Source organism: Ensifer sp. ENS06 (genome assembly GCF_014852205.1).
GTDB classification, from domain to species: Bacteria; Pseudomonadota; Alphaproteobacteria; order Rhizobiales; family Rhizobiaceae; genus Ensifer; species Ensifer adhaerens.
Genome location: NZ_JACVBC010000001.1, coordinates 1799079 through 1843490, shown reverse-complemented (window position 1 = coordinate 1843490; position 44412 = coordinate 1799079). Strand labels below are relative to the sequence as shown.

General features: G+C 62.1%; 41 protein-coding genes (1 of these 41 cut by a window edge). 22 read left to right on the top strand and 19 right to left on the bottom strand.

Annotated features, from left to right (window positions below):
• The first annotated feature begins 274 nt into the window (after window positions 1-274).
• Window positions 275-1702: an ISNCY family transposase gene (locus IB279_RS09110; protein ID WP_060521183.1), complete on the top strand. Its 1428-nt coding sequence runs from the start codon at window positions 275-277 to the stop codon at window positions 1700-1702.
• Between the two features lie 6 nt (window positions 1703-1708).
• Here the strand turns inward: IB279_RS09110 and IB279_RS09105 are convergent, their stop codons facing one another.
• Window positions 1709-2446, bottom strand: a complete 738-nt coding sequence (locus IB279_RS09105; RefSeq protein WP_060521184.1) for a hypothetical protein — start codon at window positions 2444-2446, stop codon at window positions 1709-1711.
• A 331-nt stretch (window positions 2447-2777) separates the two neighbouring features.
• On the bottom strand, window positions 2778-3248 hold the full coding sequence (locus IB279_RS09100) for a hypothetical protein (RefSeq protein ID WP_113188688.1): 471 nt from the start codon (window positions 3246-3248) through the stop codon (window positions 2778-2780).
• Between the two features lie 299 nt (window positions 3249-3547).
• Between IB279_RS09100 and IB279_RS09095 the strand changes: the two genes are divergently transcribed.
• The 3 genes from IB279_RS09095 (at window position 3548) to IB279_RS09085 (ending at window position 5631) form a co-directional block, all read left to right on the top strand.
• Entirely contained in the window at window positions 3548-4168 is a 621-nt protein-coding gene (locus IB279_RS09095; protein ID WP_113188744.1) for a helix-turn-helix domain-containing protein, read from the top strand.
• Between the two features lie 11 nt (window positions 4169-4179).
• Entirely contained in the window at window positions 4180-4977 is a 798-nt protein-coding gene (locus tag IB279_RS09090; protein ID WP_113188687.1) for an SRPBCC domain-containing protein, read from the top strand.
• Between the two features lie 231 nt (window positions 4978-5208).
• Window positions 5209-5631, top strand: a complete 423-nt coding sequence (locus IB279_RS09085) for a DUF4864 domain-containing protein (protein WP_113188686.1) — start codon at window positions 5209-5211, stop codon at window positions 5629-5631.
• Window positions 5632-5653: 22 nt separating this feature from the next.
• On the opposite strand, the gene tgt is transcribed toward IB279_RS09085, so the two are convergent.
• From tgt to coaD, 5 genes are all read right to left on the bottom strand, one after another.
• Window positions 5654-6784, bottom strand: a complete 1131-nt coding sequence (gene tgt / locus IB279_RS09080) for a tRNA guanosine(34) transglycosylase Tgt (protein ID WP_034791366.1) — start codon at window positions 6782-6784, stop codon at window positions 5654-5656.
• Window positions 6785-7867 (bottom strand): tRNA preQ1(34) S-adenosylmethionine ribosyltransferase-isomerase QueA, encoded by a 1083-nt coding sequence (queA, locus tag IB279_RS09075; protein WP_060582135.1) that lies wholly within the window; start codon window positions 7865-7867, stop codon window positions 6785-6787. It lies immediately after the preceding gene.
• Window positions 7868-7940: 73 nt separating this feature from the next.
• On the bottom strand, window positions 7941-8450 hold the full coding sequence (locus tag IB279_RS09070) for a peptidylprolyl isomerase (RefSeq protein WP_034791362.1): 510 nt from the start codon (window positions 8448-8450) through the stop codon (window positions 7941-7943).
• Window positions 8451-8472: 22 nt separating this feature from the next.
• Window positions 8473-9045, bottom strand: coding sequence for a peptidylprolyl isomerase (locus tag IB279_RS09065; protein WP_034791360.1), 573 nt, complete (start codon window positions 9043-9045; stop codon window positions 8473-8475).
• A gap of 35 nt (window positions 9046-9080) precedes the next feature.
• Window positions 9081-9575, bottom strand: coding sequence for a pantetheine-phosphate adenylyltransferase (gene coaD, locus IB279_RS09060; RefSeq protein WP_060517145.1), 495 nt, complete (start codon window positions 9573-9575; stop codon window positions 9081-9083).
• Window positions 9576-9801: 226 nt separating this feature from the next.
• Between coaD and IB279_RS37620 the strand changes: the two genes are divergently transcribed.
• Together IB279_RS37620 and IB279_RS37615 are read left to right on the top strand one after the other, a co-directional pair.
• Window positions 9802-9924, top strand: a complete 123-nt coding sequence (locus IB279_RS37620) for a hypothetical protein (RefSeq protein WP_255380879.1) — start codon at window positions 9802-9804, stop codon at window positions 9922-9924.
• An 11-nt stretch (window positions 9925-9935) separates the two neighbouring features.
• Entirely contained in the window at window positions 9936-10064 is a 129-nt protein-coding gene (locus IB279_RS37615; protein WP_256439259.1) for a hypothetical protein, read from the top strand.
• 132 nt (window positions 10065-10196) lie between these two features.
• Here IB279_RS37615 and IB279_RS09055 read toward each other — a convergent pair whose 3' ends face one another.
• The 3 genes from IB279_RS09055 to IB279_RS09045 all read right to left on the bottom strand — a co-directional run bounded on the left by IB279_RS09055 (window position 10197) and on the right by IB279_RS09045 (window position 14137).
• On the bottom strand, window positions 10197-11606 hold the full coding sequence (locus tag IB279_RS09055; RefSeq protein WP_034791355.1) for an MATE family efflux transporter: 1410 nt from the start codon (window positions 11604-11606) through the stop codon (window positions 10197-10199).
• 142 nt (window positions 11607-11748) lie between these two features.
• Entirely contained in the window at window positions 11749-13062 is a 1314-nt protein-coding gene (locus IB279_RS09050) for a TCR/Tet family MFS transporter (protein WP_060517141.1), read from the bottom strand.
• 166 nt (window positions 13063-13228) lie between these two features.
• Window positions 13229-14137 (bottom strand): LysR family transcriptional regulator, encoded by a 909-nt coding sequence (locus IB279_RS09045; protein WP_113188685.1) that lies wholly within the window; start codon window positions 14135-14137, stop codon window positions 13229-13231.
• 121 nt (window positions 14138-14258) lie between these two features.
• Between IB279_RS09045 and IB279_RS09040 the strand changes: the two genes are divergently transcribed.
• Window positions 14259-15251, top strand: coding sequence for an aldo/keto reductase (locus tag IB279_RS09040; protein WP_112975385.1), 993 nt, complete (start codon window positions 14259-14261; stop codon window positions 15249-15251).
• Between the two features lie 61 nt (window positions 15252-15312).
• On the opposite strand, the gene IB279_RS09035 is transcribed toward IB279_RS09040, so the two are convergent.
• Window positions 15313-16251 carry a neutral zinc metallopeptidase gene (locus IB279_RS09035; protein ID WP_034791344.1) on the bottom strand — a complete coding sequence of 313 codons (939 nt, stop codon included), beginning with the start codon at window positions 16249-16251 and terminating at the stop codon, window positions 15313-15315.
• Between the two features lie 263 nt (window positions 16252-16514).
• Here IB279_RS09035 and IB279_RS09030 point away from each other — a divergent pair, with 263 nt between their 5' ends.
• From IB279_RS09030 to IB279_RS09020, 3 genes are all read left to right on the top strand, one after another.
• A complete protein-coding gene (locus IB279_RS09030; protein ID WP_113188684.1) occupies window positions 16515-17543 on the top strand; it encodes a zinc-dependent alcohol dehydrogenase family protein in 1029 nt (342 codons plus the stop codon).
• A gap of 218 nt (window positions 17544-17761) precedes the next feature.
• Entirely contained in the window at window positions 17762-21253 is a 3492-nt protein-coding gene (gene carB, locus IB279_RS09025) for a carbamoyl-phosphate synthase large subunit (RefSeq protein ID WP_034791307.1), read from the top strand.
• Window positions 21254-21387: 134 nt separating this feature from the next.
• Window positions 21388-21723, top strand: a complete 336-nt coding sequence (locus tag IB279_RS09020; RefSeq protein WP_051659217.1) for a hypothetical protein — start codon at window positions 21388-21390, stop codon at window positions 21721-21723.
• A gap of 53 nt (window positions 21724-21776) precedes the next feature.
• Here the strand turns inward: IB279_RS09020 and IB279_RS09015 are convergent, their stop codons facing one another.
• Entirely contained in the window at window positions 21777-23270 is a 1494-nt protein-coding gene (locus IB279_RS09015) for an MFS transporter (protein ID WP_113188683.1), read from the bottom strand.
• 293 nt (window positions 23271-23563) lie between these two features.
• On the opposite strand from IB279_RS09015, the gene greA reads away from it, so the two are divergent.
• Window positions 23564-24040: a transcription elongation factor GreA gene (gene greA / locus IB279_RS09010; protein ID WP_034791305.1), complete on the top strand. Its 477-nt coding sequence runs from the start codon at window positions 23564-23566 to the stop codon at window positions 24038-24040.
• Window positions 24041-24127: 87 nt separating this feature from the next.
• Window positions 24128-25186 carry a glycosyltransferase family 4 protein gene (locus IB279_RS09005; RefSeq protein WP_112984228.1) on the top strand — a complete coding sequence of 353 codons (1059 nt, stop codon included), beginning with the start codon at window positions 24128-24130 and terminating at the stop codon, window positions 25184-25186.
• A 38-nt stretch (window positions 25187-25224) separates the two neighbouring features.
• Here the strand turns inward: IB279_RS09005 and IB279_RS09000 are convergent, their stop codons facing one another.
• The 3 genes from IB279_RS09000 to IB279_RS08990 are packed head-to-tail and all read right to left on the bottom strand — an operon-like array spanning window position 25225 to window position 27556.
• Complete coding sequence (locus IB279_RS09000) at window positions 25225-26247, bottom strand: glycosyltransferase (RefSeq protein ID WP_060517419.1); 1023 nt, start codon at window positions 26245-26247, stop codon at window positions 25225-25227.
• A gap of 7 nt (window positions 26248-26254) precedes the next feature.
• Window positions 26255-27076 carry a glycosyltransferase family 2 protein gene (locus tag IB279_RS08995; protein WP_034791294.1) on the bottom strand — a complete coding sequence of 274 codons (822 nt, stop codon included), beginning with the start codon at window positions 27074-27076 and terminating at the stop codon, window positions 26255-26257.
• Window positions 27077-27085: 9 nt separating this feature from the next.
• Window positions 27086-27556 carry an Lrp/AsnC family transcriptional regulator gene (locus IB279_RS08990; protein WP_034791292.1) on the bottom strand — a complete coding sequence of 157 codons (471 nt, stop codon included), beginning with the start codon at window positions 27554-27556 and terminating at the stop codon, window positions 27086-27088.
• Window positions 27557-28180: 624 nt separating this feature from the next.
• Here IB279_RS08990 and trxB point away from each other — a divergent pair.
• The 5 genes from trxB to IB279_RS08965 all read left to right on the top strand — a co-directional run bounded on the left by trxB (window position 28181) and on the right by IB279_RS08965 (window position 33109).
• Window positions 28181-29155 carry a thioredoxin-disulfide reductase gene (gene trxB, locus IB279_RS08985; protein ID WP_034791290.1) on the top strand — a complete coding sequence of 325 codons (975 nt, stop codon included), beginning with the start codon at window positions 28181-28183 and terminating at the stop codon, window positions 29153-29155.
• Window positions 29156-29271: 116 nt separating this feature from the next.
• On the top strand, window positions 29272-30168 hold the full coding sequence (locus tag IB279_RS08980; RefSeq protein ID WP_034791460.1) for a LysR family transcriptional regulator VtlR: 897 nt from the start codon (window positions 29272-29274) through the stop codon (window positions 30166-30168).
• A gap of 614 nt (window positions 30169-30782) precedes the next feature.
• On the top strand, window positions 30783-31073 hold the full coding sequence (locus IB279_RS08975) for a helix-turn-helix transcriptional regulator (protein ID WP_034791288.1): 291 nt from the start codon (window positions 30783-30785) through the stop codon (window positions 31071-31073).
• 47 nt (window positions 31074-31120) lie between these two features.
• Window positions 31121-32242, top strand: coding sequence for an alkene reductase (locus IB279_RS08970; protein WP_113188682.1), 1122 nt, complete (start codon window positions 31121-31123; stop codon window positions 32240-32242).
• Between the two features lie 63 nt (window positions 32243-32305).
• Complete coding sequence (locus IB279_RS08965; RefSeq protein WP_089045926.1) at window positions 32306-33109, top strand: aminoglycoside phosphotransferase family protein; 804 nt, start codon at window positions 32306-32308, stop codon at window positions 33107-33109.
• Window positions 33110-33111: 2 nt separating this feature from the next.
• On the opposite strand, the gene IB279_RS08960 is transcribed toward IB279_RS08965, so the two are convergent.
• Complete coding sequence (locus IB279_RS08960) at window positions 33112-33681, bottom strand: XRE family transcriptional regulator (RefSeq protein WP_112771675.1); 570 nt, start codon at window positions 33679-33681, stop codon at window positions 33112-33114.
• 37 nt (window positions 33682-33718) lie between these two features.
• Between IB279_RS08960 and IB279_RS08955 the strand changes: the two genes are divergently transcribed.
• Together IB279_RS08955 and IB279_RS08950 are read left to right on the top strand one after the other, a co-directional pair.
• Window positions 33719-34228 carry a GNAT family N-acetyltransferase gene (locus IB279_RS08955; RefSeq protein ID WP_113188681.1) on the top strand — a complete coding sequence of 170 codons (510 nt, stop codon included), beginning with the start codon at window positions 33719-33721 and terminating at the stop codon, window positions 34226-34228.
• Window positions 34229-34316: 88 nt separating this feature from the next.
• Complete coding sequence (locus tag IB279_RS08950) at window positions 34317-35279, top strand: lytic transglycosylase domain-containing protein (RefSeq protein ID WP_162741265.1); 963 nt, start codon at window positions 34317-34319, stop codon at window positions 35277-35279.
• A gap of 46 nt (window positions 35280-35325) precedes the next feature.
• Here the strand turns inward: IB279_RS08950 and IB279_RS08945 are convergent, their stop codons facing one another.
• On the bottom strand, window positions 35326-36333 hold the full coding sequence (locus IB279_RS08945; protein WP_113188680.1) for an NAD-dependent epimerase/dehydratase family protein: 1008 nt from the start codon (window positions 36331-36333) through the stop codon (window positions 35326-35328).
• A gap of 101 nt (window positions 36334-36434) precedes the next feature.
• On the opposite strand from IB279_RS08945, the gene IB279_RS08940 reads away from it, so the two are divergent.
• On the top strand, window positions 36435-37349 hold the full coding sequence (locus IB279_RS08940; protein ID WP_375292942.1) for a LysR family transcriptional regulator: 915 nt from the start codon (window positions 36435-36437) through the stop codon (window positions 37347-37349).
• A 100-nt stretch (window positions 37350-37449) separates the two neighbouring features.
• Here IB279_RS08940 and gyrA read toward each other — a convergent pair whose 3' ends face one another.
• Window positions 37450-40230 (bottom strand): DNA gyrase subunit A, encoded by a 2781-nt coding sequence (gyrA, locus tag IB279_RS08935; protein WP_034791267.1) that lies wholly within the window; start codon window positions 40228-40230, stop codon window positions 37450-37452.
• A gap of 421 nt (window positions 40231-40651) precedes the next feature.
• Here gyrA and IB279_RS08930 point away from each other — a divergent pair, with 421 nt between their 5' ends.
• Window positions 40652-41281 carry a MarC family protein gene (locus IB279_RS08930; protein ID WP_034791266.1) on the top strand — a complete coding sequence of 210 codons (630 nt, stop codon included), beginning with the start codon at window positions 40652-40654 and terminating at the stop codon, window positions 41279-41281.
• Window positions 41282-41394: 113 nt separating this feature from the next.
• Here IB279_RS08930 and IB279_RS08925 read toward each other — a convergent pair whose 3' ends face one another.
• A complete protein-coding gene (locus IB279_RS08925; protein WP_034791264.1) occupies window positions 41395-41955 on the bottom strand; it encodes a single-stranded DNA-binding protein in 561 nt (186 codons plus the stop codon).
• 279 nt (window positions 41956-42234) lie between these two features.
• Here IB279_RS08925 and uvrA point away from each other — a divergent pair, with 279 nt between their 5' ends.
• Window positions 42235-44412: the 5' portion of an excinuclease ABC subunit UvrA gene (gene uvrA / locus IB279_RS08920; RefSeq protein ID WP_034791261.1), read on the top strand. Its footprint extends 744 nt past the window's final position; the window shows 2178 of its 2922 coding nt (coding positions 1-2178); it begins with the start codon at window positions 42235-42237; the stop codon falls past the right edge of the window.

The following is a 44412-nucleotide window of genomic DNA, read 5'->3' as shown; positions in this document are numbered from 1 at the left end:
GTCCGGTCGGGGGCTTGCCTCAGCGCCAGCGGAGATGTCGAGTGTCGCATGTCTAAATGGCTGGCGACGCGCCCAAAGTGACATTTCTACTTTGCGCCAACGTGGACAGTTCAACTTGGCTGCCACATTGCATGTAGTGGCTATTTAGTAATGCGACAGTTGGGCCAGTTAGAGATGCGACAGTCTCGCCTCTCGACGCACTGGTCAAAGCCAACGTTGGGAGCAAGGATGACGACCTTCAGCCTGGTCGAGACCATGAGCGGTCGGAGTCGTCATGTCCTGTTTGATCACCATGTCGCAGAAAGAGTTGCATCGCCTCGAAGTCATCCAGAAGATCCGTGACGAGCGCCTGAGCGTTGTCCAGGCTGCCGAACTGCTCAACCTCAGTCGAAGTCAGATCCACAGACTGCTGCAGGCTTATGATCAAGATGGTCCGGCCGGTCTTGTTTCGAAGAAGCGATCCCGGCCGAGCAATCGGCGCCACAGCGAGGATTTCCGCAATGCGGCGCTGGATCTGATCCGCGAACGCTATCTGGATTTCGGTCCGACGCTGGCGCGCGAGAAGCTCATCGAGCTGCACCGGATTTCTGTTGCCAAGGAAACGCTGCGGCAATGGATGACCGAGGCTGGCATCTGGATCTCGCGTCGGGAACGCAAGAAACGGGTTTTCCAGCCACGTGGCCGGCGCGACTGCTTTGGCGAACTGGTGCAGATCGATGGGTCGCATCACTGGTGGTTCGAGAACCGCGGCCCCAAATGCGCCCTGCTCGTCTATATTGATGACGCCACCGGCAAGCTTTTACATCTTCGCTTTGCTGGATCGGAGAATACATTCGATTATCTGCACGCGACGAAGGCCTATCTGCAGCAATGGGGCAAGCCGCTGGCCTTCTACAGCGACAAGCACGGCGTTTTCCGCTCGCTCCATGCGTCGAAGAAAGACCGGACAAGCGGCCTGACGCAGTTCGGACGGGCGCTCTATGAACTCAATATCGACATCATCTGTGCCAACACCCCGCAGGCCAAGGGTCGAGTGGAGCGTGCCAACCAGACATTGCAGGATCGGCTGGTCAAGGAGATGCGACTTCGCGGCATCGATACGATCGAAGCTGCCAATGTCTATGCGCCTGAGTTCATTGCAGATTTCAACACTCGTTTTGGCAAGCAACCACGCAATCCGAAGGACATGCACCGGCCGCTGTCCGACCATGAGAACCTCGATGGTGCCATGTGCCGCAAGGAAGTGCGCACGCTGTCGCAATCCCTGACGCTGCGTTACGACAAGGTGCTGTTCATTCTCGATCCGACCGAGATTTCCAGGCCATTGGCGGGCCAGAAGGTGATTGTCTGCGATTATCCGGACGGTCGGCTTGAGATCATGCACGAGAGCTTTGCCCTGCCCTACAGGACCTTCGATACGTTGCGCTCGGTGCATCGTGCCGAGGTCGTCGACAACAAGCGGCTGGACGACATGCTGTCAATTGTCGCCGAGATGCAGGCCGGACGCCAACAGCAGCGCAGCAAGAGTGGTCCGAGCCGAACGGGCCAAACGGATCATATGTTCGGCATTCGAGACGGTAGCACAGCCAACGGCTACCAGAAGCGTGGTCCCAAGCCTGGCCGGCGGACGGATTTCATGAACGATCCGGCGGTGATTGCGCGACGAGAGAAAGCGTTGATGAGGCGGCCAGCGGCGGAATAAAGAGCGTCAATGCACGCCGATGTCGCTCTGCGCATCCGATTCCAACTGCAGGCAAGCTGGCCAAAGTGGCGTCTTGTGGAAGGCTCCATGCTGGAGGAGCGTAAGCCCCTCTCGTGCCTCATAGAGCACACCGAGCCAGCACAAGCGCCGAAAGACGCCATATTGGAGATCGGATTTCAACTTCCAGGCTTCTATGGTCATTTCGGTGTCCGACAGAGGCGCCAAGTCTGGATAGAGGATCTTCACAACGTCTATTGGCGTGCACCCTTCCCTGGCTTTGATATTGAGAAGATTGAGGAACATGCGCCACCAGCGTAACCGCGCTCGGACCTCCTCTTCCCGCTCGGTGGTATGGACATACGAATAGAGATAATCCGTGGCGATCAGATCGAAGAAGGCTTGCGGGTTCACCAGGAACTCCCGGCCGCGTCTGGTTGGCAGCAGCACATCTTTTTTCCGACGAAGAAGCTTCAGATGACGGGTCATGTCGCGCACCACCCAAAGCGGCGGCATGTCGCTTTCATTGAGCACCTTGTTCATGCTGTAGAGGTCTTCGGCTGTGAAGCCTGGCCAAAGGAAGTGCACAGCGGCCCAATGCACGAACTTGCGGTTCATGGCGCCGGTCGCCGTCAATCCTATGCCGCCCTCACCGTCAGCATAGGCAACCGAAAGAAGCATACCGCGAAGAAGTGGGGACAGTGCGGCGACATCGACGTCACCATGCAGCTTGATTTCCGGAAGCATCGTGCGGCTGTGATCCCTACCTCGCCCTATGCAGGTGCAAGCGAGTATCAACCGGCGACAAAACAATTGCTACTGAGAAAGCTAAAGCCGAAGGGGAGTGTCATCACCCGCCCCCGCTCCGCCCTTTCAACCCGGACCAGCCGGTCGGATCGGGGGCTGACTGGCAGAGCAAGCCGGCGGGCAGTGTCGCATTTCTAAATGGCTGGCGACGTCGCAGCCCTATTCAGCTTTGACATTGCATGTGGTCGGGCGGGTTCAAGGATGACATGCGACCCTCTCTCCAACGTTTGCGCAAAGCGCGCCTTCGTCACTTGCGGCACGCCCCTGGCTCTCAAGCCGTCCCAAACGCGGCACGCTCTTCCATGTAGGCCAATGGATCAGGTTTGTCTTTCATCATCGTCTTTCGCCAGGCTTCCTGCTCGGCGTTGATCAGCGCCAATTCCCAAACACAGGCAATGGCCGGTCTCCTTACAGCATCCATCGGCTCAGAAGCCGTATAGAGCTTCCGATAGTTGCGCTGACACAGAACCGAACCTTGTATCCACCAGTGAGCCGAGATGGAGATGCCGAGGCTGCCGGGATGGACGATGACAAAGCCGAGGCCATTGCTATCGCCCCCAGCCGCCACGCACGGAATGACGTCCTGTCGGACGAATGACTGAGCCAGCGTCACCATCGCGTCATCGATGCGTCTGCCATCGGCGGCAAGGCCATAGGCTTTGAGCTTGAGACCGCCGATGTTCCAGTCGCCCAGGGTGGAAACATCACGTGGGCGGTAAATCTCGATCGTTCCGGCATTCATCGGCGCGCTTCCATCGATACATTGCCTCCCGCCACCTTGGGTGGTGACATTCGGAGAAAAACGACGAACTGCCAAGCGGTCGGCAAACCTTAGCGTCGCGTCGCGTGGAGAAGCTCAACCGGGAACCTAACCCGGCTCAGCGCCTTTCCGCATAGCTGGCTCCATTGGGCGAGCCTGAATGGTTGGAAGGCTCCGCATAGCTGAGGTCGTGCATGTCAGCGGGCACTCGGCATTCCCCTACCCGCATTAGGTGCAATCATCGCCTTGACAAAAAAATCTGTCAAGGCGATGATTGCACCATGCTCGATCTCGATGTCATAGACGCGCCGGCCGCCGCCGCACTTGCCCTGGAGCCGATCAAGGCCCGCTTGCTGGCGGAACTTGCCGCGCCGGCATCGGCTGCCGCGCTGGCTGTGCGGGTGGGGCTGACGCGCCAGAAGGTCAACTACCATCTGCGTGCGCTCGAAGAGCACAAACTGATAGAACCGGCAGAGCAACGCCGCTGGGGCGGGTTGACCGAGCGCCTGATGGTCGCAACCGCCACGTCCTATGTAGTTTCGCCGGCGGCGCTGGGGCCGATTGCTGCCGACCCCGGGCGGAGCAGCGATCGCCTGTCTGCGAGCTATCTGGTCGCACTGGCGGCCCGCATGGTCCGTGAGGTCGGCGGACTGCTGCGCAGCGCCCGCACGCAGGACAAGCGCCTGGCAACGCTGTCGATCGACACCGTGATCAACTTTCGTTCGCCTGCGGAGCGCGCCACCTTTACCGCCGATCTCGCCCAGGCGGTGAGCGTGCTCGCCGCGCGCTACCACGACGAAGGCGCGCCGGACGCCCGGCCGCACCGGCTCATCATCGCCTCCTACCCTGCGCCAAGCGACGAGAACGCAGCCAAGGGCGAACCCGACGACACCAACTCCTGAAAGGATATCCCATGCCGATCAAGAAGGATGGCAGCGGAAAGCGCTGGGTTGAAATGGAACTGATCGTGCCCGGCTCGCCCGAAGAGGTCTGGCAGGCGATCGCAACCGGCAGCGGCAACAATGCCTGGTTCACCAAGACCGAAATCGATGAGCGGGTCGGAGGCAAGATCGTCTTCGACTTCGGTCCGAACGGCAGCTCGACCGGCGAGGTGACGCATTGGGAGCCGCCTGCCCGCTTTGCCTATGTGGAACGCGAGTGGAGCGAGGGCGCGCCGCCGGTCGCAACCGAAATCACCGTCACGGCGCGTTCCGGCGATCGCTGCGTGCTGCGCATGGTGCATTCGCTGTTCACAGCGAACGACGACTGGGACGACCAGTTGGAAGGCTTCGAGGGCGGATGGCCGGCGTTCTTCGAGATCCTGAAGATCTATCTCGCACATTTCGCCGGCGAGAAGGCGGTCAGCAGCTTCGCCATGGTTTCAACCGGGGAACCGCAGGCAAGAGTCTGGGAACGCCTGACCGAAGCGCTGGGACTTCTCGGCGCCAATGTCGGCGAGGAGCGCAGCACGCCACCACGGCCCGAACGCCTTGCCGGCATCGTCGAACGGGTGCAGCAGGACACCAAGCAACGCTATCTGCTGCTGCGCCTGAAGGAACCCGGCGCCGGCATCGCGCTCATCGGAAGCTACTCGACCGGCGAAGGCACCAATGCCAGCATCGCGCTCTATCACTATGGAGACGGTGCCAAGGCGCGCGCGAAAGGCAGCGAGCCGAAATGGCAGGAATGGATGGCGACAACGTTCAACTAGATCGCCCATTGGCAGCGGGCGCTTCGCCGCCGCCAGCCTGAGCACGCCATTACGCGGACATCACCAACTTATGATATCTGAGATCTGACTTTCATATCACCAGACAACAAATTGAATTAACACGATTTACATAGACAGATCTGAGCCATTATCTGAAGCTGCCACCAAAGCTCCTGTTTCCAAAAGCCGCGACTGTCCTATGGTCATTCATTGCGGCTATGGAGATCGACGATGTTCAGGAGCTTTGCGATTGCCCTCGGTATGGTGGCACAACTGGCAGCCACGACTGCCGCTTGTGCGGAGGAACCCGTCGATACGGCGCGAACGATCATACGGGAACAGATCACTGCCTTTCTGCAGGATGATGCCGAGACCGCCTACTCCTTCGCTTCACCCGCGATCCGCAGCAAGTTTCCCGACAAGGCAAGCTTCTTCGAGATGGTGAAGCGCGGCTACCAGCCCGTCTACCGGCCTGGCAACTTTGCTTTTGGTCGATCGAAGGTGGTTGGCGACCAGGTGCTGCAGGAAGTTCTGATCTCGGCGCCAGACGGCAAGGACTGGACCGCAGTTTACGAACTCGTGAAACAGCCGGATGGCAGCTACAAGATCAACGGCGTGATGATTTTGCAGTCGGCGTCGGGACCGGCCATCTGAGACACCGGTCCGCTGGCGGCCATCAAACCGGGGGAAGGTCCCCTCGCCGCCAGGTTTCCTGCGTTTCGGCCATGAAGTCAGCGAAGCGACCTTCTTCGATCGCCAGGCGAATTCCGGCCATCAGTTCCTGATAGTAGGCCAGATTGTTCCAGCTGAGCAGCATGCCGCCGAGCGATTCGTTCGAGCGGATCAGATGGTGCAGATAGGCACGCGAATAGTCGCGCGTCGCAGGGCAAGAGGATTGCTCGTCGAGCGGGCGCATGTCTTCGGCGTGGCGGGCATTGCGCAGGTTGATGCGGCCGTGGCGCGTGAACGCGAGGCCGTGGCGTCCCGAGCGGGTCGGCATCACGCAGTCGAACATGTCGATGCCCTCGGCGACCGACCGCAGGATGTCGTCTGGCGTACCGACGCCCATCAGGTAACGGGGCTTGTCCACCGGCATGATCGGGCAGGTAATGTCGAGCATGCGCAGCATTACCTCCTGCGGCTCGCCGACGGCGAGACCACCGACTGCATAGCCCTTGAGATCGAGGCCCTTCAGCGCTTCAGCCGAGCGTTCGCGCAGCTTCGGGATATCGCCGCCCTGCACGATGCCGAACATCGCCTTGCCCGGCTGGTCGCCGAAGGCGACCTTGCAGCGCTCGGCCCAACGCAGCGACATTTCCATCGCGCGCTCGATTTCCTTTGGCTCGGCCGGCAGCGCCACGCATTCGTCGAGCTGCATCTGGATGTCGCTGTCGAGCAAGCCTTGAATCTCGATCGAGCGCTCCGGCGACATATGGAAGAGCGCGCCATCGACGTGGCTCTTGAAGGTGACGCCCTGCTCGTCGAGCTTGCGAAGGCCCGCCAGCGACATGACCTGGAAGCCGCCCGAATCCGTCAGGATCGGGCCCTGCCAGCGGATCAGGCCATGCAGACCGCCGAGCCGCGCGACGCGTTCGGCGCCTGGGCGCAGCATCAGGTGGTAGGTATTGCCGAGAATGATGTCGGCGCCAAGATCCTTCACCTGGTCGAGATACATCGCCTTGACCGTGCCGACGGTACCGACGGGCATGAAGGCCGGTGTGCGGATCGTGCCGCGCGGCATGGACACTTCGCCGCGACGGGCCTTGCCGTCGGTCTTGTGTAGCTTGAACTGGAAGGTCTCGGTCATTTAGTCTTTCCGGAAAAGCAGGCTGGCGTCGCCATAGGAATAGAAGCGGTAGCCGGTTTCGATCGCATGCGCGTAGGCCGCGCGCATCGTGTCCAGGCCGCTGAAGGCCGAAACCAGCATGAACAGCGTTGATTTCGGCAGATGGAAATTGGTCATCAGCATGTCCACCGCGCGGAAGCGGTAGCCGGGCGTGATGAAGATACCCGTCGGACCGGACCAGGACTTGACCGTGCCGTCTTCCGAGGTGGCACTTTCGATCAACCGCAGCGAGGTCGTGCCGACGCAGACGATGCGCCCGCCCCTCGCCTTGACGGCGTTCAGCCTCTCGGCGGTCCGGGCATCGACGTGGCCGATCTCCTGGTGCATCACGTGGTCGTCGGTATCATCAGCCTTGACCGGCAGGAACGTACCCGCGCCCACATGCAGCGTCACGAAGTGGCGCTCGATGCCGGCCTCGTCGAGCTTGGCGAAAAGACGGTCGGTGAAATGCAGACCGGCGGTCGGCGCCGCAACGGCGCCCTCCTCTCGGGCATACATGGTCTGGTAGTCGGCGCGGTCCTGCGCATCCTCGGCGCGCTTGGAGGCGATGTAAGGCGGCAAGGGAATGTGGCCGACCGCCATGATCGCCTCGTCAAGCGAGGGACCCGAGAGATCGAAGCGCAGCGTCACTTCGCCGGCATCGCCCTTTTCCTCGACGGTCGCGTCGAGCGTTCCGAGAAAGCAGCTTGAGCCACCGTGGCCGAAGGCAATGCGGTCGCCGACCTTGAGGCGTCGTGCCGGGCGGGCGAAAGCCTTCCAGCGGTCGGGTGCGACCCGCATATGCAGCGTCAGCGAAACTTGCGTCGCGATCTCCTCGCCGCGGCGGCGGATGCCTTCGAGCTGCGCCGGGATCACCTTGGTGTCGTTGAAGACAAGCGCGTCGCCTTCCCTCAGGAACGACGGCAGGTCGAGCACGCCCCTGTCCGCAAGAACGTCGGCGCCATCGGGGCGCACCACGAGCATACGGGCGCTGTCGCGCGGGCTTGCGGGCCGAAGCGCAATCGAAGTTTCCGGGAGGTCGAAGTCGAACAGGTCTACGCGCATTGTTATCTTCAGACAAAAGCAAACCCGCCCCGGCGCAGTTGGCGACCGGGGCGGGTTCGTGCATTAGCGCAAATCAGGCGTCTGCGGCAACCCGCATCGTGACGATCGTATCGGGATCGCGCACCGGCTCGCCGCGCTTGATCTTGTCGATGTTGTCCATGCCTTCGATGACCTGGCCCCAGACAGAGTACTGCTTGTTAAGCCACGGCGCGTCGGTGAAGCAGATGAAGAACTGCGAGTTGGCCGAGTTCGGCATCTGGCTACGGGCCATCGAGCACGTGCCGCGAACGTGGCTGACGTTCGAGAATTCGGCCTTCAGGTCCGGCTTTGAGGAGCCGCCCATGCCGGCACGGGCCGGGTTGAAGTGCTCGCCGCCGGTCTTGCCGTACTGCACGTCGCCGGTCTGGGCCATGAAGTCCTCGATCACGCGGTGGAATACCACGCCGTCATAGGCGCCTTCGCGGGCCAGTTCCTTGATGCGGGCGACATGCCCCGGCGCGACGTCGGGCAGAAGCTCGATGACGACTTTGCCCTTGGTGGTCTCCAGGATGATCGTGTTTTCCGGATCCTTGATCTCGGCCATGGGTTTTCTCCTTCTGTTGATTTTACTTGCCGACCTTGACGCTGATCATGCGGTCGGGATCGGTGACGGAGCCGTTGTTGGCGTCGTCGCCGAGCTTGATCTTGTCGACATTCTCCATGCCGGAGACGACCTTGCCGACGACCGTGTACTGGCCGTTGAGGAAGTCGCCCGGGGCGAACATGATGAAGAACTGCGAATTCGCGCTATTCGGGTCCTGCGAGCGGGCCATGCCGACCGTGCCGCGTTCAAACGGGACGTCGGAGAACTCTGCCGGGACGTCCGGACGCGACGAACCGCCGGTGCCGGCAGCCTGCGGCTGGTAGCCGTTTTCCATGTCGCCATACTGCACGTCGCCGGTCTGGGCCATGAAGCCCTTGATCACGCGGTGGAAAGCGACGTTGTCGTATTCACCGGCCGCGGCCAGCGCCTTGATCTGCTCGACATGCTTCGGCGCGATGTCAGGCCTGAGTTCGACGACGACCGGACCATCCTTGAGCGTGATGGTGATGAAGTTGTCGGCCGCTTGCGCAAGCGCCGTGCCCGTGAAGGAGGCAAGCGCGATGGCGCCGGCAAATGCGAGGTGGAGGATTTTCATGGTTTCTCCCTGCGTGGTGAATTTGGGGCCGCCCGTCAGGTGCGGCGTTTGGCCTGCAGTGCTTCGTAGACGGACTTGGGCACGAAGGCACTGACGTCGCCGCCCATGGCCGCGATCTGGCGGACCAATGTGGCCGTAATGGGCCGTGATGCCGTGCCCGCCGGCAAGAACAAGGTCTGGATATCCGGCGCCATCTGCCGGTTCATACCGGCCATCTGCATCTCGTAGTCGAGGTCGGTGCCATCGCGAAGGCCGCGCACAAGCAGCTTTGCGCCGCGCTCTCGCGCCGCATCGACGACCAGATTGTCGAAGGAAACGACATCGATGTCGCCTGCCCTGTCCGGCAGAAATTCCTGGAGCGAGCGGCGGATGAGCTCGGCGCGTTCGTCGAAGGAGAAGAGTGGTGCTTTGCCGGGGTGGATGCCGATCGCGACAATGACTTTCGCCGCCACGTTCAGCGCCTGCACGAGCACATCGAGATGCCCGTTCGTCATCGGATCGAAGGAGCCGGGATAAAATGCCGTGGTCATCGCACCTGTTTCCGTTTGGTGAAGCCTTTTGTCACGGACGGCGACAGATCGCAAGAGTTGTACGGCGCTTGACCCTGTTCCCTGGGAAACAGCGGGACAGAAAGAATGAATGCTAGATGAATGCCATGTTCAACGGTGCTTCACAGCAAAGACGTTAAGTGTAGTGCCAGTAACAACGGAACTTTTTTGAACGTACTGCCGTTTAGGATGCGAAAGGATTACGGCTATGGGACTTGCTCTGTTTTCGATGGCGATGTTTTTCGCGATGATCTTTGCGACGATACATGGACTGCGCAACGAGTCCCGTGACCGGCGCGAGCGCTACGCGACCCAGAAAATCTTCCGTTGATGGAGGGCACTATGGCCACCCTATTCATGATCGCGGCAGCGGTCATCAGTCTCGTACTCTTGATCGACTTTGCCCGGACGATACGCGACCTCCAGCGCGATCGCCAGGGTTCGGAACGGCTCGACGGCTTCAACGTCTAGCAGTTCCAAAGCTTCGTAAAACGAAGCGTGTAGTAAGCGGCCGTCGTTCCCTTCCCCTGAGGCGACCGCCATTGTAAGCCGGACGGCATCCCCTGCCCGTCCGGCTTTTTCTTTGCTCTTCTTCGCCCCAAGTCAGGCGCCCTTGGCGGCAGCCTTCGCCGTGATCTCGCCGAGCATCCGGAAGAAGCGCCAGTTCAACAGCACCGCGGCGGCTGCAAGCCCGAGGACGAAGCCGAACCACACGCCGATCCCGCCGAAATTGAAGGGAAAGGCAAAGAGCCAGGCGCAGACGAAGCCGATCGGCCAATAAGAAACCATCGCCAGCAGCATCGGCACCTTTGTGTCCTTCAGGCCGCGCAGCATGCCGGCGGCGATCGCCTGCATGCCATCGACGAGCTGAAACGCACCGGCAATGACAATGAGCGGAGCCGCGAAGGCAAGCACCGCCGCAGCGTCCGGACGGGCTGTGTCGAGATAAAGGGCAGCCAGTTGGCTGGGGAAGAATGCGAAGATGGCGCTGCCGACAATGGCAAAGCCGGCGCCGAGCACCAGCGAAGCGATCGCCGCGCGCCGAACGCCCAGGAGGTCACCGCGGCCATAGGCAAGCCCGACCCGCACCGTGGCGGCCTGCGCAAGCCCGAGCGGGATCATGAAGGCCATCGAGGCGAATTGCAGCGCGATGCCGTGCGCCGCAAGCTCGACCGTGCCGATCGTGCCCATCAGCAGCGAGGCGACGGTGAACAGGCTGACCTCGGCAAGGATCGTCAGCGAAATCGGAATTCCGAGAAAAACGACTTCGCGGAAGGCGACCCAGTCGGGCCGCCAGAAGCGGACGAAGAGTTCGTACTGGTTGAGCTCCGGCTTGCTCTTGATATAGCCGATCGTCAACGCCGCGCCGAGCACGGCAACGCCAAGCGCTGCGACCGCCGCACCGAAGATGCCGAGTTTCGGGAAGCCGAAGTGGCCGAAGATCAGCACGTAGCAGAGCGCGGCATTGAGCACGAGCGTCGCCAGCGTGACATAGAGAATGATCCCTGCCCTCTCCAGGCCACTTAGGAAGGCCCTCAGCACCATGAAGATGAGGCCGGGGAAGATCGCCCATTGCGCGATGCGGACATATTCTCCTGCAAGGGCTGCGACCTTGGGCTGCTGGCCGGCAAATAGCAGGATCGGCTCGGCCATCCAGAGGATCGGCGCGGTCAACAGGCCGTAGAGCATCACCACCCACATGCCCATGCGCACCGAGCGGCGCACCGAAACCTTGTCGCCACGGCCGACGGCCTGTGCTGCCATCGGCACCACCGCATTGGCAAATCCGTTGCCGAAAACATAGACGGTGAAATACATCTGGGTCGCGAGGATGATCGCCGCGAGCTCGGTGGCGCCGAGCTTACCGACCATCAGGACGTCCGTCGTGTTGATCGCGAGCTGCGCAAGCTGCGCACCGATGAACGGCACGCCCAGATAGAAGCTCGCGCGATAGTGCGTCCGCCAGGAATTGTCGGTCGTCAACGGTATCGGGCTCGCATTCGCGGTCAGCATGGCAGATTCCTGGCAGTCAATGCGGCTCCGGGCCGCAACCGAAGATCGGGGGGAGGAATCCGGAAATAGAATACCGTCGGGCAAAGAGCCAGCCGCAAGGGCGAGGTTGCTCAAAGTTTCATCGATAGATCACGAAAATTGATCAATTTCCGTGCAATCGTGGCCGCTCCATCGCCTCTGGCTCGTCCGGCGCTACGGCGTCGGCCGGCCCGACATTCTCTGCGCCTTGCGGTCCGACCGCCCTGCTTCTCGGTATCTTCAGGAAGAACACGATAAGCGCGCCGACGAGGAAGCAACTGGCGAGTGCATAGGGCGCGCCGGCAAAGGCGACGGGCGCGGCAGGGCTGGTGAAATAACCGAAGGCCTGGGTGAAGATCAACGGACCGATGATCGTGGTGATGCTGCCGATGCTGGTCAGCGCGCCCTGAAGCTCGCCTTGTGCCGACGACGGCACGTGGGCCGCGGCGATACTGCGCAGCGGCGGATCGGCGAGGCTTTCGAGCGCGGTCGCGATGATCACCGCATAGATCATCCACCCCTGCCAGGCGCCGGCATAGCCGATGGCTCCGAGCGTGGTGAAGGTCAGGCCGAGCACGGCCGTGCGCCACTCCCCAAGCCGCGGCACCACGCGCGGCAGGATGACGGCCATGACGAAGGCACCGCCGATACCGAAGATCCCGAGCGAAAGTCCGATCTGCCCCTCGCTCCAGCCGTAGCGGTAGCTGGAAACGAAGGACCAGACGGCCGGATAGACCGAATGGGCAAGCCAAAAGAGAAAGAACACCAGCCCCACCCAGCCGATGCCGGGGTAATTGCGCATCTGCTTGAGGGCGCCGAGCGGGTTGGCGCGTTTCCACTCGAAGCGGCGGCGGTTGGCGCTGTCGAGCGTCTCGGGTAGCAGGAATACGCCAAGGATAAAGTTGACGAAGGACAGCGCTGCCGCGCCGTAGAACGGGACCCGCGGGCCGAGTTCGCCAAGCAGACCGCCAAGCACCGGCCCGAGCGCGAAGCCGGTACCAAAGGCAATGCCGATCAGCCCGAAATTCTTGGCTCGGTTCCCGTCATGACTGATGTCGGCGATGTAGGCCGATGCCGTGCCGAAGCTGGCGCCGCTGACGCCGGCGAGTACACGACCGATGAACAGCATCCAGTAGCTGGTGGCGAGCGCGCAGATCAGGTTGTCGAGCGCGAAGGTGAAGACGGATGCGAGCAGCACCGGGCGGCGGCCGAATCGATCGCTGAGATTGCCGATCAGCGGCGCAAAGAGAAACTGCATCGCCGCATAGACGAGCAGCAGCCATCCACCATCGATCGCCGCCTCGCTGACATTGGCGCCGGTCAATTCCTCGAGATAGGCCGGCAGCACCGGCACGATGATTGCGATGCCGATGATATCGAGAAACAGGATGAGGAAGACGAGGAACAGGCCGCGTCGCACAAATTTCTCGTCGCGCATGCGATCCCTCCCCGGCGGCCTGCCCCGGGAAAAGAGACAGAACGTGAACAACGCTACCAATTTAGGTGTAACGGATCATTTCGTACGAAACAATCCGTGAACGTCTCAAATTTTCTGATGGGACTATCGCAATGGTTGATAGGTCGAGCGATCTACAGCCTATGCCTCAGCGATGATCCCGCCGCTGTTCGCGCTTCAGGAAGTCCACGAAGGCACGCAACGCCGCCGGCATATGCTTGCGGCTTGCATAATAGAGAAGCGGACCGGAGAAGCTCGTCGTCCACGCCTCAAGGATGAGCACCAGGCGACCTGCGGCGACCGCGGGCGCAATGAACTCCTCGAAGGTCCGGATCACGCCAAGGCCGTCGATGGCCGCCCCGATTTCGAGATCGATCGTGTTGGCGGTGACGACGGCTGGCGGCGCGATCGTCAGCGCCGCCTCGCCCTCGCCGAACTCCCAGGGAAGCGAGAAGCCGCTGGCGAAGCCGTGGCGAATGCAGGCGTGTTCAAGCAGGTCGCGCGGATGGCCGGGCACGCCGCGCCTTGCGAGATAGTCCGGCGCCGCGGCGGTGACATAACGCTGGCGGCTCGGCCCGATCGGGATCGCGATCATGTCGCGCTCGACGCGTTCCTCGTAGCGGACGCCCGCATCGAAACCGGCAGCGAGGACATCGACGAAACCGTCCTCCGCCGTCACCTCCAGGGAAATTGCCGGGTGCTCGCGCAAGAACCGGCCGATGATCGGTGGTAGAATTTCGCGCGCGACGATGGTCGGAACGTTCAGTTTTAGCGTTCCCGCCGGACTGTCGCGCATCTCGTTGACCTGATCGAGCGCACCGGCGATCTCGCCGAGGGCCGGCGTCAGCCGATCGAGCAGCCGCGTGCCCGCCTCCGTCAGGGTGACGCTGCGGGTCGTGCGGTTGAGCAGGCGCACCTGCAGCTTCGCTTCAAGGCGGCGGAGCGCCTCGCTCAGCGCCGACGCGGAAACGCCGCGCTTCTTCGCAGCCGCGCGGAAACTCCGCGCCGCGGCCACTGCGGTGAAGGCATCGAGATCGGCAAGCGGCAAGTCGTCCATTGTGCGGAATTTCGTACAAGTCGTTCGATTGAGATCGGATTATCGCACGGCATCGGACGAAGTAAACAGGAGACCGAGCAAACGGCCGGCTGGTTTTCGGCCTTGTCGAAGGAGAACGAAGATGGATTACGTTTCACTCGGAAAGTCCGGTCCCTCGGTTTCGGCGCTCGGCCTCGGTTGCATGGGCATGTCCGGCATGTACGGCCCTGCGGACCGGGCCGAAAGCATCGCCACGATCCATGCAGCGCTGGAAGCCGGCATCACGCTGCTCGACACCGGCGATTTCTACGGCATGGGTCACAACGAGATGCTGATCGGCGAAGCGTTGAAGGGCGGAAGGCGCGACAGGGCGCTGCTGAGCGTGAAGTTCGGCGCCCTGCGCGATGCCGCCGGCAACTGGTTGGGCTACGATTGCCGGCCCAAGGCCGTTCGCAATTTTCTCGCCTACACGCTGCAGAGGCTCGGCGTCGACCATATCGACATCTATCGTCCCGCCCGGCTCGACCCGGATGTGCCGATCGAGGACACCATTGGCGCAATCGCCGATCTGGTGAAGGCGGGTTACGTCAGGCATGTCGGCCTCTCGGAAGTCGGATCAGAAACCATCCGGCGTGCGGCGGCCGTGCATCCGATCGTCGACCTGCAGATCGAGTATTCGCTGATTTCGCGCGGCATCGAGGATGAAATCCTGCCGACCTGCCGCGAACTCGGTATCGGCATCACCGCCTACGGCGTCCTTTCACGCGGGCTGATCAGCGGCCATTGGCAGAAAGGCGCGGCCGGCAAGGGCGATTTCCGCGCCATGAGCCCGCGGTTTCAGGAAGACAACATCGATCGAAACCTCGCCCTCGTCGAGGCTTTGAGACGAATCGCCGAAGGCAAGGGCGTGTCGGTGGCACAGATCGCGATCGCTTGGGTTGCGGCCAAGGGCAAGGACATCGTACCGCTCGTCGGCGCGCGGCGGCGCGATCGACTGGCAGAGGCCCTGTCGTCGCGCGACGTCCATCTCAGCGCAGACGATCTGGCGGTGATCGAACAGTCAGTGCCGAAGAATGCGGCAGCCGGCGCGCGGTATCCAGAAGCCCAGCTCGCCCACATGGACAGCGAGCGCTAAGCCACAAACGAAAGGGCCGGCAGACAAGCCGGCCCTTTCGAATGATTCTGGTTCAAAGAAATCAGGCCGCGCCCGAGAAAGTATCACAGGCCGTCATCTTGCCGCTGTCGAAGCCGCGCTTGAACCAGCGCATGCGCTGCTCGGAGGTCCCGTGATTGAAGCTCTCGGGAACGACATAGCCCTGCATGCGCTTCTGCAGCGTATCATCGCCGATCTGGGTGGCCGCGTTCAGCGCCTCTTCAAGGTCGCCCTGTTCGAGCAGGCCCTTCTGCTGGGTATACTTGCCCCAGACACCGGCGAAGCAATCGGCCTGCAGTTCGACGCGCACCGACATCTGGTTGGCTTCGGTCTCGCTCATCGACTGGCGCATCTGGTTGAACTTCGGCAGAACGCCGATCAGGTTCTGGACATGATGGCCGACCTCATGCGCGACGACATAGGCCTGGGCGAAATCGCCGGCCGCATCGAACTTCTGCGCGAGTTCGTCGAAGAAGCTCATGTCGAGATAGACCTTGCGGTCGCCCGGGCAATAGAACGGCCCGGAGGCAGCCGAAGCAAAGCCGCAGGCAGAACGCACCTGGCCACGGAAGAGCACCATCTTCGGCTCTTCATACTGCTGGCCGTTTGCCTGGAAGATGCCGTTCCAGGTGTCTTCAGTCTCGGCGAGCACCGTCGCCATGAACTGCTTCATTTCCTCTTCCTGAGCGGATCCGCGCGGTGCCGGCGAACCATCGCTCTGCTCGAAGCCCGGCATCTGCACCTGGCCGCCGCCGCCTTCCAGCACCTGCAGCATGTCGATGCCCATGGCCTTGAGGATGAAATAGAGCACGACGAGGAAGATAATCGTACCGAAGCTCATACCGCCTCCGGCGCGCCGCATGCCGCCGCCACCGCCTGGCATGCGGAAACCGCCCCCCCGCCCAAACGGGTTGCCGCCACCGGGGCTCGCGCCGCGCTGGTCTTCGATATTGTCGGATTGGCGGCGGCCCTTCCATTCCATGATCTGTCCTCCCCGGCCTCTGAAAGGCGTTGTCGGTCTGCTCTTTTATAAGACGGCCCTAACGTCGTTGTAAAACGCAATCGCGCCCCGTAAGTTCGCGATCTCACCAATCTTTTTGACAAGGCGACCACTTCGCCAAGGCGCTGCCGGCAGCCGGGCCGCCGGCCCGACCGGCCGCCCTCTCTTGAGCAGCCGCGCTCGCCTTGACGCAAACCTGCTTTGCGGCTCCTATGCCCATGCGGACAGGACGAGGAGGCAGGGCGATGAAGGCATTGCGGCTCGAAGGTATCGGTCAGCTGCGGGTCGCAGAAGTGCCAAAGCCCCTACCCGGCCCGGACGATCTGCTGGTGCGGGTCGAAGCCTGCGGCATCTGCGGCACGGACCGGCATCTGCTGCACGGCGAATTCCCCTCGACCCCGCCGGTGACGCTCGGCCACGAATTCTGCGGCATCGTCGAGGCGGTGGGAAGCAGGGTCTCCGATATCGCAATCGGCGCGAGAATCACTGGCGACCCCAACATCGCTTGCGGTACCTGTCCGCAATGTACCGCCGGGCGCATCAATCTCTGCCGCAATCTCCGGGCGATCGGCATCCATCGTGACGGTGGTTTTGCAGAATACGTGGTTATGCACCGCAAGCAGGCTCATGACATACCACTGAGCCTCGACCCCGTTCATGGCGCCTTCTGCGAGCCGCTCGCCTGCTGTCTGCATGGCGTGGATATGGCGGGCATTCGCGCCGGCTCCTCCGTCGTCGTCCTTGGCGGCGGTGTGATCGGCCTACTGGTCGTACAGCTCGTCCGCCTCGCCGGCGCAACGACGGTCATTCTTTCCACACGACAGGCGGCAAAGCGCCGTCTTGCCGAAGAGGTCGGCGCAACGGCGACGGTCGATCCTTCCTCTACTGATATCATCGAACAGATCGCCGGTGACACCGGGCTCGTTCCCGGCGGGGTCGATGTCGTCATCGAATGCGCCGGCGTTGCCGAAACCGTCATGCAGTCGACTCGCCTTGCCAGGTCCGGTGGCACCGTCGTGATCCTCGGCGTCATGCCGAAGGGCGAGACCGTGGAAATCGAACCGTTCGACATTCTCTTTCGCGAACTGCGGGTGCTCGGATCCTTCATAAACCCCTTCGTCCACCGCCGTGCAGCAGACCTCGTCGCCTCAGGCGCCATCGAGATCGACAAGTTGATCTCGCGGCAAGTGACGCTCGGCGAAGCAGCCGACGTCATTGCGCATCCGCCGGCGGCCGGAGAGGTCAAGGTTCTCGTCATCCCCGGCCGCCCCTGACATTCCCGGCGCTGTTTCGCCGCGCGCGAAGCGCGCTGCATGGCCGGAGGTGCGCAAATATGGCTGGTTCCTGTCGATTCCGGAATTTTCGGGGTTTCGCTTGCAGAAACATTTGCCTATAAGCCGCTTCTAGCCTGAAAAGACCCATCAATGCGTGCCCGGCCGGTGACCTCCCACCTCGGCCGGTTTTTCGCGCAGCTAGAAACGGATGATCGACCATGCCGAAGCGCCAAGATATCAAGTCCATTCTTATCATCGGCGCGGGGCCGATCGTCATCGGTCAGGCTTGCGAATTCGACTATTCCGGCACCCAGGCCTGTAAGGCGCTGAAGGAGGAAGGCTACCGCGTCATCCTCGTCAACTCCAACCCGGCGACGATCATGACCGATCCGGGTCTGGCGGACGCAACCTATGTCGAGCCGATCACCCCGGAAGTCGTCGCCAAGATCATCGCCAAGGAGCGCCCGGACGCGCTGCTGCCGACCATGGGCGGCCAGACTGCGCTCAACACGGCGCTCTCGCTGCGCCGCATGGGCGTTCTCGACCGCTACAATGTCGAGATGATCGGCGCCAAGCCGGACGCCATCGACAAGGCCGAAGACCGCGCCCTCTTCCGCGAAGCCATGGCGAAGATCGGCCTCGAAACGCCGAAGTCGCGGCTGGCGAATGCCACCGACATCAAGGACCATGACCGCAAGACGCACGAGGCCGAGCGCGCCGAACTGAAGAGCCGGCTTTCCGGCGCCGAGCTCGACAAGGCGCTCGATGACCTCGAGAACCAGTGGAACCTTGGCGAAGGCGACCGCAAGCAGCGCTACATGAACCACGCGATGGCGATTGCCGCGCAGGCGCTTGACGATGTCGGCCTGCCCGCCATCATCCGTCCGTCCTTCACGCTCGGCGGTACCGGCGGCGGCATTGCCTATAACCGCACGGAATTCTTCGACATCGTCGGCAGCGGTCTCGATGCGTCGCCGACCACCGAAGTGCTGATCGAAGAATCGGTGCTCGGCTGGAAGGAGTACGAGATGGAAGTGGTCCGCGACACGGCGGACAACTGCATCATCATCTGCTCGATCGAAAACATCGACCCCATGGGCGTGCACACCGGTGATTCGATCACCGTTGCGCCGGCGCTGACGCTGACCGATAAAGAATATCAGATCATGCGCAACGCCTCGATCGCGGTTCTGCGCGAGATCGGCGTCGAGACCGGCGGCTCGAACGTGCAGTTCGCCGTCAATCCGAAGGACGGCCGTCTCGTCGTCATCGAAATGAACCCGCGCGTGTCGCGCTCGTCGGCCCTCGCCTCCAAGGCGACCGGCTTCCCGATTGCCAAGATCGCGGCGAAGCTTGCGATCGGTTACACCCTCGACGAACTCGACAACGACATCACCGGCGGCGCGACCCCGGCCTCGTTCGAACCGTCGATCGACTACGTCGTCACCAAGATCCCGCGCTTCGCCTTTGAAAAATTCCCGGGCGCATCGCCGGTTCTGACCACCGCCATGAAGTCGGTCGGCGAAGTCATGGCGATCGGCCGTACCTTTGCCGAATCGCTGCAGAAGGCGCTGCGCGGCCTCGAGACCGGCCTTACCGGCCTCGACGAAATCGAAATCCCCGACATGGACGAGAACGGCGATGGCCGTAACGCCATTCGTGCGGCGATCGGCACGCCGACGCCGGACCGACTGCGCATGGTTGCGCAGGCGCTGCGCTTTGGCATGAGCGAAGCCGAGGTTCACGAGGCGAGCAAGATCGACCCGTGGTTCATCGCCCAGTTCAAGGCGATCGTCGACATGGAAGCACGCATCCGCGAGCACGGCCTGCCTGCCGATGCCGAGAACCTGCGCATGCTGAAGGCGATGGGCTTCTCCGACGCCCGCCTGGCAACGCTCGGCGGCAAGCGCCCGAAGGAAGTGGCGGAACTGCGCAATGCGCTTAATGTCCGCCCGGTCTACAAGCGCATCGACACCTGCGCTGCCGAATTCGCCTCGCCGACCGCCTACATGTACTCGACCTACGAAACGCCTTTCGTCGGTGCCGCCCGCTCGGAAGCTGAAGTGTCTGACCGCAAGAAGGTCGTCATTCTCGGCGGCGGTCCGAACCGCATCGGTCAGGGCATCGAGTTCGACTATTGCTGCTGCCACGCCGCCTTCGCGCTGAAGGATGCCGGCTACGAAGCGATCATGATCAACTGCAACCCGGAAACGGTCTCGACCGACTACGACACCTCCGACCGCCTCTACTTCGAGCCGCTGACGGCCGAAGATGTAATTGAGATCATGCGCGCCGAGCAGGAAAAGGGCGAACTCGTCGGCGTCATCGTCCAGTTCGGTGGCCAGACGCCGCTGAAGCTCGCCGAAGCGCTGGAAAAGAACGGCATCCCGATCCTCGGCACGGCACCCGACGCGATCGACCTTGCCGAAGACCGCGACCGCTTCCAGAAGCTTCTGATGAAGCTCGACCTCAACCAGCCGAACAATGGCATTGCCTACTCGGTCGAGCAGGCCCGCCTCGTCGCTGCCGAAATCGGCTTCCCGCTGGTCGTGCGCCCGTCCTACGTTCTCGGCGGCCGCGCCATGCAGATCATCCATTCGGAAAGCATGCTGCAGAGCTACCTGCTCGACACGGTTCCGGGCCTCGTTCCTGAGGACATCAAGCAGCGCTATCCGAACGACAAGACCGGCCAGATCAACACGCTGCTCGGCAAGAACCCGCTGCTCTTCGACAGCTACCTGACCAACGCCACGGAAGTCGACGTGGACTGCCTGTGCGACGGCAAGGATGTCTTCGTCTCGGGCATTATGGAGCATATCGAGGAAGCCGGCATCCACTCGGGCGACAGCGCCTGCTCGCTGCCGGTACACACGCTCGACAAGGACATGGTCGACGAACTCGAGCGCCAGACGGCAGCCCTTGCCAAGGCGCTCAATGTCGGCGGCCTGATGAACGTGCAGTTCGCGATCAAGGACGGCACGATCTACGTGCTCGAAGTCAACCCGCGCGCTTCGCGTACCGTACCCTTCGTCGCCAAGACGATCGGTGCACCGATCGCGAAGATCGCGGCCCGCGTCATGACCGGCGAAGCGCTCGATGTCGCGATCGCCGCCTATGGCGAAAAGCCGGATCCGCGCAACCTCAAGCACATCGCGGTCAAGGAAGCAGTCTTCCCGTTCGCACGTTTCCCCGGCGTCGATACGCTGCTTGGCCCGGAAATGCGCTCGACCGGCGAAGTCATCGGTCTCGACACCGACTATGCACTGGCCTTTGCCAAGTCGCAGCTCGGCGCCGGCGTCGACCTGCCGCGCGATGGAACAGTGTTCGTTTCGGTGCGCGACGAGGACAAGACCCGGGTGTTGCCGGCAATCCGCATCCTCGTCGACATCGGCTTCAAGGTCATGGCGACCAGCGGCACGGCTCGATTCCTCGGTGAACACGGCATTGCCGCCACCAAGATCAACAAGGTTCAGGAAGGTCGTCCGCACGTCGAGGATGCGATCCGCAACCGTCACGTTCAGCTCGTCATCAACACGACGGACGGCAACAAGGCGATCTCGGACTCCAAGTCGCTGCGCCGCGCCACGCTGATGCAAAAGGTGCCCTACTACACCACCATGTCCGGTGCTGAAGCGGCTGCGCACGCAATCAAGGCTCTGAAGGCAGGCAGCCTCGAAGTGCGCCCGCTGCAGAGCTACTTCAAGGCCTAAGAAAGACCGCGGCGCGCGAAACCCTCGCGCGCCGCCGCCATCCCCGAGGGTGTGATGCGCTTCAACAGCCCGCCCCTCCGCTGAACGCCGCATGAACGACCGGTTCAGCCTGCATTCCCCCCGCACATGTTTCTATGACCCTGCGCACTGAGAGATCGGCGGCTTCGCCGGTGGGCGCGACATGGGGCAAGATCGTGCAACTCTATTTCTTTGATTTGCTGTGGGGCGACGAGCACTTCGTCGATGAAGACGGTATCAGCCATTTCGACGAGGGATCGGCCCTCTATTACGGCCAGCGGATCGCAGACAAGATCGGCCGCGATGCCGATTATGGTTCGCTGAAGGTCCAGGTCCGTTCCAGCAACCGCAGGCTGCTGGCAACAATCGTGCCCTCCATCGGCCGCGGCGCCGAACAGCGGGCTCTGCTTGCCCGCCGCCAGGTCGGCGCCTCTCTCTACGCTGCAGCCTGAAGCAGCGCCATGAGCAAAGCGCAGGAACATCCATCCTGCGCCTGATCACACTGTTAGTCTGCCGCCAGGGCCTCGGCAGCAGTTCTGCCCCGATCACGACGCGCGTGGCTCGCTGCGAGCCGCACGGTTCTGACGCCCAGATACAGAGAAGCCGTGGAGATCAGGAACGCGACGACGAAAACCGTGAACAAGGCGGCGTGCATCGTGGCAACGTTCGCCTTCTCGTCGAAACCGCGAAGATTGGCCGTCAGCCCGCAGATCGCCGCGCCGATCGCATAACCGGCCGACTGCAACGTCGGCAGAAACGCTGAGGTCTTGTCCCGCTCTCCTCGCAAGGAGACGTCCATCATCAGCTGGCTGAGCGTGCCCCACGACATGCCGAACCCGGCCCCGACCGCGATCTGGCTCGGGAAGACCAGCCGGTAATCGTCGATCGCGAAGGCGATCATCAGACCGGCAAGCCCGAGGCTGAGAAGCGCAGGTCCCGCAGGGATGAGCTTCACGCGCAGAGCGTGCGAGTGCAGGCTTGCGACGGCGATAGCGGTCACACTCCAGGAGATCGCCATCAATGCCGCGGAAAAACCGGCGGCCGTGGGGCTGAAATTCCAGACATGTTGCAGGCCATAAATGAGGTACACCGAGCCGGACGCTTGAGCGAGGGGCATCAGCAGCACGACCCAAAGTCCGGTGCCGAGCGGTTTTGTGAGCTGAAAGGCGCCCGCGGGCAGGATCGGATGCTCCGCCCGACGGTCGGTTGCGACGGCTGCCCCGAGGATGGTCAGAGCCGTCGCCAGCGCAGCCGCCATCAATGGGACGCTGCTCGCCGTATTTGAGACCGATATCAGCAATATGCCGGAACCGACGACGGTCAGCCGCAGCAGCGGGATTGGACGAGGCGTGTCGGTCGATGGCACCTTGCGTGCCGGTACGATCAGCAGAACGAGCGCAACGAAGATGACGGTTGCGGGAACGTTGACGGCGAAAGCCACCCGCCATGACCAGTGTTCCGTCAGGAATCCGGACACGAGTGGCCCGCCAAAGGCCGCCGTTGCCCAGACGATGGCCTCGGCTCCGAATACCTTTGGGACCAGACGCGGCGGGAAGAGTTCGGGAATCAGCGCGTAGCAGACCGCGGCAATGATCCCCTCGCCAAATCCCTGAAACACGCGACCGGCGAGGACCTGCGGCATGCTGCCGGCGGCGGTCGCGATGAGGGTGCCGACGACAAAGATGAGCGCGGCCGTAATCAGCGTCCCTCGTGCGCCGAACCTTGACTTGAGCGTGGCGGCAACAGCGCCGCCGAGAATGGCAAAGACGAGATAGAGCGTGACGGCCCAGGACAACAGCGTAGCGCCGCCGATCTCTTCGACGGCTGTGGGCAGCGCGGTCGCTACGAAAAACTCGTTGAATGCGAACAACGCGACCCCGAGGCAAAGGGCAGCCGTCGTCGCCAGATAGTCCGGCCGCAACAGTTCGCTCCAGCGGCCGTCCTCCTGAAGTGCGGTATTGCCTTCGCCTGCCTTGGTTTCGTCCCTCGCCAGAACCATGCCCAACGTTCCTCGCTGCTATCTCTTCGGAACACCTTTGTTACGACCTCAATCGCGGTTGAGGTAAAGCGCTTTCTGCGTAGCTTGCCACCCCATCGCTTCCTCCACAAGTTGCAGTCGCCTTTCAGGGTTCGGTGGATGATGGCGAAATATCTGGCTTTCGCGCTTCCGTTTCTGCTATAACCAAGGTTCGAAGTTTCGGACGGTTCCGGCGTTTACGCGCCGGAGACCGTTTTCTTTTGCGTTGGCGCCGCCCTAAGGGCGGCGCCTCGTGCTTGATGAAGGACATTGAAATGGTCGAAAAAGTGCCGATGACACAGGGCGGATTCGTCAACCTGCAGGAGGAGCTGCGCTGGCGCCAGCAGGAAGAACGACCGCGAATCATCGAGGCGATTGCCGAAGCCCGTGCACATGGCGACCTGTCGGAAAATGCCGAGTACCACGCTGCCAAGGAAGCGCAGAGCCACAACGAGGGCCGGATCACCGAGCTCGAAGACTTGATCGCCCGCGCGGAAGTCATTGATCTCTCGAAGATGTCCGGCTCCAAGATCAAGTTCGGCGCCAAGGTCAAACTCGTCGACGAAGACACTGAAGAAGAAAAGACCTACCAGATCGTTGGCGACCAGGAAGCCGACGTGAAGGCTGGCCGCATTTCGATCTCGTCGCCGATCGCGCGCGCGCTCATCGGCAAGGAAGTCGGCGATTCCATCGAAGTGAACGCGCCTGGCGGTTCCAAGGCCTACGAAATTCTCGCCGTCAACTGGGGCTGATCAGCCCTAGCCAAGGGGCGAAGCCTGCCTTCGCCCCGTTTCTCCTTTTCAAAAGACGATCGTTGCTCGCGCAAGGAGTGCGCTTTCGTGGCCGATATCCGGAACGTCGAGGTCATCGCTCCCAATTTCAAGCGCCGCCTCTCGGGCGTGACGTCCACCATCATCCAGTTAATTCCGATCCAGCGCGCGCTCGGCGAAAAGATCGCCGTGCTTGGCCCGGGCTTGCCTGACACCCTGCCCTCGATCCGCTTCCGCGATCTATTGCGCCTGTGGAGCGCACCGGACGGACGGCCCTGCCGGGTCTGGCATGCGCGCCGCAATGTCGAAATGCTGCCGGCGATCGTGCTGCGCGACCTGCTCGGCATGAAGCTGAAGATCGTCTTCACCTCTGCGTCGCAGCGCCGCCACACAGGCTGGAGCAAGTTTCTGATTTCGCGCATGGACGCGGTAATCGCGACCAGCGGCAAGACCGCCGCCTATCTGCAGGTGCCGAACACGGTGATCCTGCACGGCATAGATACCAAGCGCTTCCAGCCGCCGGCCGACACAGCGGCAGCCAAAGCTGCGCTCGGGCTCGACCCGGCGCAAAAATATGTCGGCTGCTTCGGGCGGGTGCGTAAGCAGAAGGGCACGGATCTCTTCGTCGACAGCATGATTGCGCTTCTGCCGTGCCGGCCTGGCTGGAGTGCCATCGTCGCCGGTCGCGCCACCGGCCCGCACGTCGCCTTCGAGAACGAATTGAAAGAGCGGGTCGCAAAGGCCGGGCTCACCGACCGCATCCGTTTCGTTGGCGAGCACACCAACATTCCGGACTGGTATCGTGGGCTCGATCTCTTCATCGCGCCGCAGCGCTGGGAAGGTTTCGGGCTGACGCCGCTCGAAGCGATGGCGACAGGCGTGCCCGTTATCGCAACCGACGTCGGCGCGTTTTCGGAACTGGTCGTCGTTGGAGAGCAGGAAACCGGCGCCGTGATCGCCGCCAACGATCTGCAGGCAATGGTCGAGGCAACGGCTGGCTTCATGGACGATGATCATCGCCGGACCTTGGCTGGCGCCAACGGTCTGGGGCTGACCCGCGCATCCTTTGCGATCGAGGGCGAGGCCCGCGCGATCAACGCGGTCTATGAACGCCTGATGCGTCCCTGACAGGCTGCCACCGCGTGGCTGCCTCGCACTAGACTCTCTCAGCGCTTCGAAGCGAAGAGCTTCAGATAGGCGTCGGTAATCGCCTGCTTCGAGAACTGGTTCATCAGGGTCTCGTGCCCACGTTCGGCAAGCCGTTCACCGAGCGACGTATCGCCCGCGATGCGGTCGATTGCCTGGGCAAAGCCGTCAGCGTCACCGATATCGACCATCAAGCCGTTTTCGCCATCGCGCATGAACCATTGCGGCCCTTCTGAACGGCTGGAAACAACCGGTGTCCCTTGCGCCCAGGATTCGAGGATTACGTTGCCGAGCGGCTCGTGGCTCGATGCCATCACGAAGATGTCGGAAGCGGCAAGGAAAGGCCGCGTGTCCTTCTGCCAGCCGGCGAAACGCACGCGCTTTGCCACGCCGAGGTCGGCGGCCAGTTTCTCCAGATTTGCACGTTCTTCGCCATCGCCGACGAGCCACAGATAGGCATCCGGCACCTTGGCGATCGCCTGGATCAGCGTGTGGAAGCCCTTGCGCGGAACGAAGCGCCCCATTGACATGACCACAGGCACGTTCTCAGGCGTGTCGAGCGTGGCGCGGCTGATGGGCGCGACCCGCTCGGTTCCGGTGAAGTTGGAGATGACTTCGACGTCGCGCTTCCAGCCGATCTTGCGCACATGTTCGGCAATGCCCGGCGTGTTGCAGACGAGGCAATCGGTGTTGCGGAAATAGTCGAGCCGCAGCGGATAGTCGCCGAGACGCGAGATCTTGATGCAGCCCTTGTAGTTGGGCATCAGGCGGCTGGCGCGCGGCATCCAGGCAAACAGCGCATCCGGCTTTTCGCGGCGTGCCATGCTGCTGACCTTCATCGGCAGGAGGATCCGGTCGAGCGACAGGTTACGGAAGTTGCTTTCGATGATGCGCGTCGCACCCTCGATGTCCTTCTTCCAGATACGACCATGGCGGATGACCGAGGTCTGCTCGACGCCACGCTCGGCGAGCGCGTTGACCAGGTGGACGAAGAAACGCTCAGCGCCGCCATCCTTGCCGAAGTGAAAATGCATGACTTTCATGAAAACCTCACCGCTTGCTCGCGCGCCGATCCATGTCGTCATGGTTCGGATGCCGCTTGAGCGCGTGCCTCTGATAGATCTTGGCGGCGGTCAGGAAAGCGTACACCGCTCCGGTCATCGCCTCAATGAAGCCTGGAAAACCGCAGCGCCACAGGCCGTTGCGGAAATAAAGCCTAAGGAAATAGAGTGGCGGGCTGAACAGCATTTTGTAAGGGCGCGCCGACTTACCGGCGGCGAACTGCTGATCGGCCTTCAGCGTCGAATACTTGTTTTCCTTGAGGATCTGCTCGTCGATGATCAGCGGCCGATAGTGCAGCAGGCTGCCCTTGGCAGCGGCGCCGACCGCGCCATCCGGCACGATCCCCTCGTGGACTTTCTGATTGAGATCGTATCGTCCCCTGCCCTGGCGGATCAGACGCAGGTTTCGCCGCTCGTGCGCCCGCTCCGGCGTGTAGCCGTAGCCGATGAGGTAGGGCCTGCGCGCGACGCGCCAGCCGACCGTCTCCGGCGGCGCATCGAGCAGCGAGGGCAGCAGTGCCTTCAGCGGTTCGTCCAGGCGTTCGTCGGAATCGATGTTGAAGCACCAGGGCTGCGTACATTGGTCGAGCGCGAACTGCTTCTGGCCGGCATAGCCCCGCCACGGCTCATGCAGGAAACGGATCGGCCAACCCTTGTCGATGTAGGACTGCACGAGTGCTGCCGTTCCGTCGGTCGAGCCGGAATCGACGATGACGATTTCTGAGCACTGCTCGAGGCTCTCGATGCAATTGCCGAGATAGGCTTCTTCGTTCTGGCAGATGATGAAGGCGGACAGCGGAAGCTTGTTCATGGGCGGGCCTTAGATCTGGACGAGGCCGATATCCTTGACCTGGCGAATGGTCAGCATCGTGCGCACCGTGTCGACCCGTTCATTGGCCGTCAGCACTTCGATGACGAAATCCTGGAAAGTCGTGAGGTTTTCGGCGACACAATGCAGCAGGAAGTCGCTTTCGCCGGAAACCGTCCAGGCCTGCCGGACGATCTGCCATTCTGCAGTAGCGGCCGAGAACGCCTTGAGGTCGGCCTCCGACTGACGCTTCAGGCCGACCATGCAGAAAGCGACGAGATCGAAGCCGAGCGCCGGTGCGTTCAGCAGTGCGTGATAGCCCTTGATGACGCCGGTCTCTTCGAGCTTGCGCACGCGCCGGAGGCAGGGCGGCGCGGAGATGCCGACCCTTTGCGCGAGATCGACATTGGTCATCCGGCCATCACGCTGGAGCTCGCGAAGGATCTTGAGATCGATAGCGTCGAGCTCAACTTGTTTCGTCATGAACGTTCGTCCTTTTCGTGGTGACTTTGAGCGCGAGGCAAAGTCGAAAACTTGTGTCTGCCGATGGTGAGGTTGCCCCGATGGCGGGCGACGTCGACTGATGTCCGCCTATCCCGGCGCTGCCGCGATCATCTCGGTCGAGATTTTCAGCAAGGCGCGCTCGTCAAGGGCAAGGTCGTCTCGAGTCGGTGCGTGGCCGAGCGCAGCGCTTTCCCAGTGCAACCATGCACGGCCGGCATTCAACCCCATATGCTTCTCCAGCAAAGTGAATCCGCGTGAAATATCGTCAAACCCGCTGGACAACAAGCAGCCCGGCCGACTATTCGCGGGAAAATGGCGTTGGCGATGCCGGTAGATGCGCAAATAGAGGTGGACATCTTCAGGAGCGACGCAAGGAGCGCTCCATTGTCGGGGTGCGGCGCGGATCAATGCCGGGCCGACGCCTGTGCCCTAAGCGCGTCATCTGGTGGCAAAAGCGGGCTTGAGGCTCAAGCACTTGTGTGTATCAGGCTGCGCACTCTTGAAAGTCATGGTGGGGAATACCTAAAGTATGGGACGATTTCCCATTGACGCAATGGAATCGGATGTGGAGGCAATCCTCTCCGATGAGCGAAGGACAAGATTATGACTGCCCGTCACGTGAAAGTGCTGATCATCGGCTCCGGCCCGGCTGGCTATACCGCCGCCATCTATACGGCGCGCGCCATGCTCGAGCCCGTACTGATCGCCGGTATGGAACAGGGCGGCCAGTTGATGATCACGACTGACGTCGAAAACTACCCGGGCTATGCCGATCCGGTCCAAGGCCCGTGGATGATGGAACAGATGCTGAAGCAGGCGACCCATGTCGGCGCTGAGATCGTCAACGATCTCGTGACCGATGTCGACCTGTCGGTGCGCCCGTTCCGCATCAAGACCGACAGCGGTAACGACTGGACGGCGGACGCGCTGATCATCGCAACCGGCGCCAAGGCCAAGTGGCTCGGCATCGAGACCGAACCGACCTTCATGGGCTTCGGCGTCTCGGCCTGCGCCACCTGTGACGGCTTCTTCTATCGCAACAAGGACGTGATCGTCGTCGGCGGCGGCAACTCGGCCGTTGAGGAAGCGCTCTATCTCTCGAACCTCGCCAAGACGGTCACTGTCGTTCACCGCCGTGATAGCTTCCGCGCCGAGAAGATCCTGCAAGAGCGCCTGTTCGCCAAGCCGAACGTCAAGGTGATCTGGGATCACGAGGTCACGGAATACCTGGGTGCGCCGGCCAAGCCGCCGATGCCCGCTTCCGTCAACGGCGTGAAGCTGCGCAACACCAAGACCGGCGAAACCTCCGACATGGTCACCGACGGCGTGTTCGTCGCGATCGGCCACGCGCCGGCAGTCGAACTTTTCAAAGGCAAGCTTCGGCAGAAGTCCAACGGCTATCTTTGGACCGCGGCCGATTCGACGGCGACCGACGTGCCCGGCGTTTTTGCCGCAGGCGACGTGACGGACGACATTTACCGTCAAGCGGTTACGGCGGCCGGCATGGGCTGCATGGCAGCGCTTGAGGCCGAGAAATACCTGGCGGGTCATATGCCCGTCGCAATTGCAGCCGAATAGAAGCTGCGAATCGGGGTGGTGCCGCTGAGGCACCTCGCCCGTGTGGGAACAGATGCATCAGCCACGCCCGGAAGACAGGACCCCGTCTTCCGGAGTGGTTTCTTATGGGGGACTACATGTCGCTGGACTGGGACAAACTGCGCATTTTTCACGCGGCGGCCGAGGCTGGGTCGTTCACCCATGCGGCAGACAAGCTTCATCTTTCGCAGTCCGCGATCAGCCGGCAGGTGAGTTCGCTGGAGCAGGATGTCGGCATCAAGCTGTTCCACCGCCATGCGCGCGGCCTGATCCTCACCGAACAGGGCGAGATCCTCTATCGCACCGCGCATGAAGTGCTGATGAAGCTCGAGAGTGTCAAGGTCCAACTGAGCGAAACCACGGACAAGCCGAGCGGCAAGCTGCGCATCACCACGACGGTCGGACTCGGCCAGGGCTGGCTCACCGACAAGATCCAGGAGTTCATGTCGCTGCACCCGGACGTGCAGGTTCAGCTCATCCTCGACAATGAGGAGCTGGACGTGAACATGCGCCACGCGGATTGTGCCATCCGCCTGCGTCAGCCGCAGCAGTCGGACCTCATCCAGCGCAAGCTCTTCACCGTGCACATGCACGTCTATGCAGCTCCGTCCTACATCAACAAGTATGGCGAGCCGCAGTCAGTCGAGGATCTCGACAACCACCGCATCATCACCTTCGGCGAGCCGGCGCCGAACTATCTGCTCGACGTCAACTGGCTCGAGATCGCCGGCCGCGATTCCGACAATCCACGCGTGTCGCACCTGCAGATCAACAGCCAGACCTCGATCAAGCGCGCCTGCCTGCTCGGCATCGGCGTCGCCATGCTGCCCGACTATATCGTCGGTCGCGATCCTGGCCTCATCCAGCTGCCGATCAGCGCCGACATCCCGTCATTCGATACCTATTTCTGCTATCCGGACGAGATGAAGAACGCAGCCAAGCTCAAGGTCTTCCGCGACTACATCGTCGCCAAGGCCCGCAACTGGAACTTTTAGGACGCTTCGGCGAATGCTCATTTTCCGAGCATTTTCCCAAGAGGCCGCCAACCATCTGTTTTTACATCGATATTACGGATGCGCCGTCTCTATTGTGCGGCGCATTTTTATTGTTCGCCGCAGAAATAGGCAGGGATGCGCGCATGACATGGCTGTCATGCACAGAAAATGATTGTTGCGCGCCCAAAAAAGCAGCATACCAAACTCAGCTGATGCATCTTTGGTGGCTTCTCCTCCCAGTGCCACCGCAGCAGCTGTTCCCCTCTGGAGGTTTAATTACCTTCACAACTTATAAGGGCCCAAGTCATCTTGTGGCCCTCTTTTTTTGTCTACTGTTAGATACAGGCGAAACGTGACGAAAATCACAGCCGGCTATTGAAAGCCGATACTTCGCTTCCCATATTAAAATGCAGCTGATGCATTCTTGGTGGCTTCTCCTCCCCGCCACCGCATTAGCTGTTCCCCTCTGGAGGTTCTTATTACCTTCACAACTACAAGGGCCCAAGTTTTCTTGAGGCCCTCTTTTTTTGCCTGCAGCACGCTCACGGTCTTGTGATTTGAATATCGTGTTTTAGCGATACATTTATCGTTAAAACACGATATGGCGATATACCATGGACCGAGACGAAATCCTCAAGGCGCTTGCCCATCCCGTGCGGGTGAACATCCTCGCCTGGCTGAAGGAGCCGCAGCGCCATTTTCCGACCCAGGAGCATCCGCTCGATCTCGGCGTATGTGCCGGCCAGTTCGAACGCTGCGGCCTGTCGCAGTCGACCGTTTCCTCGCATCTCGCTGTGCTTCAGCGCGCCGGCCTCGTGACAACCCGCAAGGTTGGCCAATGGATCTTCTACCGCCGCGATGAAGAGACGATCGCCGCCTTCCTCGAGAGCATCGGCGATCTCTGAATCAACCACCTTCTCCCAAGCAGCCCCCCCCCCTGAAAGGACCTCCCATGGCCTCGCTTTTCGACCCCATCACCATTGGTGACATCGCGCTGAAAAACCGCATCGTGATGGCGCCGCTGACCCGCAACCGATCCCCGGGCGCCGTTCCGAACACCCTGAATGTGACCTACTACGAGCAGCGCGCGACGGCAGGCCTGCTGATCTCGGAGGGAACGGCGATCACCCAGCAGGGCCAGGGCTATGCCGACGTTCCGGGCCTCTATACGCCGGAAGCGCTTGAAGGCTGGCGCAAGGTGACGGACGCGGTGCACGCCAAGGGCGGCCGGATCGTCGTCCAGATGTGGCATGTCGGTCGCATTTCGCATGATTCTCTGCAGCCGGGTGGCGGCAAGCCTGTTGCGCCGTCGGCCGTTCGCGCCAAGTCGAAGACCTATCTGGTCAATTCGGACGGTACTGGCTCCTTTGCCGAAACCTCCGAGCCGCATGCACTGGAGACCACCGAGATCGAAGCGATCGTCGAGGACTATCGCAAGGCTGCGCGCGCCGCGATCGACGCCGGCTTCGATGGCATCGAGATCCATGCGGCCAACGGCTATCTCATTGACCAGTTCCTGCGTTCGGGTTCGAACCACCGCACGGATACCTACGGCGGTTCGATCGAAAACCGCGCCCGCTTTTTGTTCGAGGTCATGGATGCCGTGACGAATGAAATCGGCGCCGGCCGGGTCGGTATCCGCCTTTCGCCCGTCACTCCCGCCAATGATGCCTTTGATCCGCAACCGCAGGAGGTGTTCGGCCATGTGGTCAAGAACCTCGCCCGCTACCCCCTCGCCTATGTCCACATCATCGAAGGCGCGACCGGCGGCCCGCGCGACCACCAGCAGGGCGACCAGCCATTCGACTACGACGCCCTGCGTTCGACCTATGTCGCTGCCGGCGGCAAGGCTGCCTGGATGACCAATAATGGCTATGACAGGGCACTCGCGGTAAAGACGGTCAAGGACGGCGAAGCCGACCTTGTCGCTTTCGGCAAGCCGTTCATCGCCAACCCGGATCTCGTCGAACGGTTGAAGCGCGATGCGCCGCTCAACGCGCCGGATCAGGCAACCTTCTACGGCGGTGGCGCCAAGGGCTATACCGACTATCCGGCCCTTGAACAGGTCGCCTGACACTCCCACATGGCAATGCTCCGCCTCTTCGGCGGGGCATTTGTCTTTGGGAATGAAGAGCTTATGTTTTCGCTATATTCAGAAAAATGGTCATTGCATCCTGACGGCGACGTCATCGTAACCCCCTCCAGCCGTCTTTACCCCGTCCGCTATCGCGGCCAGCAGGCGATGCTCAAGGTCGCCGAGGACCCGGAAGAGAAGTATGGCCGCCTGCCCCTGCTCTACTGGAACGGGCATGGCGCTGCAAAGGTCTATGAAGCCGATGGCGACGCGGTGCTGATGGAGCGCACGGACAGCCAGCGCAACCTCTTCCACATGGCGATGACCGGAAGCGACGAGGAAGTGACGCGCATCATCTGCCGCACCGTCGCCGAGCTCCATGCGCCGCGCTCGACACCGGTTCCCGGCGATCTCGTGCCACTCGACAAATGGTTCGCTTCCCTGGAGACGGCTGCTCCCGCTCAAGGCGGTCTCTTTGCCCGCGCGCTCGAGGCGGCGAAAAGCCTGTTTGCAGATCCCGAACCGCCGGTCGTGCTGCATGCCGACGTCCACCACGCCAACATCCTCGATTTTGGCGACCGCGGCTGGCTGGCGATCGATCCGAAACGCGTCCTCGGCGATCGCGGCTACGACTACGCCAACCTGTTCTGCAATCCAGAACTGCCCCTGGTCACCGCTCCGGGCCGGTTGCAGCGGCATCTGCCGATCGTCGCGAAGGAGACCGGGCTTCACCCGCAGCGCATTCTCAACTGGGTGCTTGCCTATGCCGGGCTTTCCGCAGCCTGGTTCCTGGAAGACAATGACGATTTCGGCGTCGAGAATGACCTTACGATGGCGCGGATCGCAATCGCCGAGCTCGGCAGCTAGGCTCAACCCGTCCGCAACAGGACGACGGCGTAGATACAGGTCTCTCCGCCGACATTGCGGAAGACGCAATCCTGCGGCGGGCCGAGCTCCAGGCAATCCCCGATGCCGAGCGTATGGGTCTCCAACCCTTCCACGAAGGTCAGGCGCCCCGCAGTCACCCATATCCACCGGCGATGGAGCGCATAGGCGGATGCCGGGATCGGCACCTCGGCGCCGGCCGGAAGTTCAACCTCGACAAGCTCGAGCGGTAGGTCCGACATCGGCGAGACATGGCGCCGAAGATATCCGGTCTGCGGATCGCGCCACACCGCCTGATCCTGGCGCCGCGACAGCCTGCCCTGGCTCATCTCCGCACGCGCGATCAGAGTGGACATGGTGAGCCCGAACGCGCCGGCGAGCTTTGCCAGCAGCGTGGCCGTCGGGCTACTATCGCCCCGCTCTACCTTGTGGATCATCGCGCGCGAGACACCCGATCGCTCCGAAAGCTCGCTCAGCGACCAGCCGCGCGCCTCTCTTTCCAGACGAATTCGTTCACTGAGCCGTTGATCCAGACTGTCTACTTTAGTATTCATATCGTAGTCATATAGTGAACGAATGCGAGGAGCAAGCATGCTGATCCGGGCGGCCATCCAAGACGATATGCCAGTCATCTGCGAGATCTACAACGACGCCGTGGCAAACACGACGGCGATCTGGAACGAGACCCTGGTCGATGTCGCCAATCGCGTGGCCTGGCTGAAGGCGCGCACGGACGTGGGTTATCCTGTGCTGGTGGCGGTCTGCGAGCAAGGCAATGTCATCGGCTATGCGTCCTTCGGCGATTGGCGCGCCTTCGATGGCTATCGCCATACGGTCGAGCACTCCGTCTATGTTCACAAGGATCGGCGCGGTGGCGGCATCGGCCGGAAACTCATGGTCGCGTTGATCGCCGAGGCCGAACGGCTTGGCAAACATGTGATGATCGCCGGCATCGAATCGGAGAACGCAGCCTCGATCCGCCTTCATGCCCAACTGGGTTTCGAGGATACCGGCCGGCTGCGTGAGGTCGGCACGAAGTTCGGCCGCTGGCTCGATCTCACATTTATGCAACTGGTGCTTCCGACGGGCTCGCCGCGCTAACCCGCGGCGGCGCCTCGACAATGGCCGTTTGTCGAGGCGGCGGGAGATGCTATGAACCTTCAAGGACTGTTTCTGGAAATGTTTTGACGTGGGTCTTCGGCGGAAGGTCAGATGGAGTGCCTGGGCACGTGTCGCGAGAGCGGCACTGGCGCTGGCTGTCAGCATTCCGGCGTTAAACGTGACCGAGGCAGAGGCTCGTATCGACGACCTCGCCGCACAGCCCAAATGCGTCTATTCCGGCCCGTCGGCCACCGACCCCGCCAAGTCGCTCTGCATCAGCAAGGAAAACTTCGCCCGCGATATCTGCGGCGTGATCGACCACTATGCGACGGTCAACGACCTGCCCGCGGCCTTCTTCGCCCGGCTCATCTGGCGCGAAAGCCTGTTCCGGCCCAATGCCGTCAGCCCCAAGGGTGCCGAAGGCATCGCGCAATTCATGCCGGGAACGGCGAAGATGCGAGGGCTCAACAATAGCTTCGATGTCGTCGAGGCGCTCGGCAAGTCGGCAGAGTATCTGAACGAACTGAAGTCGCGCTACGGCAATCTCGGCTATGCGGCTGCCGCCTATAATGCCGGCGAGAACGGGCTGGAGCGTTTTCTCGAGGTCGATTGGCTGCCGGCGGAAACGCGCAACTACGTGCTCGCGATCACCGCCTACAGCGTCGAGGACTGGCGCGACAATCCGCCGAAGATCCTCGACCTGACGCTCGACAAGAACAAGAGCTTCATCGACGGCTGCGTGGCGCTCGCCAGCACCCGCAACCTGCGCGACATCGAGGTGATCGACGAAGCCGAATGGGCGCCCTGGGGCGTACAGCTTGCCGCGCATTTCCAGAAATCAGTGGCGCAGCGACTGTTCGTCAGCGCCGTCAAGCGCCTGCCGGAGCCGATCCGCAGCGAGAAGGCGCTTCTCCTGCGCGAGCGCAATGCCAGCTTCGGCCTGCGAATCCGCTACGCTGCACGCATCGGCCGCGAGACCCAGGCGGACGCGAACAAGCTTTGCGCCACCATCCGCAAGAGCGGGGGCGCTTGCCTCGTCTTCCGGAACTGACAGCTATCGAGGCCTGTCCGAAAGCGATCCTGGACATGCGCGCGCGCTAGCCTGCGGCAATCCCTTGCGGAAGCGCCCGCGGGGCATTCAGGCAGCCAAGTCCGACGAGCGTCGTTGCAACCGCCTCGTCGATCGGCGTGTGCGGCTCTTCGCCGAGCACGGCAAGCAGCCGCTCGTTCGGCATTCTCAACGGTTCGCGCCAGAGATAGCGCATCTTGCGCAACTCCCTGAAGAGCGGAACGAAGGGCGAAGCCAAGTCGATCAGCCACCACGGGAAGGCCCGGACGGGAAGCGCCGGCTTGCCGACAACCCGGCGGATCGCCGCGATCATCTCGGTTCCATTGCGGTCGAGGAAGCCGCGCATGTGGTAAACGGCGAAAGGCGGCAGGTCCTCGGCGCGCTCGACGAGGCGGATCATGGTTTCGGCGACATCGGGCAGATAGGCCCATTGGTGGCCGATCCCCTCGCGGCCCGGGTAGGAAATCGCGCCCAACGCTCTGCCCGGCTTTACCAGCCCTTGCGAAAACCAGTTGTTGGCCGCACCGGGACCGAAGAAGTCGCCTGCCCTCACGATGATGACGCCGACACCTGCCTCCGAGGAGTCCTTCAGACGGCGCTCCATCTCCCTGCGGATCAGACCCTTGTCGGTATCCGGGTTCTGCGGCGCGTCCTCCGTCAGGACGGGAAAGGCGTCGCGACCGAAATTGTAGATCGTTCCCGGTAAGAGGATGCGTGCACCGGTGGCCTTGGCGGCGGCGATCGTATTGTCCAGCATCGGCAGCACCAAGGTGCCCCAATTGCGGTAACCCGGCGGATTGACCGCGTGCACGATCAGATCCACCCCTTCGGCAGCAGTGCGAACGTCGCCCGCGTTCATGGCATCGCCGTGCCGCCATTCGAACGCCGGCTCGGCCTGCGCCGCCGTCGCGGCGTTTCGGTTCAAGGCACACACCAGCCAGCCGCGTCTGCGGAGCCCACGGGCGACGGCGCTGCCGATACCGCCCGTCGCGCCGAGCACCAGCGCACGTCTTGTTCTCTGCTGCATCTCGGTCATGTCACACTCCATCCGTTTCGATGAAGGCAGGATCACGCATTCACGAGCTAAACGGAATTGCCGAAAAATCTTGCGCGGCTATACTGAAATCCATGAGCAAGATGGATTTGAGCTGGGATTTCTACCGAACGTTCCTCGCCGTGCTTAAGGAGGGATCGTTGTCAGCCGCCGCCCGCGAGCTTGGCCTGACGCAACCGACTGTTGGCCGGCACGTGGACGCCATGGAGGCGACACTCGGCTATCCGCTGTTCGTGCGCTCCCCGCACGGTCTGTTGCCGACCGACGCCGCGCTGGCACTCAAGCCCTATGCCGAGACGCTCGCCGCGACATCGGCTGCGCTCTTGCGCGCCGCGTCGGGCCAGCGCGATACGGTCAGCGGCACTGTGCGCATCAGCGCCAGCGAAGTCATCGGCATCGAGGTCCTGCCGCCGATCCTCTCAGAACTGCACGCTGCCAATCCTGCATTGACGATCGAGCTTTCCGCCTCGGACACGGTCGAGGACCTCTTGCGCCAGGAGGCCGATATCGCGGTGCGCATGGTGGCGCCCGCACAGGATGCGCTGATCGCCCGACATCTCGGCGCGGTTCCCTTAGGCTTTCACGCCCATCGCCGCTACATCGAGCGACGCGGCATGCCGCAGACACTGGCAGACCTTAGCAATCACAGCCTGATCGGTTACGACCGAGAGACTGCGGCGATCCGGGCGATCATCGCCCGCTCGCCCGAACTGCCGGCCACACGCTTTGCGCTGAGGGCCGACAGCAATCTTGCCCAATTGGCCGCAATCCGCGCCGGCTTCGGCATAGGCATCTGCCAGAGCGGACTTGCGGCACGCGATCCCGACCTCCTCCCAGTGCTGCCCGGCTTGTTCGAGATGAAGCTCGATACCTGGCTGGTGATGCATGAGAACCTGAAGACGGCTCCCCGCTGTCGCGTCACGTTCGACGCACTTGCCGCGGGACTGCGGGCCTATATTCGTGGCACTGCGCTTGCAGACGAGAATACCGAGATCTGACTTTCAGACACTTCCCGCTGCTGCTCAATACTAGTCCTACGCACGAAAAAGCCCGCCAAATGGCGGGCTTTCAGTTTCCTTGGCACTTCAAGTCGAGCGCTTAATCCTCGGATTCGGCTGGCGTTTCCGCTGCGCCGTTCTCGACGGCCGCCTCTTCGCCTTCCTCTTCGTCGCTTTCCGGTTCGCTGATGCGCTCGACCGAAACGACCTTCTCGTCCTTGGCGGTCGAGAAGATGGTAACGCCCTTGGTCGCGCGGCTCGCAAGCCGGACGCCATTGATCGGCACGCGGATCAATTGGCCGCCGTCGGATACAAGCATGATCTGGTCGTTGTCTTCGATCGGGAAGGCCGCGACGAGCACGCCAATTTCCGTCGTCTTCGAGGTGTCGGTGGCGCGGATGCCCTTGCCGCCACGGCCCGAAGTCCGGAAATCGTAGGACGACGAGCGCTTGCCGAAGCCCTTCTCCGAGACCGTCAGCACGAACTGTTCGCGTGCCTTCAGTTCCTCGAAGCGTTCGTTCGACAGTTCTCCGCCGTCAGCGACTTCCTCGCCGACCAGAGCGATTTCTTCCTCGTCGCCGTTCGTCGCCCGACGTTCCGCCGCAGCGCGCTTGAGATAGGCGGCACGCTCCCACGGTTCGGCCTCGACATGGCCAAGGATCGCCATCGAGATGATGCGGTCGCCGTCGCCGAGATTGATGCCACGAACGCCGATCGAATTGCGGCCGGCAAAGACGCGCACGTCGTCGACCGGGAAGCGGATGCACTGGCCGAGCGCTGTCGTCAGCATGACGTCGTCATGCTCAGTACAGGTGTCGACGGAGAGAATCTCGTCGCCCTCTTCCTCGAGCTTCATCGCGATCTTGCCGTTGCGGTTGACCTGGACGAAGTCCGACAGCTTGTTCCGGCGAACCGTGCCGCGGGTCGTCGAGAACATGACGTCGAGGTTTTCCCAGGTTGCCTCATCCTCGGGCAGCGGCATGATCGTGGTGATGCGTTCGCCGGGTTCCAGCGGCAGCATGTTGATCAGAGCCTTGCCGCGCGATTGCGGCGTGCCGATCGGCAGGCGCCAGACCTTCTCCTTGTAGACGATGCCACGCGAGGAGAAGAACAGAACCGGCGTATGGGTATTGGCAACGAATAGCCGGGTAACGAAATCCTCGTCCCGGGTCGCCATGCCCGAACGGCCCTTGCCGCCACGGCGCTGCGCGCGGTAGGTCGTCAGCGGCACGCGTTTGATGTAGCCGAGATGCGAGACGGTCACGACCATGTCTTCACGGGCGATGAGATCCTCATCGTCCATGTCGGGGCCGCCTTCCATGATCTCGGACCGGCGCGGGGTGCCGAACTCGTCGCGGATGGCGACGAGTTCGTCCTTGACGATGCTCATGATACGCAGGCGCGACGACAGGATGTCGAGGTAATCCTTGATTTCCTCGCCGATCTTGTTGAGTTCGTCGCCGATTTCGTCGCGGCCGAGCGCTGTCAGGCGCTGCAGGCGCAGGTCGAGGATGGCGCGGGCCTGCTCTTCCGAGAGGTTGTAGGTGCCGTCCTCGTTGATGCGGTGGCGCGGGTCGTCGATGAGGCGGATGAGGCTCTCGACGTCATGGGCCGGCCAGCGGCGCTCCATCAACTGCTCGCGCGCCGTCTGCGGGTCGGGCGCATGGCGGATGAGCTTGATGATTTCGTCGATGTTGGCAACCGCGATGGCAAGACCGACGAGCACATGGGCACGGTCACGCGCCTTGCGCAGCAGGTATTTCGTACGCCGGCTAACAACTTCCTCGCGGAACGAGACAAAGGCACGCAGCATGTCGAGCAGCGTCATGTGCTCGGGCTTGCCGCCGTTCAGTGCCACCATGTTGCAGCCAAACGAGGTCTGCAGCGGCGTGTAGCGGTAAAGCTGGTTCAGGATGACATCGGCATTGGCATCGCGCTTCAGTTCGATGACGACGCGGTAGCCCTGGCGGTCCGATTCGTCACGCAGGTCCGAGATGCCTTCGATACGCTTCTCGCGGACCAGCTCGGCCATCTTCTCGATCATCGTCGCCTTGTTCACCTGGAACGGGATCTCGGTGATGATGATCTGCTCGCGGTCGCCGCGCATCGGCTCGATATGGGCGCGGCCGCGCATGATGACGGAGCCGCGGCCGGTCTCATAGGCCGAGCGGATGCCCGAGCGGCCAAGGATCAGCGCGCCAGTCGGGAAATCCGGGCCGGGGATGATTTCCATCAGTTCCGGCAGTTCGATCGCCGGATTGTCGATCAGCGCCATGCAGCCGTTGATGACTTCGACCAGGTTGTGCGGCGGAATGTTCGTCGCCATGCCGACGGCAATACCGCCGGCGCCGTTGACGAGCAGGTTCGGGAACTTCGCGGGAACGACCGCCGGCTCCTGCAGGGTGCCGTCATAGTTGTCGCGGAAGTCGACCGTTTCCTTGTCGAGATCGTCGAGCAGCGAATGCGCGGCCTTCTGCAGGCGGCATTCGGTGTAGCGCTCGGCCGCCGGCGGGTCGCCGTCGACCGAACCGAAGTTGCCCTGGCCGTCGATCAGCGGCAGGCGGAGCGACCAGTCCTGCGCCATGCGCGCCAGCGCGTCGTAGATCGCGGCGTTGCCGTGCGGGTGGTACTTACCCATCACGTCCCCGGTCACACGGGCGCATTTGACGTATTTCTTGTTCCAGTCGATGCCGAGCTCGCTCATCCCGTAGAGGATGCGGCGGTGCACGGGTTTCAGACCGTCACGCACGTCGGGAAGCGCGCGGCTGACGATAACGCTCATCGCGTAATCGAGATAGGACCGCTGCATTTCCTCGATGATGGAAATCGGCTCGATGCCTGGCGGAGTTTTTCCGCCGCCGGGGGTGCTTTGCTCAGTCAATGGTGATCACGATCTTTGTTCAGAATCAGTCGGATATTTATAGCGGATTGCCATCGGAAGCGCCAATTTGCGGCCTTTGGCGCCACTTGCCCCCCGGACTGTGAAGATGTCCTTGTAATGCCTTGATTCGCTGTACGATTCACCCAGTTATCCCGATCGGGAGCGATGAGCCGCACAGCAGTTGTGAACAGTCTTTTGCCGCCGGAGCAGGCTTTTCTAGGGCATCGCGCCGGAAATCGGAAGACCCTGTCCGTCAAAGCCCGCTGCGCCGCGGATTTCCAGCCTCTACGCTCGCAGCGATTGCTGATTAAGTCATTGCTGAGACTTTATTTGTCTGCCCCTTCCCAATGCCCGGCCGCTTGCCTAACAATGTAGACATGCCACCGGGAAAACCCGGGGCAAAATCCGGAAGGGGAAACGGATGTTCAATGTCGACCTCCTGGTCAATGCGCTGACGACGCTTCTCGTCACGCTCGATCCGCCTGGCCTCGCGCCGATCTTCCTGAGCCTCACGGTCGGCCTCAGCCGGCAGGAGCGCTTTCAGGTGGCCACCCGTGGCTCGCTGATCGCCTTCTTCATCCTGGCGGCATTTGCGCTCTTCGGAAACAGCATCCTCGGCCTGCTCGGCATCTCGATCGGCGCCTTCCGCATCGCCGGCGGCCTGCTGCTCTTCTGGATCGCCTTCGAGATGATTTTCGAGAAGCGCCAGGAGCGCAAGGAAAAGACCGGCGAGAATGCGACGGTCAAGGACCACATTCACAACATCGCGGTCTTCCCGCTGGCCCTGCCGCTCATTGCCGGGCCGGGCGCGATTTCGGCAACGATCCTGCTTGCCGGCTCGTTCCCGACCGCGGTCGAGCGCACTCAGCTCCTGATCGTCATCGCGCTGTCGATGCTCAGCCTGTTTCTGGCGCTGGTCATCGCTGAACGCGTCGATCGCTTTCTCGGCGTCACCGGCCGCGCCATCCTCACCCGACTGCTCGGCGTAATCCTGGCAGCACTCGCGGTGCAGTTCGTCGTCGACGGCGTCAAATCCGCGATGACGACCTGAGGTCGGATGGCTGGGCGCATCCTTCGCCCGATGCAGTCGGAGTAGACCGGAAACGAAAAACGCCACGTCCTCGGGACGTGGCGTTTTCTTCTGTAAATAGGATCCGCTAGCGATCAGAACGGGATATCGTCGTCCATGTCGCGCGAGAAGCCGCCGCCCTGGCCGCCTTGACCGCCCTGGCCACCGCCCGAGCGACCGCCGCCAGATGACTGGCGCGGCTGGTCGTAATCGTCGTAACCGCCGCCGCCATAGTTGCCGCCGCCGCCGAAGTCACCCGCTCCACCGCCGCCGCCACGGCTGACACCGGAGCCGCCGCCTTCGCCGCGGCCGTCAAGCATGGTGAGCGTCGAGTTGAAGCCCTGCAGCACGACTTCGGTCGAGTAACGGTCGTTGCCGTTCTGGTCCTGCCACTTGCGGGTCTGCAGCGCGCCTTCGATGTAGAGCTTGGCGCCCTTCTTCACATATTGCTCGACAACCTTGCAGAGGCCTTCGTTGAAGACCACGACCGTGTGCCATTCGGTCTTTTCCTTGCGCTCACCGCTGTTGCGGTCGCGCCAGGTCTCCGAGGTTGCAATGCGCAGGTTGGCGATCGGCCGGCCGTCCTGCGTGCGCCGGATTTCCGGGTCTGCCCCGACATTTCCGATCAAGATCACCTTGTTGACGCTTCCAGCCATGTTGCTTTTCCCGTGGTTTCACCGGGCCATGGACCCGGCTTGGAATTTCAAGAGCGCGCATCTTAGCGGCCTGATGCCGCCGATACGCCCCGCCTCGCACATAATCCACAACAGTTTTGGTCGTTTTATGGGCGATTTGTTCTTTATTTGTTCTAGTATTTGGCTATGATCCTGTCAACCGACTCGAATTGGCCGCCTGTTTTGCCGATTGCGCCTCGACATGGGCGTTAGCGTCATTACATAGGGGGCTTTCAACCGACATGCAAAAGCTGGCTTCCGATGAGTGAACTCAAGACCATCTCCATTCGTGGTGCGCGCGAGCACAATCTGAAAGGCATCGACCTCGATCTGCCGCGCAACAAGCTGATCGTGATGACCGGCCTTTCCGGCTCGGGCAAGTCGTCGCTTGCTTTCGATACGATCTATGCCGAAGGCCAGCGCCGCTATGTCGAAAGCCTTTCGGCCTATGCGCGCCAGTTCCTCGAAATGATGCAGAAGCCGGACGTCGACCAGATCGACGGCCTGTCTCCGGCGATCTCGATCGAGCAGAAGACGACATCGCGCAATCCGCGCTCGACGGTCGGTACCGTCACCGAAATCTACGACTATATGCGCCTGCTCTTTGCGCGCGTCGGCGTGCCCTATTCGCCGGCGACGGGTCTGCCGATCGAAAGCCAGACGGTGAGCCAGATGGTCGACCGGGTGCTCGAATTCGGCGAAGGCACGCGCCTCTATATTCTTGCGCCGCTCGTGCGCGGCCGCAAGGGCGAGTACAAGAAAGAACTCGCCGAGCTGATGAAGAAGGGCTTTCAGCGCGTCAAGGTCGACGGCACCTTCTACGAGATCGCCGAGGTGCCCGCACTCGACAAGAAGTACAAGCATGACATCGACGTCGTGGTCGACCGCGTGGTCGTGCGGCCCGACCTCGCCTCGCGCCTTGCCGACAGCCTTGAGACCTGCCTGACGCTAGCCGATGGCCTCGCAGTCGCCGAATTCGCCGACAAGCCGCTGCCACCCGAGGAGACCGCTGCCGGCGGCTCGGCCAACAAGTCGCTGAACGAAACCCACGAGCGCGTGCTGTTTTCGGAAAAGTTCGCCTGCCCGGTTTCCGGCTTCACCATTTCCGAGATCGAGCCGCGGCTGTTCTCGTTCAACAACCCCTTCGGCGCGTGCCCGACCTGCGACGGTCTCGGCAGCCAGCAGAAGATCGACACGGCGCTGATCGTGCCGGAAGAGCACCGGACGCTGCGCGACGGCGCAATTGCGCCCTGGGCGAAATCCTCCTCTCCATACTACAACCAGACGCTGGAAGCGCTCGGCAAGGTCTTTGGCTTCAAACTCGGCAGCCGCTGGAACGAGCTGTCGACTGCGGCGCAGAACGCGATCCTGCACGGAACGGAAGAGAAGATCGTCTTCCATTACGAGGACGGTGCCCGCTCCTACAACACCACCAAGAACTTCGAGGGCATCGTGCCCAACCTCGAGCGCCGCTGGAAGGAAACCGACAGCGCCTGGGCGCGCGAGGAGATCGAGCGCTACATGTCGGCTGCGCCCTGCCCGGCTTGCGCCGGTTTCCGCCTGAAGCCGGAAGCGCTGGCGGTCAAGATCGACAAGCTGCATATCGGTCAGGTGACCGAAATGTCGATCCGCGTTGCACGCGACTGGTTCGAGGTCCTGCCGGAGCATCTGAATGCCAAGCAGAACGAAATCGCCGTCCGCATCCTGAAGGAAATCCGTGACCGACTGCGCTTCCTCAACGACGTCGGTCTCGAATATCTGAGCCTGTCGCGCAATTCCGGAACGCTCTCAGGCGGTGAAAGCCAGCGCATTCGGCTGGCCTCGCAGATCGGCTCCGGCCTCACAGGCGTTCTCTACGTGCTCGACGAGCCGTCGATCGGCTTGCACCAGCGCGACAACGCCCGCCTGCTGGACACGCTTCGGCATCTGCGCGACATCGGCAACACGGTGATCGTCGTCGAACATGACGAAGACGCGATCCTGACGTCCGACTATGTCGTCGATATCGGCCCGGCTGCCGGCATCCATGGCGGCGAAGTCATCGCGCAAGGGTCGCCGTCGGACATCATGGCCAATCCGAAATCGCTGACCGGCAAGTATCTGTCCGGCGAGCTTTCGGTTGCCGTTCCCTCCGAACGCCGCAAGCCGAAGAAGAAAAAGGAAATCACCGTCGTCGGCGCCCGCGCCAACAACCTGAAGAACGTCACCGCCTCGATCCCGCTCGGCGTCTTCACCGCCGTTACCGGTGTCTCCGGCGGCGGCAAGTCGACCTTCCTGATCGAGACGCTCTACAAGGCCGCCGCCCGCCGCATCATGGGCGCGCGCGAAAACCCGGCCGAGCACGACCGCATCGATGGCTTCGAGCATATCGACAAGGTGATCGACATCGACCAGTCGCCGATCGGTCGTACCCCGCGCTCGAACCCGGCAACCTATACC

Bases quoted from the DNA above. Each gene is read 5' to 3' on its own strand.
- IB279_RS09110 (WP_060521183.1), top strand. From the start codon at position 275: ATGTCCTGTTTGATCACCATGTCGCAGAAAGAGTTGCATCGCCTCGAA.
- IB279_RS09105 (WP_060521184.1), bottom strand. From the start codon at position 2,446: ATGCTTCCGGAAATCAAGCTGCATGGTGACGTCGATGTCGCCGCACTG.
- IB279_RS09100 (WP_113188688.1), bottom strand. From the start codon at position 3,248: ATGAATGCCGGAACGATCGAGATTTACCGCCCACGTGATGTTTCCACC.
- IB279_RS09095 (WP_113188744.1), top strand. From the start codon at position 3,548: ATGCTCGATCTCGATGTCATAGACGCGCCGGCCGCCGCCGCACTTGCC.
- IB279_RS09090 (WP_113188687.1), top strand. From the start codon at position 4,180: ATGCCGATCAAGAAGGATGGCAGCGGAAAGCGCTGGGTTGAAATGGAA.
- IB279_RS09085 (WP_113188686.1), top strand. From the start codon at position 5,209: ATGTTCAGGAGCTTTGCGATTGCCCTCGGTATGGTGGCACAACTGGCA.
- tgt (WP_034791366.1), bottom strand. From the start codon at position 6,784: ATGACCGAGACCTTCCAGTTCAAGCTACACAAGACCGACGGCAAGGCC.
- queA (WP_060582135.1), bottom strand. From the start codon at position 7,867: ATGCGCGTAGACCTGTTCGACTTCGACCTCCCGGAAACTTCGATTGCG.
- IB279_RS09070 (WP_034791362.1), bottom strand. From the start codon at position 8,450: ATGGCCGAGATCAAGGATCCGGAAAACACGATCATCCTGGAGACCACC.
- IB279_RS09065 (WP_034791360.1), bottom strand. From the start codon at position 9,045: ATGAAAATCCTCCACCTCGCATTTGCCGGCGCCATCGCGCTTGCCTCC.
- coaD (WP_060517145.1), bottom strand. From the start codon at position 9,575: ATGACCACGGCATTTTATCCCGGCTCCTTCGATCCGATGACGAACGGG.
- IB279_RS37620 (WP_255380879.1), top strand. From the start codon at position 9,802: ATGGGACTTGCTCTGTTTTCGATGGCGATGTTTTTCGCGATGATCTTT.
- IB279_RS37615 (WP_256439259.1), top strand. From the start codon at position 9,936: ATGGCCACCCTATTCATGATCGCGGCAGCGGTCATCAGTCTCGTACTC.
- IB279_RS09055 (WP_034791355.1), bottom strand. From the start codon at position 11,606: ATGCTGACCGCGAATGCGAGCCCGATACCGTTGACGACCGACAATTCC.
- IB279_RS09050 (WP_060517141.1), bottom strand. From the start codon at position 13,062: ATGCGCGACGAGAAATTTGTGCGACGCGGCCTGTTCCTCGTCTTCCTC.
- IB279_RS09045 (WP_113188685.1), bottom strand. From the start codon at position 14,137: ATGGACGACTTGCCGCTTGCCGATCTCGATGCCTTCACCGCAGTGGCC.
- IB279_RS09040 (WP_112975385.1), top strand. From the start codon at position 14,259: ATGGATTACGTTTCACTCGGAAAGTCCGGTCCCTCGGTTTCGGCGCTC.
- IB279_RS09035 (WP_034791344.1), bottom strand. From the start codon at position 16,251: ATGGAATGGAAGGGCCGCCGCCAATCCGACAATATCGAAGACCAGCGC.
- IB279_RS09030 (WP_113188684.1), top strand. From the start codon at position 16,515: ATGAAGGCATTGCGGCTCGAAGGTATCGGTCAGCTGCGGGTCGCAGAA.
- carB (WP_034791307.1), top strand. From the start codon at position 17,762: ATGCCGAAGCGCCAAGATATCAAGTCCATTCTTATCATCGGCGCGGGG.
- IB279_RS09020 (WP_051659217.1), top strand. From the start codon at position 21,388: ATGACCCTGCGCACTGAGAGATCGGCGGCTTCGCCGGTGGGCGCGACA.
- IB279_RS09015 (WP_113188683.1), bottom strand. From the start codon at position 23,270: ATGGTTCTGGCGAGGGACGAAACCAAGGCAGGCGAAGGCAATACCGCA.
- greA (WP_034791305.1), top strand. From the start codon at position 23,564: ATGGTCGAAAAAGTGCCGATGACACAGGGCGGATTCGTCAACCTGCAG.
- IB279_RS09000 (WP_060517419.1), bottom strand. From the start codon at position 26,247: ATGAAAGTCATGCATTTTCACTTCGGCAAGGATGGCGGCGCTGAGCGT.
- IB279_RS08995 (WP_034791294.1), bottom strand. From the start codon at position 27,076: ATGAACAAGCTTCCGCTGTCCGCCTTCATCATCTGCCAGAACGAAGAA.
- IB279_RS08990 (WP_034791292.1), bottom strand. From the start codon at position 27,556: ATGACGAAACAAGTTGAGCTCGACGCTATCGATCTCAAGATCCTTCGC.
- trxB (WP_034791290.1), top strand. From the start codon at position 28,181: ATGACTGCCCGTCACGTGAAAGTGCTGATCATCGGCTCCGGCCCGGCT.
- IB279_RS08980 (WP_034791460.1), top strand. From the start codon at position 29,272: ATGTCGCTGGACTGGGACAAACTGCGCATTTTTCACGCGGCGGCCGAG.
- IB279_RS08975 (WP_034791288.1), top strand. From the start codon at position 30,783: ATGGACCGAGACGAAATCCTCAAGGCGCTTGCCCATCCCGTGCGGGTG.
- IB279_RS08970 (WP_113188682.1), top strand. From the start codon at position 31,121: ATGGCCTCGCTTTTCGACCCCATCACCATTGGTGACATCGCGCTGAAA.
- IB279_RS08965 (WP_089045926.1), top strand. From the start codon at position 32,306: ATGTTTTCGCTATATTCAGAAAAATGGTCATTGCATCCTGACGGCGAC.
- IB279_RS08960 (WP_112771675.1), bottom strand. From the start codon at position 33,681: ATGAATACTAAAGTAGACAGTCTGGATCAACGGCTCAGTGAACGAATT.
- IB279_RS08955 (WP_113188681.1), top strand. From the start codon at position 33,719: ATGCTGATCCGGGCGGCCATCCAAGACGATATGCCAGTCATCTGCGAG.
- IB279_RS08945 (WP_113188680.1), bottom strand. From the start codon at position 36,333: ATGACCGAGATGCAGCAGAGAACAAGACGTGCGCTGGTGCTCGGCGCG.
- IB279_RS08940 (WP_375292942.1), top strand. From the start codon at position 36,435: ATGGATTTGAGCTGGGATTTCTACCGAACGTTCCTCGCCGTGCTTAAG.
- IB279_RS08930 (WP_034791266.1), top strand. From the start codon at position 40,652: ATGTTCAATGTCGACCTCCTGGTCAATGCGCTGACGACGCTTCTCGTC.
- IB279_RS08925 (WP_034791264.1), bottom strand. From the start codon at position 41,955: ATGGCTGGAAGCGTCAACAAGGTGATCTTGATCGGAAATGTCGGGGCA.